Annotated in this window: 39 protein-coding genes (1 of these 39 running past the window's edge); 29 read left to right on the plus strand and 10 right to left on the minus strand. The window is 42.1% G+C overall.

Annotated elements, in window-relative coordinates; translation table 11 throughout:
• Positions 1–131 precede the first annotated feature (131 nt).
• Positions 132–1580 (minus strand): hypothetical protein, encoded by a 1449-nt coding sequence (locus LJ658_RS12590; protein ID WP_230546872.1) that lies wholly within the window; start codon positions 1578–1580, stop codon positions 132–134.
• Between the two features lie 226 nt (positions 1581–1806).
• Here LJ658_RS12590 and LJ658_RS12595 point away from each other — a divergent pair, with 226 nt between their 5' ends.
• From LJ658_RS12595 to LJ658_RS12610, 4 genes are all read left to right on the plus strand, one after another.
• Entirely contained in the window at positions 1807–2808 is a 1002-nt protein-coding gene (locus LJ658_RS12595) for a hypothetical protein (RefSeq protein WP_230546873.1), read from the plus strand.
• Positions 2768–3130, plus strand: a complete 363-nt coding sequence (locus tag LJ658_RS12600; RefSeq protein ID WP_230546874.1) for a hypothetical protein — start codon at positions 2768–2770, stop codon at positions 3128–3130. Before LJ658_RS12595 ends, LJ658_RS12600 begins: the two co-directional genes overlap by 41 nt.
• Positions 3127–3876 (plus strand): hypothetical protein, encoded by a 750-nt coding sequence (locus LJ658_RS12605; RefSeq protein WP_214070730.1) that lies wholly within the window; start codon positions 3127–3129, stop codon positions 3874–3876. Before LJ658_RS12600 ends, LJ658_RS12605 begins: the two co-directional genes overlap by 4 nt.
• Positions 3877–3959: 83 nt before the next feature.
• On the plus strand, positions 3960–7235 hold the full coding sequence (locus LJ658_RS12610) for an SNF2-related protein (protein ID WP_230546875.1): 3276 nt from the start codon (positions 3960–3962) through the stop codon (positions 7233–7235).
• Between the two features lie 48 nt (positions 7236–7283).
• Here LJ658_RS12610 and LJ658_RS12615 read toward each other — a convergent pair whose 3' ends face one another.
• Entirely contained in the window at positions 7284–7469 is a 186-nt protein-coding gene (locus tag LJ658_RS12615; protein ID WP_230546876.1) for a hypothetical protein, read from the minus strand.
• A 391-nt stretch (positions 7470–7860) separates the two neighbouring features.
• On the opposite strand from LJ658_RS12615, the gene LJ658_RS12620 reads away from it, so the two are divergent.
• The 6 genes from LJ658_RS12620 to LJ658_RS12645 are packed head-to-tail and all read left to right on the plus strand — an operon-like array spanning position 7861 to position 15155.
• Positions 7861–8709 (plus strand): ATP-binding cassette domain-containing protein, encoded by an 849-nt coding sequence (locus LJ658_RS12620; RefSeq protein ID WP_230546877.1) that lies wholly within the window; start codon positions 7861–7863, stop codon positions 8707–8709.
• On the plus strand, positions 8702–9475 hold the full coding sequence (locus LJ658_RS12625) for a hypothetical protein (RefSeq protein ID WP_230546878.1): 774 nt from the start codon (positions 8702–8704) through the stop codon (positions 9473–9475). The genes LJ658_RS12620 and LJ658_RS12625 overlap by 8 nt, the downstream gene beginning before the upstream one ends.
• Before the next feature lie 9 nt (positions 9476–9484).
• Positions 9485–9865, plus strand: a complete 381-nt coding sequence (locus LJ658_RS12630; protein ID WP_230546879.1) for a GntR family transcriptional regulator — start codon at positions 9485–9487, stop codon at positions 9863–9865.
• Entirely contained in the window at positions 9862–10605 is a 744-nt protein-coding gene (locus LJ658_RS12635; protein WP_230546880.1) for a hypothetical protein, read from the plus strand. The genes LJ658_RS12630 and LJ658_RS12635 overlap by 4 nt, the downstream gene beginning before the upstream one ends.
• Positions 10602–11492, plus strand: coding sequence for an ABC transporter ATP-binding protein (locus LJ658_RS12640; protein ID WP_230546881.1), 891 nt, complete (start codon positions 10602–10604; stop codon positions 11490–11492). The genes LJ658_RS12635 and LJ658_RS12640 overlap by 4 nt, the downstream gene beginning before the upstream one ends.
• A gap of 21 nt (positions 11493–11513) precedes the next feature.
• Entirely contained in the window at positions 11514–15155 is a 3642-nt protein-coding gene (locus tag LJ658_RS12645) for a hypothetical protein (RefSeq protein WP_230546882.1), read from the plus strand.
• A 49-nt stretch (positions 15156–15204) separates the two neighbouring features.
• Here LJ658_RS12645 and LJ658_RS12650 read toward each other — a convergent pair whose 3' ends face one another.
• The 5 genes from LJ658_RS12650 to LJ658_RS12665 form a co-directional block, all read right to left on the minus strand.
• On the minus strand, positions 15205–15423 hold the full coding sequence (locus LJ658_RS12650; RefSeq protein WP_230546883.1) for a hypothetical protein: 219 nt from the start codon (positions 15421–15423) through the stop codon (positions 15205–15207).
• A 29-nt stretch (positions 15424–15452) separates the two neighbouring features.
• Positions 15453–15704 (minus strand): DUF2116 family Zn-ribbon domain-containing protein, encoded by a 252-nt coding sequence (locus tag LJ658_RS20565; protein ID WP_370632976.1) that lies wholly within the window; start codon positions 15702–15704, stop codon positions 15453–15455.
• Positions 15705–15871: 167 nt separating this feature from the next.
• Positions 15872–17791 (minus strand): SusD/RagB family nutrient-binding outer membrane lipoprotein, encoded by a 1920-nt coding sequence (locus tag LJ658_RS12655; RefSeq protein WP_230546884.1) that lies wholly within the window; start codon positions 17789–17791, stop codon positions 15872–15874.
• A gap of 31 nt (positions 17792–17822) precedes the next feature.
• A complete protein-coding gene (locus LJ658_RS12660; RefSeq protein WP_230546885.1) occupies positions 17823–20939 on the minus strand; it encodes a SusC/RagA family TonB-linked outer membrane protein in 3117 nt (1038 codons plus the stop codon).
• A 53-nt stretch (positions 20940–20992) separates the two neighbouring features.
• The gene (locus LJ658_RS12665) at positions 20993–22180 is read right to left on the minus strand and encodes an ROK family protein (protein ID WP_230546886.1); all 1188 of its coding nucleotides are present in this window, start codon (positions 22178–22180) and stop codon (positions 20993–20995) included.
• Positions 22181–22665: 485 nt separating this feature from the next.
• Between LJ658_RS12665 and LJ658_RS12670 the strand changes: the two genes are divergently transcribed.
• The 17 genes from LJ658_RS12670 to LJ658_RS12750 all read left to right on the plus strand — a co-directional run bounded on the left by LJ658_RS12670 (position 22666) and on the right by LJ658_RS12750 (position 51428).
• The gene (locus LJ658_RS12670) at positions 22666–24213 is read left to right on the plus strand and encodes a bifunctional GNAT family N-acetyltransferase/carbon-nitrogen hydrolase family protein (RefSeq protein WP_230546887.1); all 1548 of its coding nucleotides are present in this window, start codon (positions 22666–22668) and stop codon (positions 24211–24213) included.
• A gap of 273 nt (positions 24214–24486) precedes the next feature.
• Positions 24487–25875 carry an SGNH/GDSL hydrolase family protein gene (locus LJ658_RS12675; RefSeq protein ID WP_230546888.1) on the plus strand — a complete coding sequence of 463 codons (1389 nt, stop codon included), beginning with the start codon at positions 24487–24489 and terminating at the stop codon, positions 25873–25875.
• Between the two features lie 6 nt (positions 25876–25881).
• Positions 25882–28431, plus strand: coding sequence for a glycoside hydrolase family 38 C-terminal domain-containing protein (locus tag LJ658_RS12680; RefSeq protein WP_230546889.1), 2550 nt, complete (start codon positions 25882–25884; stop codon positions 28429–28431).
• Positions 28432–28689: 258 nt separating this feature from the next.
• Positions 28690–30081 (plus strand): SGNH/GDSL hydrolase family protein, encoded by a 1392-nt coding sequence (locus LJ658_RS12685; RefSeq protein WP_230546890.1) that lies wholly within the window; start codon positions 28690–28692, stop codon positions 30079–30081.
• Between the two features lie 27 nt (positions 30082–30108).
• Positions 30109–30927, plus strand: coding sequence for an alpha/beta hydrolase (locus LJ658_RS12690; RefSeq protein WP_370632980.1), 819 nt, complete (start codon positions 30109–30111; stop codon positions 30925–30927).
• 291 nt (positions 30928–31218) lie between these two features.
• Complete coding sequence (locus LJ658_RS12695) at positions 31219–32967, plus strand: RagB/SusD family nutrient uptake outer membrane protein (protein WP_230546892.1); 1749 nt, start codon at positions 31219–31221, stop codon at positions 32965–32967.
• A gap of 16 nt (positions 32968–32983) precedes the next feature.
• Positions 32984–33427 (plus strand): DUF5004 domain-containing protein, encoded by a 444-nt coding sequence (locus tag LJ658_RS12700; protein WP_230546893.1) that lies wholly within the window; start codon positions 32984–32986, stop codon positions 33425–33427.
• A 22-nt stretch (positions 33428–33449) separates the two neighbouring features.
• Entirely contained in the window at positions 33450–34448 is a 999-nt protein-coding gene (locus LJ658_RS12705) for a DUF4961 domain-containing protein (protein WP_230546894.1), read from the plus strand.
• A gap of 147 nt (positions 34449–34595) precedes the next feature.
• Entirely contained in the window at positions 34596–37637 is a 3042-nt protein-coding gene (locus LJ658_RS12710) for a SusC/RagA family TonB-linked outer membrane protein (RefSeq protein WP_370633057.1), read from the plus strand.
• Between the two features lie 26 nt (positions 37638–37663).
• Positions 37664–39370 carry a RagB/SusD family nutrient uptake outer membrane protein gene (locus LJ658_RS12715; RefSeq protein WP_230546896.1) on the plus strand — a complete coding sequence of 569 codons (1707 nt, stop codon included), beginning with the start codon at positions 37664–37666 and terminating at the stop codon, positions 39368–39370.
• A gap of 34 nt (positions 39371–39404) precedes the next feature.
• Complete coding sequence (locus LJ658_RS12720; protein WP_230546897.1) at positions 39405–42539, plus strand: TonB-dependent receptor; 3135 nt, start codon at positions 39405–39407, stop codon at positions 42537–42539.
• Positions 42540–42635: 96 nt separating this feature from the next.
• A complete protein-coding gene (locus LJ658_RS12725; RefSeq protein WP_230546898.1) occupies positions 42636–43802 on the plus strand; it encodes a prolipoprotein diacylglyceryl transferase in 1167 nt (388 codons plus the stop codon).
• 39 nt (positions 43803–43841) lie between these two features.
• Positions 43842–45026: a DUF4185 domain-containing protein gene (locus tag LJ658_RS12730; RefSeq protein WP_230546899.1), complete on the plus strand. Its 1185-nt coding sequence runs from the start codon at positions 43842–43844 to the stop codon at positions 45024–45026.
• A 79-nt stretch (positions 45027–45105) separates the two neighbouring features.
• A complete protein-coding gene (locus LJ658_RS12735) occupies positions 45106–45768 on the plus strand; it encodes a GDSL-type esterase/lipase family protein (protein WP_230546900.1) in 663 nt (220 codons plus the stop codon).
• 82 nt (positions 45769–45850) lie between these two features.
• Complete coding sequence (locus LJ658_RS12740) at positions 45851–48124, plus strand: GH92 family glycosyl hydrolase (RefSeq protein ID WP_230546901.1); 2274 nt, start codon at positions 45851–45853, stop codon at positions 48122–48124.
• 297 nt (positions 48125–48421) lie between these two features.
• Positions 48422–49438, plus strand: a complete 1017-nt coding sequence (locus tag LJ658_RS12745; protein ID WP_230546902.1) for a substrate-binding domain-containing protein — start codon at positions 48422–48424, stop codon at positions 49436–49438.
• A 343-nt stretch (positions 49439–49781) separates the two neighbouring features.
• The gene (locus LJ658_RS12750) at positions 49782–51428 is read left to right on the plus strand and encodes an RICIN domain-containing protein (RefSeq protein WP_230546903.1); all 1647 of its coding nucleotides are present in this window, start codon (positions 49782–49784) and stop codon (positions 51426–51428) included.
• Positions 51429–51518: 90 nt separating this feature from the next.
• Here LJ658_RS12750 and LJ658_RS12755 read toward each other — a convergent pair whose 3' ends face one another.
• From LJ658_RS12755 to LJ658_RS12765, 3 genes are all read right to left on the minus strand, one after another.
• The gene (locus tag LJ658_RS12755) at positions 51519–53879 is read right to left on the minus strand and encodes an alpha-L-rhamnosidase C-terminal domain-containing protein (RefSeq protein ID WP_230546904.1); all 2361 of its coding nucleotides are present in this window, start codon (positions 53877–53879) and stop codon (positions 51519–51521) included.
• A 289-nt stretch (positions 53880–54168) separates the two neighbouring features.
• A complete protein-coding gene (locus LJ658_RS12760) occupies positions 54169–55299 on the minus strand; it encodes an acyltransferase family protein (RefSeq protein ID WP_230546905.1) in 1131 nt (376 codons plus the stop codon).
• A 73-nt stretch (positions 55300–55372) separates the two neighbouring features.
• Entirely contained in the window at positions 55373–56257 is an 885-nt protein-coding gene (locus tag LJ658_RS12765; RefSeq protein ID WP_230546906.1) for an AraC family transcriptional regulator, read from the minus strand.
• A 117-nt stretch (positions 56258–56374) separates the two neighbouring features.
• Here LJ658_RS12765 and LJ658_RS12770 point away from each other — a divergent pair, with 117 nt between their 5' ends.
• Both LJ658_RS12770 and LJ658_RS12775 read left to right on the plus strand, forming a co-directional pair.
• Positions 56375–57190 carry a phytanoyl-CoA dioxygenase family protein gene (locus LJ658_RS12770; RefSeq protein WP_230546907.1) on the plus strand — a complete coding sequence of 272 codons (816 nt, stop codon included), beginning with the start codon at positions 56375–56377 and terminating at the stop codon, positions 57188–57190.
• Between the two features lies 1 nt (position 57191).
• Positions 57192–57671, plus strand: partial view of a sugar phosphate isomerase/epimerase gene (locus LJ658_RS12775; RefSeq protein WP_230546908.1) — the 5' portion only. 360 nt of this gene lie beyond the right edge of the window; 480 of the gene's 840 nt are visible here — the first part of the coding sequence; it begins with the start codon at positions 57192–57194; the stop codon falls past the right edge of the window.

Genomic DNA, 57671 nt, shown 5'->3' on the forward strand with positions numbered 1-57671 from the left:
CCTACAAAAAGGGCTCAGAAGAATCTGAGTCGATGCATTTAGACGAGAAAAAGCTATATTCACAAATCACATCTGACAACTTTTAAAACCAAATAACTGTCAGATCAAGTAGTGGCTATTACAATTTAATCCTACATAATTAACTCATCCAATTTTGTGGACATGAAACGATCGATGTTAGTCTCATTATTTTGATCTCGATATACCAACAATGTCTCGATGTCTTGATCTGTTAAAACGATTATAATTCCTTGGTGATCATTGAGGACATCTTTGCAACGTCGAATTAAGGCAGATTTGTCTGCGATACTTCGACATAGCAAAATTCCAAATTTTCCACGCAGCGTACTAAAACGTCCAAGTAATTGGTCGACCTCGGGATTACCTATTTCATGACCGTAATTTTTGCATTCTATAAGGATTTTGGGGCACTTGATGTGATGTAAATTATTTAAATCATAAAAAAAGCCGTTTTTATCAGCATTATTAAAAACGATATCAATCCGTTTTCGCCCTTCATTAATTTCACGTTCACGCAAAGGATTCGTTAATCTATTGCCGAAAATTTGAATTAAATTATCAAAAGCGATTTTATGGAAATTTCCAGCGTCTTGATTACCTGGCTTAATGGCTGCCATAATTAACTTGCGTTCAGTCGAATTAAGAATTCTTTTTTTTGTTTCTAACTGGACTTTGCCGCCCTGTTTCAACGCAGAAGTTCGCAATTCTTCCTTATACTTTGTTAAGATTTTGGGATGGAGCTTTGAAAATTCGTAAAGAAAATCAACATTCAAAGGATATTTGTCTTTAAGATCACCTATTCTAACGATTACAGAGCCATTTTTCATTACAGTGGCTAATGCGTCGCCCGCATGCTCGTGTTCAGCCCTTAAAAACTCCAAAACAAAATTTCGATAATATTTATCTTTACTTAATTCTGGGTCTCGCCTAACGCTATGGATGGGCAGCAAGATCTTGGCTCTCCCATTAATGACCGGTAGGTCAGCATAATAGCTTATAAAATTGAAGTTTTCAAAATCAAAAGCGTTATTTACGGCAACCCTGCTTACCGGTATTTGATGTTTTGCACATTGTTTTTGAGTAAATTCAATAAGCTTCTTCTTTAGAATATTTGCAGTAATATCAGAAATTTTATCGCGACTTATGCCAGGAATCAACAACGCACAGTCAGCAATATCTTTTATATCCCCTGATTTAGCAGCCTCGCTTGATTCAAAAGCTGATTGAATTTCTAATGCCTGCATCTTACCAATACCCCGGCCGCTTGGTTCGTTAGCTGAGTATCCTAATGCTATTTCATCCACCTCATGCAGGGCATTGAGCAACTTAGCCACTGTCTTTTTATCCCCTCTATTAATACTGTCCAAAAGATACTGGAAGTAAGTTGCAATTTGATCTTCGCACTCTTTTGACCAAGTATCCCTCATCGCCGAGAGTCCGAATGGGTCGAGAAATAAGGGAATATCCTGGTAGGCGTAGATGTCTAAAAAATCATATCTGCCATCAGCTAATTTAAAATATTCACTAAATTTTTGGGGTGTTATTCTTTCTACTTTCATGACCAGGTTTATCATTCAAATATAGGTCACAAGTTAAAGGTATGCTATGTTATTTCCTAACAATCAGTCATTTGCCAACACTTATGTATCCAACTTAAGTTATGGGAAAGCTTTTAAAGGTGCAGTTATTTGTATCTATTATATAAATACGCGATATTTATAGTTATAAATCTTATGCATTCAATATTTCATCAAATAAGATGATCAAATTCAACAATTATACCGCATGAAAAATAGTGACAACTCATTGTCAGAAAATTTAATTAAAGATTGTTCACGTATTGGCTATTCTGCTATGTCATCGTGGATGAAGGAAAATGAAGTTGAAATGTCGGCGGCCGATAATTTTTTAGATGCAATTGCATTAACAATTGCTGACGGTAAATTATCAGTTGAACAGCTTAATACTGCGATTGCTGAACTCGATGAGAACAGTGACAAGAAGATTTTTTTGATGCGTTTAATGAATCTACCTGAATTAGCCGGAAAGAAGGAAATCTTAAAAGAGTTATTTATCAAACACAGAATTGCCCCTTCCGATAAAAAATGGGTGAATGGCCTAGTAACTTCTAACCAACCAACCTTTATTTATCTATTTTGGGACGAAGATATTATCAAATTAAAATATTCCGAGATCCAGTATGATATTGAGATGGATATTGAAAATGATAAAATTGTCAGAACTGCGAAACGAGTAAATGTTATCTATCTTATTGATCCCAAGGATGGCTTTGTTCAAGTACGGTGTGATAGTGCTAAGATGCTTCACCAACACAAGAATGATGCAGGCAAAGCAACAGATAGCTCTTTTGAACAATATTATAAAAACTTATTGGCTGAATTGTTTCCGACACTTGTTTTCCAGGATATGAATTTGAATCGGCTGGCCAATCATATCGCTAATAATGAGTTAAGCAAATTCAGAATCACAAAAGGGGTAACTACTATTACCAATAATGCAAAACAAACATTTGCTACATCTTCTACTCAAGCAGATATTCGTAACTTACCGGAATATGCCGGGGCAGCGGCTACAGGATCAGAAACTTGGTTATCCGAGGATCTGGTAGGGTATTGGGTTTCGAAGGAATCCGAGGGCGCCTTGAAAAAAGATCTTTTTATGCGGATTTACCGCAAATATTCTCAAATTAGGGTGCAACGCGGATGTTTGGCCAAAGAGCTTGATTATGGAATTAGCAAGATTAGAGAAATACAAAACTCAATTTAGGCTCTTCAAAAGTGCTATTGATTCTATGCAGTCTTATTTACAGAAAGTAAATAGGCAGGCAAAGGATGCAGTTATAATCACGCCTTATAATTTGTCTGCGGTTTTAAATATACCCGAAACCGACGCTTTTTTTTTATTGTCCTTAGCCGAAAAGGAAAATATCCTCCATAAGAAATATAAGGTTTTTGCAACAGCTGGCAATGATTTTTTAGGCGATTTTGACGACACGCATAGCATTCCCGAAGAGATTACTGATCCTGAGGGAAACAGCTTTGATCGGGATCATTATTACGTTGATATCACTTACGAGCTTGAAAAATGAGCAAGCCGTTAAAATTTAGTTATAATGGAGGGCTCGCAACAGAAGTTGATATTGTAGCCGAAGCTTTCAAAAGGGTAGAAAGTTTACCCGCTGATGTCAGAACAGAGTATATTAATCAGATAAAACAAACCTTTTCCAATTATCGAATGAGAAGTAAATTTCAAACTATTTTTTTACCCATTATTGGTGTTGTTTTTTTGGTGGGGATACTTTATCTCGCCTATTTTACACCTTTTCCTACCGCATTCCAATCTGGTGTATTTTGGTTGGTTTTATCTTTGGGCGCTGCTGGTTTCGCTTCGTTAATTCCCGGTTTCATAGAATTCAAATATCAAAAATTTCTTCGTGCGGGCGGAGCGTTGGCAGTTTTTTGTTTAATGTACTTTTTTTCTCCCGACATCATCAACAAAACCAATCAATCAGTGCAAAATAAGATCGAGCTACAGGTTGTTCAAGACGACGGCAAAGTTGTTCAATCAATCGCCCCAGATTTTGATATGAACAGTCGGGTGCCGCTCTATAAAGCAATTTCCGAATCTGTAAATAATTATTATGGGAGTAGTTTTGGACCGGAGCACTATACTTTATATAGAGCCTCAGATGGAAAAGTTTATACCGCCGAGACATGCAATCAATTAAGAGAGTTTAAAATTTTGGTTATTCCTAACGCGGTTGTAGCCCATTTTAAAAACAAACGTGAAGCCTATTTAAAATTCGTTAATAAAGGCAATGCCGTGATAAAATAGACATAGCTCAAGAAGTTACGCGAAAGTTGTTAGCGATAAGTTGTTAATTATCATTACCTTCAATATCATCCTAATTCCTGAATGTGTCACGCGCCAAGATCATAATTCCTATTGTCAATCAGCAGCTGATGGACTTCGATAATCCGCCGCCGCCATTGGTCGTGTGGCCGGATCAGTATTTGTTTCCGTTGAATTTAAAAGAGGGGGATTTTAAACGCACGGTACTGGCGGTGGTAGAGGCGGATATTGCGGCCAGTGAATCATATTTGGTGGTGACGGGGTTTACATCTTTGGCGCATATTATTGAATTGTTTGGTGGGCGGGTTAGTTTTGATCGGTTGCGGGAGGTGCGCATCGCACTGGGTTTTGAACCGGAATTGCGGGAACGGAAGTTGTGGAAGCGTGCGGAGTTAGATCAGGATGTAAAGGAGTATTGGGCCGGACAGCATTATTCCTTGCTGAATGGTGGCGTAGTGATTAAAGTGATAGAATTGATCAAAGCAGATAAAATCTGTTTTCGTTTATCAGATAAATTGCATGCTAAGATTTATGTAGGTGAACAGCATGTTGTACTGGGTTCGGCGAACTTCAGCCGAAACGGCCTAACCATCCAGCGAGAAGCTAATATAAGACTGGCGAATGATCCGCTGAAGCCAGTCGAACAGCAACAATACGGACAGGTCAAACAGATCGCAGAGAATTTTTATCTGCTAGCCAAGTCTTATAACGAGACGATTATCGAACTGCTGAAGAATTTACTGAAGCTGGTGACCTGGGAGGAGGCGTTGGCGCGGGCCATCGCCGAATTATTGGACAAGCCCTGGCTGAATGACATCCCGGAACTGTATAATAAACTTAACAGCTTGAAATTATGGCCATCCCAGCGGCTGGGTTTGGGCCAGGCGATGTATATTTTGCAAACACAGGGTTGTGTACTGGTCGCTGATCCGACGGGTTCAGGTAAGACCAAAATGATCAGTACCCTGCAATTGGTGCTTTATCATTGGCTGTGGGAAACCGGGCGGCGGAATAAATCTTACGCGGTGACCATTTGCCCACCGTTAGTAAAAGACAGTTGGCACAAGGAATTTGTGGATATTGAATTTTCGCAAAGTGGTCAAATTTCCATGGGGGCTCTGAGTTATACTAAAGGAGACAGTCATGGTACGCATTTAAAAGAGATCCGGAACGCCAATATTTTGGTTGTAGACGAAGCGCATAACTTTTTAAATCTGCATTCCTATCGCAGTATGAGTGTGGCAGAACATACATCCGATAATATCATCCTGGCGACGGCAACGCCGATCAATAAGCGCCCCAAAGATCTCATGCGCCTGATCGAATTGCTTGGAGTAGATAATCTGGGTGATCAGGAGCTGGAGGATTTTAAAGCCTTAAAAAAACAGCGGCATATTAAAAGCAATTCCCCCGAATTTGGCGCACTCAAAACATACATCGAGAAGTTCATCGTCCGGCGAACGAAATCTCAGCTCAATAAACTGATCGAACGAGAACCCCACTTATATGTAAACCGCGAAGGAAAACAATGCCGTTACCCGGAAAATGCACCTGAGATCTATAAGACTGGTGAAACAGTTCAAGACCGGCGTATTGCCGCCGAGGTCAATACACTGGCCGACAAGTTGAACGGACTGATTTATTTGCAGGCCATCATCAAACCCGATGACCTGGAAACTAAAGACGAAGCTTATTATATTGAGGTACGTTTAAGGGCAGCTAAAGCGCTGTCGAAATACAATATCCAGGCTAAAATGCGCTCTTCAAAAGCCGCCTTGCTGGAACATGTCAAAGGAACGGAGGCCGCGCTGACAGAATATGATTTCAAATCGGCCAAAGATAAATCCGGCAATGTGATCGGGACATTGCGCAAGCTAAGGGAAAAGTTACCTAAAAACCAGCTTAAACCCGTTTGCCCGGCATGGCTGACCGATTTGGCGGCATATCAGCAGGTCTGCGATGACGAGATCGGTATTTATGAAAGGATCGCCCAGCTTTCTATCAATTTGAGTCCCGCCCGTGAATTAAAAAAGGTTGGGGAATTATTAAAACTTTTCAAAGAGCATAAGCTGGTGCTGGCTTTCGACAGTACGGTGCTGACACTCGATTTTTTGAGTAAACTTATTGAGCTGCATCACTCCAACCATGTAATCACCCATCATGTGGTGACGGGAGCCTCCTCTAAAACTACCGTGAAAAATATCTTGAAAAAATTCGACTTGGGTTCCACCAGTGAAAATGTACTGGCACTTTGCTCCGATTCGATGTCGGAAGGAGTAAATCTGCAGCAGGCCTCCGCTTTGATGTTCTTAGATATGCCCAGTGTCCTTCGTATTGCGGAACAACGCATCGGCCGTATCGACCGATTGGATAGCCCTCATGATAAGGTCAAAGTCTACTGGCCGCTGGATAGTATCGAATTCGCCTTGCGCTCCGATGAGCGCTTGATCAAGACTTCTTTTGACACCGAAAGCCTGATCGGGTCCAACTTTACCATCCCCGATGAGATCATGGACAAGCATATGGAAAAGGTAATCAAGCCGGACGAAATGATTAAAGCGATCAAGGAAAATAAAGACCAAGAATATTTGTGGGCCGGTGTACAGGATGCGTTTACCAGTGTACACGAATTGTATGAAGGGAAAAATACACTGATTGACCTTAAAACGTATGAGACCTGGAAGGATGTAGATGCCAGCGTCAAAGTCAAACTCAGCATAGGGCGTTCTGAAAAACCCTGGATATTCCTGGCAGTAAAAGGGACAAAAGCCATTTCGCCACGCTGGTATTTTGTGGATGACAATCAAAAGATATCTATTGAATTGGGCGAAGTTTGTCAACAATTACGTTCCCATATCAACGGCACCAAACATTGGGAAATGAAATGGTCAGATGATGTCCAGCCGGAACTGGACCGATACATCAAGCTGTTGTTGCGAAATGAGATCAATATTCTACCCAGCAAACGCAAACGGGCCATTGAAGTGGCCAAAGTAATTTTAGAACGGGAACTGAAACAGGCCGCTAAAAATATACCGCGCCGTAAACTCATCCGGGATATCCTGGAAATGTTCGATCCTAAAATTGTCAATACCGAGGATAATATCGACTATTATCATTTTTCCCAGCAATGGCTGGATATTTTTACGCCTATTCTGGCAGAAAAAAAACGGAAACAGGGTAAGAGGGATAGAAAGGTTTTATCCCTGTTAGATCTTAAAAACGATAAATCCATTGAACTTAGCGATGAGATGTTGGCAAAAATACTAAATCATGCGCCTTTGATTGTCAATATGTGGAGCCGGGTCGCCTCCTGCATCATCGGTTTGCCCGAGAACTAATTATGGACAAGATACCGGTATCCAAAGCCAACCGCATCCGCAAGAAATTTATCCATCCACAACAACGACTACCAAATCCCCGAAGAATGCCGGCAAACTATTAACCAGCACTTCGCCACCCGTAACCAACATTTCCTCGAAAAACCCAAACACACCGGCCATAAAATATGGGGCCAGAAAACTAGCACTTCCGTATTCAAAGACACCTACCATTGATTCTGTCCGAATCGACATTTTTATGAAATGTTGTTACTTATTTGTAACTAAAAAATCCATAACTATCTGATAGTCAATATTTTTTACTTTTCTGTTAGAAAGTGAGCAAAAAAAGTTATTAACATCTTGATTATCAATAAAATAATGCTTATCTTATTTTTTGTTACTATTTTGTAACTCAAATCTCATAACTATCTAATAATCAACGACACATAACTTTCTGTATCGGTAAATAGAGGGGTAAAGCCCTGCCAGGAAATTGGCAGGGCTTTGTTGTTTGCTTTTTTTTGACCTTCGGCTTGTATTTAAAATAGTTATTGTGTTGATTCTGGTAAAATTTTTCAAAAATATTTGCAAGTGATAAAAGAATAATTACTTTTGAAGTGTATTATCATATTAATACACTAATATGGTTAAAATCGATCAACTTAATTTTGCGTACCACGGGGACAGGCGGGTATTGCGCGATATCAATCTCAACCTGCAGCCGGGGCATATTTATGGTTTGCTGGGTAAAAACGGCTCCGGCAAATCCACTTTGCTGAAATGTATGGCCGGTTTAGTGTTTCCTACCGCCGGGGCGTGCCTGCTGAACGGTCAGAATACGGCACTGCGTTCAGTTGGCGTTTTGCAGGAGCTTTATTTTATACCTGAAGATATTTATGTGCCGGCGCTTAGCCCCGAACAGTTTGTTAATAACACCGCCATTTTTTATCCCCGTTTTGACTGGGCCCAATTCGTTCATTTTTTGCAGTTATTGGAGGTCGATCCAAAACGGCCCATGAATAAGTTATCCTATGGCCAGCAAAAAAAGGCCATGGTTGCCTTCGGCTTAGCCACCGGTACCCGATTGCTGATCATGGACGAACCCACCAACGGTTTGGATATCCCTTCGAAGATCCAGTTTCGCAAGCTCATTGCTGCTGCCGTCTCTGACGATCGCTGTATTGTTATATCAACGCACCAGGTCAGGGACCTCGACAACCTGATCGATACGCTTCTACTGATTGACCAGGAGCGGGTTACCGTAAACGTCCTGGTTGATGAATTAAGTGACAAATTGATCTTTGGTTTTTTTGATGATACGACGGGCCTGGATGTAATTTATTCGGAAGAAACCCTGAAAGGACACTACGTGATCGCCCGTAATACTACAGGCAAATACAGCCGCACGGATCTGGAACTTTTATTTAATGCCGTAGTTACCGGTAACCCGGCTTTGCTGGAGATTTTGAAGGAGGGAGGTACCCATGTCTAAGTATTTCTTCTTCCAGCGTTTTTTGCGACTGCTTATTAAACACAGCGCCGAACATTATCGTACCTACCTGATGTCAACAGCGGTATTAGTCGGCGTGATGCTGTTTGGCGGCGGGTTTTTGTTTGTCCTGATGCCTGACCCGCCTGATGCCGGTTTTCAGAATGTCTGTTTTGTCATGCTGCTATTGTTGTCCGGAACGATGTTTACCAGCACGATATTCAGTGATTTTGGCGAAAAGAACAAAGCTTCGGCAGTTATTATTTTACCGGCTACCACGTTAGAAAAATTCTTGGTTGGCTGGCTGTATTCTTATGTGCTGTTTATCCTTGTTTATACGTTGGTGTTTTTTACAGCGCTGTACGGGCTGGCGAACTTCAGGACCTGGGGAAACAGAGCTTTTATGATATCAAGTCCGGGGCGGGATGTATTGATTGCGGTGTTCACCTTATATTCTTTCCTGCATGCGGTCGCTCTTTTTGGCGCCATGGCGTTTAAACGACTGCATTTTATCAAAACTGCCTTTTTATTTTTCCTGGCCTACGCGGTATTGCTCTTACTTAACTATCTGTTCCTGCATCAGCTTACCGGGGCTCAATTTGTACATGTTGACGTTCCGTTTGCCGGTCTGAGTTTGATGAGCGACGGGAGGTATTACGTCGTTGAAAATGCCTCCTCGGCAACAGTTGTTGTCGTGGTAAGTCTGGTGGTTTCATTGCTGCTTTGGGCCTCAGCTTATTATAAAATGAAAGAAAAACAAGTAGTATAGGAGCGTCAGATGGAATTTAAAGATAACGAACCTATTTATGTCCAGATCGCGGCCCTGATCTGCGAAAAGATCATCACCGGTCAATGGCCCGCCGGTCAGCGCATCCTGTCAGTGCGCGACCTTGGCGTAGAACTGGAAGTGAACCCAAATACCGTGATGCGCGCTTACGATTTTTTACAAACGCTGGGTGTATTATATACAAAACGCGGTGTCGGGCTTTTTATGGCCGATGACGCGGTAGAGAAAGTGAAGGCGCACCGCAAACAGGAGTTCGCGGCCCAATACCTGCCGGATTTTTTTAAACAGCTGTACCTGTTGGACATCCCGCTGGATGAGATCGCCCGCCAGTATCAGGCATTTAAAGAAGAACAGAGAAAAACGAAGTCATGAAAAAAAGCACGAAAATATTTATTGCCGCAATACTGGTTTTGTTAGCCAGCCTGGCTATACACGATCTTGGTTTACGCGCGGCCTACTTAAAAGGAGATTACAAAAAACCTTACTATGGTTTTGAGCAGCTGGATTTAAGCGCTTTCGACCGTATCCAACTCGATGCGGCTACCGCTGCAAACCTTAAAATAGAACAAGGGCCTTTTCAAGTCCGCGTTAATCCACAGGCTAAAGGCTTTTTAAGACTCAAGCAGGAAAATGGCACTTTGCATATCAGTGCGGAGTTTCCGGAACATTACCAGGGCGTCAACGCGCCTTATGTGGTCTATGTGCGATGTCCTGAGCTGCAGGTGCTTAAAGTGAATGCCCGTTATACCTTTGCCGGTCATCCGGTTACCGACACTTCCGCTCGCGATCCCGATTGGAAGCCTACGCTGGTTTCGGGTTTTAAGGCAGACAGCCTGTATATCGAGGAAGATTTTGCGGCTAATGTACGCCTGGAAAATAACCAGCTCCGGCAACTCCATGTTGTCGCGGGTGTCAGCCGGCATGCCGGTTCTGCGCTGACTATTGGCGCCGGCAATATAATCAATAAGGCAGATCTGGACATCCGTAATTACAGCCTGCTGCGTTTACAGGGCATTACGCATGGAACAACAAATTATAAGCTGGCCGACGGCGCTCATTTAGCTATGGATGGCCTGGCCTCCAAACCATTTATTAAAAACATACAACCATGAAATTAGTCATCAATTCACTCTCAAAAACGTATGCCAACGGTGTACATGCGCTCAAAAATGTGTCGCTAACGCTGACCAACGGCATGTTTGGTCTGCTTGGCCCTAATGGGGCCGGTAAATCATCCCTGATGCGCACCATTGCCACTTTGCAGGAGGCCGACAGCGGCAGTATCCTGCTGGACGAGCTCGATGTTTTGAAGGATAAAACGCGTGTCCGGCAATTATTGGGTTACCTGCCCCAGGAGTTTGGCGTATACCCTAAAATTTCGGCCGAGCGCATGCTGGATCATATCGCGCAGCTCAAAGGCGTGGCTAACGGCGGTGAGCGAAAAGAACTGGTAAGCGGATTATTGGAAAAGGTCAATTTATTTAAGGACCGTAAAAAGCACCTGGGCACTTACTCCGGCGGGATGAAACAACGCTTTGGCATTGCCCAGGCGCTAATCGGTGATCCCAAACTGATTATTGTCGATGAGCCAACTGCCGGCCTTGACCCGGCGGAGCGCAACCGTTTCTACAACCTGCTGAGCCAACTGGGCGAAAATACCATTGTTATCCTGTCGACGCACATTGTAGAAGATGTCAGTACACTCTGCTCCAATTTCGCCATCATTTGCCTGGGTGAAGTCCTTTATGCCGGTGAACCTGAAACCGCGGTCAGGCAGCTCGACGGCAAGGTCTATTCCAAAGCGATCGACCAGGGTGAACTTAAATATTACAATGATGTTTACAGCGTCATTTCCACGCAATTGAAATCAGGAAAGCTACATATCCGTATCCTGATGGAAAGCGGTACGCCTCAAGATGGTTTTGTGATTACCCCGCCAAACCTTGAAGATGTCTATTTCAGTAATATCGCCAAACGTGTCGATGTTAATACTTTGTAAGTCACTCTAAAACAATAGCTTATGTTTTCTAAAATATTTTGGTTCGAGATCCAAAACAGGATCCGCAGGCCCGCCGTATACTTGTATTTTTTTACCGTACTGGCTTTGACCCTTTTATCTTTCGCTACCGGCTCGTTGCCGGTGGGCGAAAAAGAGCATATCAACTCACCTTACCTGATCAGTTTTTGGTGCGCGGCCATGTCCATGATGATGATGCTCGTCAGTTCATCCGTGATGGGTACGGCCCTGTTCCGGGACATCGAATACCAGACCAAAGACTATTACCTGACTTATCCGATCACCAAGAACGGTTATTTCTGGGGAAGGTTCCTGGGCTCGTTTACTTTTATGCTACTGATTGCACTGGCCATACCCATCGGCATCTACCTGAGCAGTTTTGTCGGTCCGCTGACCGGTAAAACGCTCGCCGCGCAGTTCGGTCCCAACCGGGCTATTTATTATTGGTATCCGTTTTTAATGCTGGCTTTACCCAATATATTTTTCTCATCGGCGGTATTTTTTGGCTTGGTGGCGGTGGTCCGCAACGTTAAAGTCATCTACTTTGGCGGTCTTTTGCTGTTTATGTTTTACACGCTGTCGGTTTATTTTTTGAACCATACCACCAATCTTACGGTTATACAACTGGCGGATCCGTTCGGCCTCAACGGCGTGCGGTTTCAAATGAGCAATTCAAGTACCGACCAGCACAATCAAACGCTGATCCTGATGAACGGTGCGTTCGGGCTCAACCGCATCCTGTGGACGGGTATCAGTTTGATCGTACTGGCCATTACCTATCTTCAGTTTAATTTTGAAAGCTTTTTTGCCGGTAAACGAGACCGTTCAGCTATAGGTGAAGCTGCAAACAGAATCCACCATATCCTGATTCATCCGGCCGTCAGCTTCTCCGGCACTTACAACAGATCGACCCTGAAAAGCCTGATCGGGCTGGAGCTGAGCAATATCCTGCGCGATAATTATTTCAGCATTATCCTTGGCGCCGGCAGTGTCTGGCTGGGCTTTATCCTTTGGCTGGGCGACAATCACCACGGCATCGCCGATTATCCGCGAACAGTGGTCTACCTTGGCTTATTTGCCGAGACCTTTCCGTTTTTATTGTTTTTTATCCTGATGTTCTACACGGGCGAAACGCTGCAGCGCGACCGGATCAGCCGTTACGCCCTCATCAACGATTCGCTCCCCCCGCCAAATTGGGTAATTAATGCTTCCAAGCTAATTACCTTATTGATTATAGCGGTTGGTTTATCTTTCGTACCATTCGTCTTAGGGGTATCGGTACAATTGATCAAAGGGTATACCACGCTCAATCTTCCGGCTTATCTAAGTTTCATATTCGTCATGCTCATGCCAAAATTACTTGCGGCTACGGTATTTTGCTATCTCACGCAGGTAATCTTTAATAATAAATTTGCGGCCTTCGCTTTTGGCATTACGCTTTGGGTCGGCATGTATTTTCTGGACAGTACCAGCACCTTTAATTATCATCTTTTATTATATTCTTATACGCCTAAAAGTGGCATCAATGACATGGATAGCTTGGGTCACATGCTCAAACCCCTGGTTTGGTTTAATGTGTATTGGCTGTTGGGAGCGGGTTTAATGATCGTTTTGACCGGCTTATTTTTCAGCCGTGGGGTGGGTGCCAGTTTTAAGGAACGCCTGCAATTAGTGCCTGAGCGATTTAATCGGGGCAGCAAATTAGCATTAATTGTTGTCCTTCCTTTGTTTCTGGTAACAGGTATGTATATTTATTATAATATAAGCTATCTTAACGAATACCTGACCAAACAAGAAGGTATTGACCGCGCTGTTCTTTATGAAAAGACCCTGAAACGCTATAACGACCTGCCGCTGCCCAAGGTGACGCGTATGATCCTAAAAACGGATCTCTACCCCAAAGAAAAAAAGGCATTTACCGATGCGGTGGTAACTATTATCAACAAAAACCGCCAACCGATTAGCCAGATGTTATTGGACGCGGATATGCTGACCAGTTATTCCATGAGTTTAAACGGAAAACCAATACGCTACACCTGCCCACTTTTATATAAGCACGGCTTGTTTAGCTGGTTCAGGCCTGAAATGGATACTGCGGCCTTCCGCCTCTATACTTTTGATAAACCGCTGGCTCCCGGTGACTCGGCTACGCTGCACATTCGGTCGGCTATTGTTTTTAACGGTTTTCAAAACGGTTTTTATGCCGGGTCCATGCTAAACAATGGCACCTTTTCAAAAGGCGGGCTGCCAAACCTGGGCTATGATGAGGATGATGAGCTTAGCAGCCCCTACGAGCGCAAACAGGCCGGTTTACCGCCAAAGGTTGAAACGGAGATGGCGCAGAACGATCCGAAGGGCTTGCTTAATTTGAAGTCGGGCGCGCCTATTGACCTTTTCGCCGTCGATATCACGGTGAGTACCGATGGTGACCAGCTCGCGGTGGCCAATGGGGAGTTAGTTAAACAATGGAAATCCGGAGATCGTAATTATTTTCACTATATACAAAACAACCCAAAAATGTATATGCCCTTCGGGATCTTTTCGGCAAGATACGCCGTGCGCCGGGATAGCGTAATGCTCGACAGGCCGGTGGCTATTGAAATTTATTATAACCCGGCCCAGGGCAATAATCTTGACCGTTATTTACAGGGTTATAAAGACGGGCTGAGATATATGAGCAAAACCTACGGAAATTATCCTTTCAAACAGATCCGCCTGGTACAATGTTCACCCTATGGCTCTGCCGAAGGCTCGTCTGCAACTCTTGATTTTTACAGCGAATTAAATGGCTGGAACGCTGATTTTACCGATCCTAACCAGAGCGACTATCTTTACAACAGCACCGTATTTAATACCGCGCAACAGTGGTGGCGCTTTCAGGTCGCTCCGAACAGCACGGTCGGCTCACTGGTTATCCCAGAAGGTATTGCCAATTATGATGCGCTGGTGATTAATGAACAAAAATACGGGCGCGGTAATCTGAGAAATACGATAATTAGCCCCTTAGGGTATTACCTGTTCGCCCGTCGCCATATGGATGAATTGGAACGGCCCATCATCAAAGCCAATCAATCGGTGGAATGGGGTTTTAAAACAGGCACTGTTCTTTACGGATTGCGTGAATTGATTGGACAGCAACTTATAGACCAGGCGTTGCTTGAATTCAAAAACACCTATGCATTTAAATCATCCGGCCCTTTCGCCGGCGCGCCTGATCTTTACCGGGTACTGCAAAAACACACGCCCGATTCGCTTCAGTATTACCTGAATGACACCTGGCAAAAGATAACGCTTTACGATAACAAAGTGTTAGCTAACCATATCAAACGGACCGGCCGGCATAACGAATATGAAATTAGTTTTAAAGTACGCATGGCCAAGACCTGGCTGGGGAGTAACGGACAGGAAATACCAGCACTCAACATGAACGACTATTTTGATGTCGGTGTTTATGGCGACGACGCCAAAGCCAAAGACGGGCGAATCATCGGTCATATTATCAAGCAGCAACGTTTCAGGCTAACTGCAGGCGATCATGAACTTAAAATGATCGTTAATGGCAAGCCAAAGGCGGTGGTGCTTGACCCACTGGCTTACCAGCTTGATCGCAATCCAAATGATAACTGGCAGGATATACAACAGTGAGCTGAACAAGGTCCGGCGTTAAGAGCCGGGCTTTGTACTTTTTAATCAATTACTCACGCGCGGTTGGTGGCGGATAATTGTAGTAATCCGGATCATTAATGTTAAATATTTCCAATCGCTTAAAATTGACCAGTAGACGCGTTTCGTTGAGGTCCTCCCAGCCAAGTTCGAAGCAATAATAACGTGTGATTCCTGTTTCAGCTAATTCGCTGCTGGTGTAGAACTTTCGGTCAAAGCCTTTGAAGTACAGATCGGCGAAATCGACCATCTATTCTTCACGGCCGCCGATGGTCTTTTTCAACAGACTATAATTTCTTTTGATAGCCCGAATAACAGCCTGATGAGCATCTTCGTACCAACGACCTGATTTTCCTTATTCCGTTTTCGGGTATCCCTGGCCCGGCAAATATCATCGCAATAACGCTTATCGATGCGGCCATACTTGATTTCTTTGCCGCAATTTAAACAATGTCTTGCCGATTCTTTCATTTGATAATGAATGCGTTGCCTTTTACTAAACGAACGCCGTTCGGCTATAAATGATTGCATTCCGGCTAATTTTTTTGTGCTAGTTTCCGCAACCTTGTAATAAACAGCAATACAACAAATCAGAGGACAAGATAGCAATCTTCAGGGGAACTGTTATACCATTAAAGCAATAAAGGGATGAGTTGGCTCATCCCTTTATTTAGAAAAGAATTATTTCATTAATCTTATTAATGTTTAGCCCACCAAAGAGGGGTTAGTACCGCATCGGGACCACCAAGTGCAGAAACCGCCTGGCCATAGCCGGTGATATTGCTGTTCCTTAACCCTGATGGATATTTCATACGCTGAGCAAAGAATTTAACACTGCTGGTCATATAATTTGAGCTGGTCAAATCCGGCAGATCTGGCATGATATCTTCAACTGCCGGGTTTTCAAAAAATGGCAACCCAAGTCTTCTATGATCATTCCAGGTTTCTAAAGGCAACCATGGTAACTGAGCTAGATATTTTTGAGTGATGATCTTAGTTAATTGATCATTTCTTACACTGCCTGATTTATAAAGATCATTTTTAGGGTAGTTAATAGCAACTGTACCTGTAGCGCCGGTAAGGCCATCTTCATAGTTCATGATATGTGTTGAGCTTGGCTCGGTGGTATGATCCCATTTAACAGATGTACCAACCCTGTTATAATCTGTAGAAGCCAGGTAAGTGCTCAAATTAGCGCTGGTTCCAAAATACTCAAAGCTTTTCGCGATACCTGTTTCGTACGCGGTTTTAGCATCAACCGGTGTAGCCCAGCCACGAACGGCAGCTTCTGCCAAAAGAAAATAAGATTCCCATGGACCAAAAAACACACGTTTGTTGTTACCGTTCCGGTAAACCAGGTTCAAAAGCGGTTTAAAACCATTGGTGGTGATTGCATCGTTCATGCCTGCTTTTGCACCCCAGTTACCATCAACTTTAGCATTCCAGGTATTGGTAGAGGTTAGCGTTTTAACTACTGTACCTGTAGCGTCTTTTAAATCTTTTTGTGTAGCAGTAAAGTTGCTACCGATGGCAGGGTAGTTAGGGTCTGTTGTGTTACCCGGGATACTAAATATCTTGTAGGCACGGGGGTCGATGGTGAAAGGCAGGCCATTGAACCAGTAGCCGGCGGCCGGATCATTAGTCTTGGTTGCAAACTGGTCTGTAAACTTTTGGCCCATCCAGTCGGCCGGTTTAACAGCTGATTGAAAAGATGCGCCCAGCTGATCAGCGGTTTTAACACTACCTAAGCCAAATACAAGGTTGTTGTAGGTTGCAGATATAGGCAAGCCCATCCACGATGATTCTTTCCTGAACACGCTGCTAAACGGGTTGTAGCTGTTTGGGATTTCCTGTACGCTAAAGGTTTGTGAAGCATCTGTAATAAAATCATTAGTAGCGGCTGCGGCCTCAAATTCTGCTTTAGCTTTAGCAGGATCAACCTCTGATAAACGCATAGCCAAACGCATACGCATAGCGTTAGCATATTTGCGCCATTTGGCATAGTCATAACCAAACGCAGGATCTTCACTTTTCAAAGTTTCCGGGTTAGTTACTGTAAGGTCCAGTTTTGAGCTGGCATCTTTCAACTCATCCAGCAGGTAATAATAAACGGTTTTAACATCTTTAAAGTCTGGATTAACTCCCTGGAAACCGTTAATCGGCATAGGGCCAAAGCTGTCAGAAAACTCGCTCATCAGGTACGCTCTCCAAATCCTTGCAACCTGGATAAGATTTTTAGTATACACCTTAGAGGTTCCTTTCGCAATCTGATCGTTACCTACTGAAATAGCGCTATTGGCATTATTTAACCATTGAGATGATTGACGATAATATTCAGATGTCCATCCGTCATCGTATGATCCGCGTGAAAATGTATCACCATCCTCGTCTTGCAAGCCATGACCGCCTACTACCCAGTATAAAATGAACACACGTTCAGACAATCCAGGATCCTGCTGGGCGCCTACTATTGAATTATTAAGGAAATATTCTGTTTGTACCTGGTCTCCATTTGCTTTGAGCGGGTCATTGTTAAGAGCATCAAATTTTTTGCATGAAGATACGGAAAGCAATGCAGCCGTAAGCAGCAAACCTGATTTTTTTAATGTCGTTTTCATATTTTATGAATTAATTATTTTGATCTGAAATTTAGAAGCCTACCGTTAAATTGAATAAAATAGTGCGTGTTGTAGGAAAGCTGCCACTCTCAAACCCAACAGCATTGCCGCCCGTAGCATATGACGATTCAGGGTCCATGCCGTTCATATGGCTTGAAATCAACCAAACATTGTTTGCTGATACACCTATTTTAGCGCGCTGGGCACCTATATGTGATACCAATTTCTGCGGAAGGTTATAGTTTAATTGAACGTTTCTGATACGGATGTTAGATGCATCATATAGATTTGCTTCAGTTACACCAATATTACCATGACCGGCTACTACGGTCCAATAGTTTTGTGGCGTAGTTTTTACGGTGTTGGGTTGATATTGGTTGGTGGTTGTATTTAATACAACACCGCTAACAAGCATGTCTGCTCTGTCACCATTAACTACAGTTTTGTCTGATGTACCGTATTGCTCCATATTAGCAATTGTTCCTGAAAATATCTGACCACCGAAACGGGCATCAACCAGGAATGAAAAATCAAAGTTTTTATAAGAGAATGAGTTGGTAATACCAAGCAGGCTTGATGCCTGTTGATTACCAAGTCTTGCTCTTTCAGGATCTACCTGGGGTAAACCATTGGCATCTAATAATAACTGGCCATTATAAGGGCTGTTTGCGTCTTTTACTCTCAGGAAACGTGAACCGTATATTTCACCAAAAAGCTGGCCGGTTTCAGCAACGATTGACAGATCATCAAAACCGCCAAGCGGGTATTGGGTGACACCATCTGTTAGGTATTTAACGGTATTCCTGTTGATTGAAAAATTGACTGTCGTATTCCAGTTAAAGTTTTTATTTCTGACGATCTTACCGTCAACCATTAGCTCCAGGCCCTTGTTCTGAATATCGCCGGCATTGATTTTTCTATAACTGTAACCACTTAGCTGATCCATTGGCAGGTTGATTAATTGCCTGGTTGCGTTTGTTTTGTACACAGCAAAGTCGAAACCTAAACGACTGTCAAAAAAGCGCATTTCTAAACCAGCCTCAAATGATTTGATCAGTTCGCTCTTAACAGTTGAATCATAAAGTACGTCACCGCGGCTGGCTGTAGTGTTACCATTCGCATCTTTGCTAATAGTATAAGTATTATACAGCTGATATGGATCCATATCATTACCTACCGCTGCAAACGAACCCCTCAGTTTACCATAAGTTAACCATGATGGCAATCCGCCGTTTTTAGCCATTAACTGGGTAAATAAAAACGAAGTACTTACTGAAGGATAAAAATAAGAACGGTTGACAGCGTTTAATGCGGATGACCAGTCATTTCTGAAAGTTCCGTCAACAAACAAGTAACCATCATAATTCAAACCCAATGAGCCGTAAATAGAATAAATATCATGATTAGACAACTTCTGGTCGACTGTCGGGCTACCTGTGCCATTATTGATGAAAAATAAGTTAGGCACCTGCAATGGGTTTGCACTTGCACTTAATGATGAAGACTGACGGTTCATTAAGTTGCCGCCTAATGTTGCGGTTCCTCCCAGTTTTCCAAAAAGGTTATCTTTTTTGGCTGTCAGCAAGCCACTATAGTTAGTTTCAGTAAATGTGTTTTTACCCAATGCATATGATCCTGTAGAAGTAGGTGTCGCACCTGCATAAGTACGGCTTTCGGTATTGGTTGTATAAGTATCAGCACCGCCCCTCAATTCTGCGGTTAACCAATTGTTAAATTGGTATTTGATAGACGCGTTAAGTAAAAACCTGTTCCTGACATCCTCATTAAGGTTATATTTAGATGCCCAGTAAGGGTTCAGCACATTGTTCTGGCGCCACCAAATCATTTTGCCGTTACCATCAGTAGCTGGTTTAAAATCCCTGATATCGATAGATGTTGGCAGTAAAGACATTGCATAGAAATTATTGCTTGGGTTATATCCTGCCTGCGGGCGGTTAAGTGCGGTAGAATTAATGTATTGAACTTTGGTATCAACAGTCCATTTGTCGTCTTTACCAAATTTGCTTACCGTTCTGCCCATGACGTTATTCCTAATTAACTTAGCGCCCGGAATGAAGCTTTTTTCATCAAGCCTGCTATATGAGGTGTAAACGGAAGTTGATTTATATTGTTGCTGTAATGAGATACTTTGATTTGCAGTTAAACCATTATCAAAATAGTTGCCTATGTTATCATAAGTATGTAGCGGCGCGGTGGTTCCGTCCCATTTTTTTTCAGCCTGTCCGGTTGCTTTTGGTCCCCAGCTGTTGTCTGAAGTAGCGCTATATAAGCCACTTTCTCCCTGGCCAAATTCTGTTTGAACACCCGGTCTTTTAAAAATGCTTTCGGTACCTATTGATGATGAAATAGTAATACCTAAGCCTTTTTGTGTCTTACCTGTTTTGGTAGTGATCAATATAGCACCATTACCGGCTCTTGAACCATATAAAGCCGCTGCGGCAGGGCCTTTCAATACGCTAAGGCTTTCTATATCTTCCGGGTTAATATCCGATAAACCGTTACCCATATCCCGCGACGGGTTATAATAATCGTTATTGCCATCCACCGGGCCGATAAAGTTATCCAGCGGTATGCCGTCAACCACAATAAGCGGTTGGTTTGAGCCTGTAAGCGAATTGTTACCACGCAAGGTAATCCTTGATGATCCACCCGGCCCGTTACCAGAGCGCGTTATCTGTAAGCCCGCAACCTGTCCGGACAGGGCATTTACGATATTGGGCTCTTTTGCTGCGGTAAGTGTTTCACCTTTAACTTCCTGTACGGCATAACCCAGTGATTTCTTTTCCCTTTTTATACCTAACGCTGTAACTACTACTTCGTTAAGTGAGGTCTCATCGGCCTCAAGTACCACATCCAGCGTAGATGCTGAACCTACCGTAAATTGGGCAGATTTATAACCAATGAAGGAAAATGTAAGCACAGCGCCGGGCTTAACCTTCAGACTGTATTTACCATCAACATCAGTGGTTGTCCCACTGCCGGTACCTTTTTCGGTAACGCTCACACCGGGCATAGTCTGCCCGGATTTTTCAGTCACTGTCCCGGTGACTGTTGTTTGTGCATAAGCTGTCATTGTTATCACACTAAACAACAAGAAAGCGAAACACCTTACGTAAATTGTTTTCATTGGCTTGGTTTTAAATTAGAATAGAACTTTGGTTATTTATCGATTTATTGAGTTTAATTAAAATTGCAATTTTCTATTACCAGCGTGGCCGCACCCAAAAGTTCGGCATTGGTGGCTACTGTAGATACCCGTATTTCCGTCTGCTCAGCTAGCCAGGGTATACAAAACTCATTGATAGCCTGTTGAATGGGCGCCATTAGTATTTTTCCGGCTATAGCCCCTCGTCCGCTTAATACAATCAGCGTTGGGTTCATAATATGTATTAATGTTGATATCCCTTTACCAATCAAAAAAGCCGCGTCAGACAGAACAGACACAGCCAGTGGATCACCAGATTTAGCAGCATTAAGGAAGTGATCAACAGGCAGCCCGCCTGTTGTTTTATACACCTGTTCCATGCTTGAACTTACACCTGAGTCCATTTCTGACTTAGCCCGGTCTATCATGAAGACCAGCGAAGAATCCACTTCCAGACAGCCACGTTTACCACAAGAACAAATTTTATTGCTTTGCGATAAAGGGATATGACTAAATTCACCAGCATACCCACTATGCCCGCGAAAAAGGCTGCCATTAACAATCATGCCTAAACCAATACCCCAGCCAATGTTTACGACAAGTACATCTTTCAAATCCTTGCCGGAACCAAATTTCTGCTCGGCTAGAGCTATTAAACTCGAGTCGTTGTCAATAAAAACAGGCAAACCCAGCTCTGCGCTCAGGTGATCTTTTAGCGTAACCTTGCCTTCAAGCTTAAAAAAGGTGTGATTGACACCCTTGACAGCACTTACAAAACCAGGCATGCCTATACCTATCCCCAATATTTGGTTCAATGAGATCCCCGATCGTGCTATATAATCTTTCAAAAAGGCAATGAATCTTTCTGTAAGCTCCGGCGTTTCAACTAACACCAGTTCCCGCTTTTCTAACCCTACCTTAACATTATTTGCCAGATCATAAATAACAATCTGCGTAACCATCTGATCTACAGCTACGGCAACAATGTAACGCTGTTTATCCGCATTTAACTGAAAGGAAGACGCCCTTCTTCCACCGGTTGAGGCGGCTAATCCATTTTCGTGTATGTACCCATCTTCAATCAGACCGTTAACCGTGGTAGCTACCAATGGTAAACTTTTTTTCGCACAATGGCTTAACTCGGCTAATGTAAGCCGGTTATTGTAGTAAAAATGTTTAATGAGCACGTTACGCAGTAAGTGCTGTTTCTTTTGAACACTCATAATTGGTTAAGTAAACTTAATATTATTTTTTTGTTAAAACAAAAACTTATTAATAATATTTAAAAGTTTATCAAAGTTCTGGTTTAATATTAAATCTATCCATCGGTAGGATGACTAACTTTTTTGGTGGTGGAGACAGTCAAAAACAATATTATTCAGTATAGGGGATATTATTTGAGGTTACATTACAAGGCTATGATGGTCTTAACAATTACGGAATTTTACTATCGTCAATTTTATAAGTTCCGGGACATCCTGAAAGAAAGTAGCATCAGCATCACCTGTAATGGAGTGAATGACACAGCGTGGATTTATTTAACTTTCTAAATTATTCACATTTATCAGATATAATATGCCCTAAAAAGCATTGAATTTTTTTCTTACCGGCCTGCAAATTGATAAAATCACTGGCATGATGAAACTTTTACTGTTATAATCTCTTTAGTGTAAACAAGGACTAAAAATGAACCTTCGGACTAAAACAAATGGAAAAGGAAACAAAGAATGACGATTTAAAAATAGAACTGCGAACCCTGACTAAGGATGATTACCTTGGCTTAAGAGCCTCGATGATAGAAGCCTATTCAGAATGGGAGGGAGCATCCTCTTGGGGCGAAAGTCATATCAGCAAACTGGTTGAACTATTTCCAGAAGGGCAGATTTGTATCCTGGTTAACGGCCATATTGCTGGCTGCGCTCTATCTTTGATCGTTGATTATGAGCAGTTCGGAGATAATCATACTTACGCACAAATTACAGGTAATTATACTTTTTCAACCTATGATGAAAAAGGTGATGTTTTGTACGGAATTGATTTTTTTGTACACCCTGATTTCCGGGGAATGCGCATTGGCAGGCGCCTTTATGACGCGCGCAAAGAGATCTGCGAGCGGCATAATCTGCGTGCTATTATTGCCGGCGGACGAATTCCCAAATATAAAGACTACGCCGATAAGCTGACCCCCAAAGTCTATTTAGAAAAGGTGAAAGGTAAAGAAATTCATGACCCAACCCTGTCTTTCCAGTTGGCGAATGACTTTCACGTGCGCAAAATTTTAAAAGGTTACCTGCCCGGCGATACCCAATCGCTGGAATATGCATCGTTATTGGAATGGAACAACATTTATTACAATGAAGAAGCCGCGCATATTAATTCAAAAAAGTCTATTATTCGCTTGGGGCTGGTTCAATGGCAAATGCGGCCTTTCCCCAATATGGAGTCTTTGTGTGAGCAGATCGAATTTTTCGTCGATGTAATCAGCGACTATCAGAGCGATTTTGTTTTGTTCCCCGAACTCTTCAATGCGCCGCTAATGACCGCTTATAATCATCTGAGCGGAGCGGAAGCGATGCGCGAGATAGCCAATTTCACGATACCCCTCCGGGATAAGTTCATGGAATACGCCATTAGCTACAATATCAATATCATTACCGGCAGCATGCCATTTTTAGAAAACGGGGTGCTACTTAATGTCGGTTACCTTTGCCGGCGGGACGGCTCGTATGAGATGTATCGTAAGATACACCTTACACCGGCCGAAAAAAGCGCCTGGGGTATGGTAGGTGGCGATACCATCGCAACCTATGATACCGATTGCGGAAAGATCGGTGTTTTGATTTGCTATGATGTCGAGTTTCCCGAACTTCCGCGCATATTGGCCGATGAAGGAATGCAGATTTTGTTCGTGCCCTTTATGACGGATACCCAGAATGGCTACACCCGTGTGCGCAGCTGCGCACAAGCCAGGGCAATTGAAAATGAATGTTATGTCGCTATAGCAGGTAGTGTAGGTAATTTGCCTAAAGTACACAATATGGATATCCAGTACGCACAATCGGCCGTTTTTACCCCTTCTGATTTTTCATTTCCAAGTAACGGGATCAAAGCAGAAGCTACGCCGAATACCGAAACGACACTAATCGCGGATGTTGATGTAGATTTGTTGAAAGAACTCCACAACTTCGGTTCGGTAAGAAACCTAAAGGACCGGCGGCCCGATATTTATAAACTAATTAATAAAGGCAGGAAATAATTATTTAGGCTAATTTTCGGTAGCACGATTAATATTGGGGGGCTGTCTTTTAGGCTGGCTTCCTAAAAAATTGGCCGCGTTCATATAAATTGACCTAATAATTCAATTTTATGCTTGAAATAGCAAATCAATAGCCTGCTTTTACAACGATAATAATTCACTGTACAAAGGTGCCCTCTTCCGAAAAGGCTGCGGTAAGTGTATGCCACACTGCTATGAGATCAAAAATAAATTATATTAGCTAAATCAATTTAGCTTTAATAGATTTGTAGGATGAAGAGAAGCTTATCCAACTTGTTTTTATTTTTTTGTTTAATAGCAACTGCCAGGGCCCAAAATGTTCAACCTTTTCACCAGGGCGACCGGGTGGTTTTTACCGGTAATAGTATTACAGATGGCGGCCATTATCATTCTTACATCTGGTTGTATTATTTAACCCATTACCCATACAGGCGTATCACTGTCTTTAATGCCGGAATCGGAGGCGACGTAGCACAACAAATATTTGAAAGGCTGGATAGCGATGTCTTTGCCCATAAGCCCACGGTGATGACGCTTACCTTTGGCATGAATGATACCGGTTATCAAAACCTTAAAGGAGATAAAGCGGATTCGGTTTATAACGCCAAAATTGCGGTTGCTCTGAAAAGCTTTGCTTTTATTAAAGCAAAACTAAGTGCGCACCCTGAAGTCAAAAAGATCATGATCTCGTCACCACCCTATGACGAAACATCTAAAATAAAAATTACCACCTTATTTAAAAAGAACGCCGCTATTTTAAAAATAGCAGCCGAACAACGAAACGCCGCAGCCATTAACAATTGGGGTTATGTAGATTTTAATGGCAGCCTGACACAGGTCAGCCTCCAGGAGCAGCAGCGTGATTCGCTGTTTACGTTTAATAATTCCGACCGTATTCATCCCACTAATGACGGACAGATGGTTATGGCATATGCGTTTTTAAAGGCCCAGGGCCTGGCAGGTGCAAAAGTGGCGGACATCGTAATTAATGCTTCCAGAAAAAGGATAGAACGTGCCGAAAACTGCCTCATCACCCGACCGGATATATCATCGGGAGTCGTCAAATTTAACTATTTGGCTTACTCGTTGCCTTACCCAACAGACACAATACCGGGTGGTTTTGGCAGGCCGCAGCGCGCGCAAGCTGAGGGTTTAAAACTAATACCCTTCACAGACGAATTTAACCAGGAACTATTACAGGTTAAAGGATTAAAGCCAAACCCGTATACGCTTAAAATTGACGGTAAAACTATTGGCACTTATACCGGCGCCAAACTTAACCATGGTATTAACCTGGCTTTAATAAAAAACACGCCGCAATACCAGCAGGCGTTGGCTATATTGCATATTAATGAAGAACGCTGGGAAATTGAGCGGCGCCTGCGCGAATATTACTGGATCCATTATTCAATACTTAAGCCCAGGGAGCTTTTGTTTAACGATGGCGACGCCACCATTGATTCGTTGCGGAAATATGCCAGGAAAGATTTTTTTGTGGCGGTAACCATGCCAACTTATCGCAAAGCAAGGTTTAAAAGTGTCCGCGAAGCCTGGCAACAGGAAATAGACACACTCACCAACCAAATGTATAAAGTTAATAAGCCGGTCACTCACCGTTTTGAAATCACCTTAATCAAATAAATAGCGATGGTAAAAAAGTCAGCTTACCTGCTTATAGTCTTATTTATTTGCCTAAACTGTGTAAAAGTTTCTGCCCAAACCGCTTATTTTATAGACGGTTATCATGGCGGGATATGGGGACATTATCCGGATTGGAACACACGGTTTATGACAGAAATGTTAAAAAAAAATCCCGGTTGGAAAATCAATATTGAACTGGAACCAGAAACCTGGGCACGGGCGAAGGTGATTGACCCGTCAGCTTATGCAGATTTTAAGGCGCTTTTTGCGGATCAGTCTTTGAAAGGAAGAATTGAGTATGTAAATCCTGCTTACGCGCAGAGTTATATGTACAATATATCTGGCGAGAGCATCATCAGGCAGTTAAGCTATGGGATGAAGATGATAAAAAGCCATTTCCCCGAAGTCGTTTTTAGCACTTATTCATCAGAAGAACCTTGTTTCACCAGTGCATTACCGCAGATATTAACTTCTTTCGGTTTTAAATACGCGTCGTTAAAAAACCCGAATACTTGTTTTGGTGGTTATACCCGGCCGCATAGCGGCGAACTGGTTAACTGGATTGGCCCTGACGGTACCCCTATAATAACTTCACCACGTTATGATGTCGAAAAACTGGCTGCCAAATCCACCTGGCAAACAATAGCCTGGAATAATTCGGCGGAATATGTTAACGAAGTACTGGCCAACGGCATAGCACACCCTATAGGGATGACATTACAGGATGCCGGTTGGAAAGGCGGTCCTTTCATCGGCGATGGTTTGCATGGTAGTATTAAAAGTGTTTATACTACCTGGCGCAACTATTTCGCTGACATAGCTGCAGGAGATGCGAGACAAAACTGGAAGGTGACGCAGGAAGACATACTGGTAAGCCTGGTTTGGGGCTCGCAGATCACCCAGCAAATTGCTCAGAAAGTAAGGATATCCGAAAATAAGTTGGTAGCCGCCGAAAAACTGAGAGCTATGGCGAAAATCTATGTCAACGCCGTATGGCCGCAGGTTGCTTTAGATTCGGCATGGCGCACGCTGTTATTATCACAACATCATGATTGCTGGATAGTACCTTACAACGGCAGGCGCGGTAATACCTGGGCTGACAAAGTAACTACCTGGACAGGAAATACCAACCGGCTGGCTGATAGCCTGACGACTGCGGCATTGATGGCTTTAAACCAGCCTCTGGTGAATGGTAATTTTATTACCGTTTACAACACTACCGCGGTTAATCGCGATGAGGTAATATCTGTAAAGCTAGCCGGCACCCGGAATTTGACTCATATGAGTTTGGTTGACGCAAACGGACAGACAGTTTCAATACAAATAACAGACAACAGCATTATTTTTAAGGCCCGTATACCATCAATAGGTTATGCGGTTTATCAGTTGTTAGATAAAGGATCGTTAACGGCAAAAGGTGCGGGTGTAAATAAATTGGCTAATGGTAATTACCAGGTAGAAACAGATTTATATAAGCTCATTATCGACCCGTGGCACGGCGGGGCGATTAAAAGCATCATCGCCAAAAAATTAAATAATAAAGAATTTGTTGATCAGTCAAACGCTCGTAGTTTTAATGAATTACGCGGCAATTTTTACAACCATGGAGGTTTTAAATCAAGTGTAGATAGCGCCGCTAAGGTAGAAATCATAGAAAACGGGCCACTGAGAATTAAAGTTTTAGTAACAGGCCACATAGCTGGTAACAATTATACACAAGTTATTTCTTTAGCTCAGGGCCAACCAAGGATCGACATTAAATTAAATATTGATTGGAAAGGCAATACTGCTATAGGTCAGGATATTAAACCGATATACAAACTTGATTTGCCTGCTAAACCTTTTTATGATGATCATTATAAGCTGCTTGCACTGTTCCCGCTAAATTTAAAGAAGCAAAAGGTTTACAAAAATGCGCCCTTTGACGTAACAGAAAGTGAATTAAAAGACACTTTTTTTAACCGCTGGGACAGCATAAAAAACAACGTAATATTAAATTGGGTAGATGTTACTGATAACAACGACCAGTATGGTATGGCGCTTTTTACAGACCACACTACAAGTTATACCCATGGTGAAGAATTCCCCTTAGGGCTTAATGTCCAGTATTCAGGTATAGGGTTATGGGGCCGTAACTATGGTATTAATGGTCCCACACAAATCAGCTACGCTTTAATACCACATGCCGGCAGATGGGACAAGGCCGGCATATGGACGGAGGGCACCAAATGGAGCGAACCGTTAATTACAGTAGTTGCCCATAAGCATCCGTTGAAAATGAGCAGATCACTGGTTAAAGTGCCGGCCGGGTATGAAGTATCCGCTATAAATTTTAATGGTAATGATATGTTGGTGCGCATTTTTAATACCGGTACGAGCGGTCAGGAAAAGTTGATTTTTGGCTGCAGGGCAACTAAAGCAATATTGACTGAACTTAATGGGAAAGAAGGGGAGGAGCTACCATTGTCACTACAGCCGCACCAGATTTCAACGACAATAGCTGTTCCAAAATTTGGAATCAGAACTATTAAACTGGTGAATGCTGTTAGCTTTTAACAGAAAAACAATAAAAAAGTTGATGGAATTAATTTGCCAAATATTTGCTAAATCGTTTTTTCTTTAATAATTTGGCCATTATTAAACCAATTATTCATACATACTGTATTTAAACGCATTTTTAATAAATACAAAAGCGTAAAAACACAACAATGTACTTTACTCGTGCGATGCAATAAAAGCAGCTGGTCATAAAAAACTGATAGTCTAAACGCCGTGTAATATTTTGAACTTATAACAAGAAGAAGAGCTAAAATTATGAGGAAACTGTTTTTGATGCTGATAGGCGGCATCGGTATTTTTTCTGCAACGCAGGCCCAAAAGGTTGCACCTTTCAAGGCAGGTGATCGTGTTGCGTTTGTCGGTAACAGCATCACTGATGGGGGGCATTATCACTCATACATCTGGCTGTATTATATGACGCATTTTCCTAATATGCGTATTACCTGTTTTAATGCAGGTATTGGCGGCGACGCAATCGGACAGATAGCCGATAGGTTTGACGATGATGTCCTGTCTAAAAAGCCAACGGTTTTAACCCTGAGCTGGGGGATGAACGATAGTGGTTATTTTGAATGGTACCGTGCAGATGCACAAGATGTATTTGATAAAAGGATGGTGACCAGCTATAAAACCTATGATCTTGTTGCAGACAAATTAAAGCAGCGGCCAGAAATTAGAACGATATTAATAGGAGGCTCGCCGTATGACGAAACCAGTAAATTTACTACCAAGAATATCTGGCCCCATAAAAGCGCCGCACTGGCCTCGATAATAGCGCACCAGGAGCAATCGGCAAAGGACAACCATTGGGCATTTGTTGATTTTTTCCACCCTATGACAGAGATCAATAAACGCTGGCAAGCCAAAGATTCAACCTTTAGCCTTACCCCGAATGACAGGGTACACCCGGATAACGACGGGCACCTGATAATGGCAGCCATTTTCCTGAAAGCACAGGGAATGGACAACAAAGCAGTGGCTGATATCAATATTAATGCTGCTAATAAAAGTGTAGTTAAAGCTGTTAACTGTAAAATAACCGGTATTACCGGCACCCCGAATACATTGGCCTTTACTTACCTGGCTAACTCGTTACCATACCCGCTTGACACGATCCCGCGTAGCTGGGGTAATCACAAAAAGCAGTCGGACGCGCTCAAGGTAATACCCTTTAACAAGGAATTTAACCAGGAAGTGTTAACAGTTAAAGGTTTAAAAAAAGGCGATTACAGCTTACTGATTGATGGCGAGAACATGGGGACCTGGTCGGCCGGTCAATTTGCCGATGGCGTTAACATGGCCGAAATTACAAATACGCCACAATATCAGCAGGCAATCCAAATTCGTGAACTAAATGAAGAACGATGGGAAATTGAGCGACGCCTGCGTATGTATATCTGGATGGAATATGATTTTTTAAAAGGTAAGAACCTCTTATATAATGATAGTAACGCCGCTATGGATACAGTAAAAAAATACGCAGTGAGAGATATTTTTGTTAATGGCAATAAAGACAACTATATGCGCGCCCGTTACAAAAGCCTGCGCGACGCCTGGCAAAAAGAGATGAACGTATTAACAGACCAGATATACGCAATTAACAAACCGCAATCACATCGTATTGAATTGGTGGCATCCGATAAATAATAAAAAGACCGATAAGAAATGAAGATCATGAAATTTATGATTCTGGTATTATTTTGTTTTTGTTTATATAGCAGAACAAGCGCGGCCACTATAGATACTGCATTTACCCACAGTATCGCAATGCATAAAGATATTAAAGCAGTTGTTATAAAACCTGATGATTATGCTACGGGTAAAAGGTTCCCGGTGATATACCTGCTTCATGGCTTCAGCGGAAACTATAGCGACTGGATAAAAAAAGCACCTTCAATTGCCTATCTGGCCGATAACTACCAGCTAATTATTGTTTGTCCAGATGGTAATTTTTCAGGTTGGTATTTTGACAGTCCGGTTAATAGTAAGTGGAAATATGAAACCTATATTGCCGGCGAACTGGTAAATTATATAGATAAACATTACGCTACGTTAGCCGATAATAAACACCGGGCAATAACGGGCCTTAGCATGGGTGGGCATGGCGCACTTTTTTTAGCGTTTAAACATCAGGATGTTTTTGGCGCAGCAGGTAGTATGAGCGGCGGGGTAGATATCAGGCAGTTTCCGGATAGTTTTGGTATAGAACAGGTACTTGGTAAATACAGCCAGTATCCCGAAAGGTGGGAGCAGAACAGCGTGGTTAATATGCTTTATTTGCTAAAACCTAATGCTCTCGCTATAACATTTGATTGCGGGTATGATGATATGATGTATGCTTCAAATCAGGAACTTCACCAAAACTTACTGCAACGAAAAATCCCTCATGATTATACCATAAGACCCGGCGGCCACTCCTGGGAATATTGGAGCAACTCCATAAATTACCAGGTATTGTTTTTTAGCAGATACTTTAAAACCGGACATTCATAATGCCGCTATTTATTAAGGATTTCATGATAAAGGTTTTTAAAATTTATTATTCTGATAAAGAATCTTAGTCGTCAATTAGAATATTTAAATTATAAAAAAAAGAGTAAAATAATTTGCTAAATCGTTTTTATGATCTATATTAGCACTATATAAATACCAGTTATATAAACCAATTATTGATATTTCGGTTATCGCAAGTCAAGCTGCACAATTCAAAGAATTGCTAAAACGATTTTTGTATTTAGCAGCGGCTGTCGTTGATTAAATATTATATTTTAATAAACCTAGTATATGAAGAGAATTTACTTTCAGGTGGTTGCGTATTCATCCTTAGTAATCGTGTGTTTTTTTACATCGTGCAAAAAGGACGGCTTTTTAGGGCAAACGCAAACATCAAATTTAAACCAGACCACCGTTTTTGCCGATAGTGCCAACACGGTAGCCTTTTTATCCAATATCTACGCCAACGTAGGATTCAGCGCATCGGCCAGCAGGTTTACTTATGGGCCTCCACTGGCTCCGATACCGAATGGTGGTATAGATGCCTCTTCTGATGAAGCTGAAGTTTATAACTCTGGTGGTTCCACAGCCCTGGCATGGGAAACAGGCACTATTAACCCCGCCGTCGTAACAGATGATGCCTATAAAATATCATATATAAACATCAGGTCGGTTAACCAGTTGTTAAAAAATCTGCCGAAAGCGCCCATCAACGCTTTTGTAAAAACCCAGATGAAGGCCGAGGCCCGCTTTCTGCGTGCCTGGTATTACGCCATCCTGTTAAAACATTATGGGGGTATACATTTAGTTGGTGACAGTATCTATACCTATACCGAGAATATACCAACTACCCGGAATACCTATGAAGAATGTGTAAACTACATTGTATCAGAATGTGATGCCGCCGGCCAGGACCTGCCTTTTACACAGTCTGGTGTTAACTATGGCCGGGCGTCCCAGGGTGCATGTATGGCACTAAAGGCGCGTGTTTTATTATATGCAGCTAGCCCGCTATTTAATCAGGCGCCATTAAAGGGTACAAAGAATGATGCGATATTGGGTTATACTGCTTACAGTAAGGAAAGGTGGAAGGCAGCGGAAGACGCTGCGCTCGCGGTAATCAGCAAAAATGCTTACAGTTTATATATTGATAACAGCACCCCAGGAATAGGCTTTCGCGACCTGTTTACAATGCGCTATAATAAAGAGTATATTTTTCAGCTAATGCGCCCAACAGGTAACTCGGACCTAGAAGCGTTGTTTGATCCGCCATCACGCACCGGCTCTCATGGCGCGTTTCCACTGCAGGGTTTGGTAGATGCTTTTCCGATGAGCAACGGTAAGGCCATTACAGATCCAACCTCGGGGTATGACCCGCAAAATCCTTATCTGCATCGCGACCCGCGGTTAGATTTTACAGTGATCCACGACCAAACACCATTGCAAAACCGCCTGGCATCAGGCACATCGCCCATTAATATTTACCAGGGTACGTTTAACGGAGTAAGTACCGGCCCGGATGCAGTGCATGTGGGTACTTCAACCGGTTATTATGTCAATAAAATGTTATCGCCAACGGCAGTATCCCAGGACTTTTTGCATGTTACGGACAGGGTATTGCCATTGATCCGCTACGCAGAAGTGCTGCTTAACTATGCCGAAGCAGCAAATGAATACGAAGGTTCGACTGCACAGGTATATCAGGCTGTTGAAGCTATACGCCAGCGTGCCGGTCTTGTACCTTATCAACTGCCTGCAGGCTTAAGCCAAAGTGATATGCGTTTAGCTATTCAAAACGAGCGCAGGATAGAACTTGCCTTTGAAGAACACCGTTTTTGGGATGTCAGACGCTGGAAAATTGCTGAACAGACTGATAATATTCAAACAAAAGGAATGCAGGTCGACCGTAACGGTAATGCTGTAACTTATACCATTTTTGATGTACGCAAAAGAAATTTCCGTACAGCTATGTACTTATGGCCTTTGCCGCAAACCGAAGTGGCAAAATCGCCTTCACTTATACAAAACCCAGGTTATTAACAGGAAAAATTATTACATGGAAACGAATTACAAAATCAGGCATTTGTCATTATTGCTGATTATGGCAGTGGTGTTGTTAGCATCAGCCTGCAAAACAGAAAAGGTATTACCGCAAAAAGAAGCTTTAAAAGATATTAGCGGCAACTGGCAGGTAATAAAAGCTACCCGTAATGGAACCGATTTAACTGCTATAGTCGATTTTAGTCAGTTCAGGCTTAATTTCACTAATGGTAATTATACATTGCAAAATAAGCTGCCGTTTCTGGTAGATCAAAACGGATCTTTTTCGCTTGATGATCCACAATATCCCTACAAAATCACATTTATTGCTACGGGTAAACAACCGGTTTCAACAGCATTTACTTATCCCATTGTAAATGGCAAAAGGCAGCTGAGCCTGACATTTAGCCCGGGCTGTGCTAATAATAGTTATATATACGTGCTACAACAGGTGAATTAAATCTTAACAGAAAAACGAAATTATGAGATCATATTTATATATAAAAGGGAAAGCGTTGTGGAGGGTATGTGCCTGCCTGTTATTGGGTATTGTGCTGGCTTGCTGCGGCGAAATAATAACTGGCGTTGATCAGCCGGCTACTGCTACCGTTGGTTCTACAATAGATATTACTGTACATATTGATATACCTACCGTAGGCAATGGCGGCCCCGATAACTTAATATTGGGTATACTGGTGCCAAAGGGCTGGAAAGCTGCGCAAAATACAACCATTAATTATACCAGCCCATTGGGGAGTGGCACCATGACTTTAGTGCCAGACGCGTCGCTACCAAAAAACGGTAATGGCCTGACATGGTCGGCCTATATGAAAAAAACTTTTGGTATTGGTGGCAACCTTATCGACGATATGGAGTGGGTGGCTTATCAAACTGACAAGGCCTATTCACATAACGGATCTGAAATTAAAGGTGATCTGCAGATAAAAATGAAAGTAGGCGCCGACGGTAACAACACGCGGGTAAAATTAGGCTATGTTATAACAGATACCGGAAATGGTTTTGTAAGCGACAGTAACGGTACTTATTACAGCGAAGTAATAACCCCATGTTTTGAACTTACCGGTGCCAGCGGCGACATCATAGATTTTTGTAATCCGCAATTAACAGTTATTGATCCACCAAAATCACTGGATAACGATTTTATAACATTAACTTTTGATGGTACCATAGTGGCTACACCAGTAAGCGGTGAAACAGAGCTTTATCTGTGCGCCACAGCCTATACCAGTGATGGTAAAACTATCTCGGTGTGCGAGCAAACAGCAAAAACGCTGATGAAACAAACTACCGCCACCAGCAAGAAGTACCAGATCACCTTTTGGCCCCGTTCGTTTTTTGGTCTACAGGATAGCCAGACTATTATCCGGATGGAATATTTTGTAACCAATAAAACAAATACAGCAAAAGTCGGCTATGGCAATACTTTAGCCCCGTTTGTTTATACATTTAAATGCAGTTAAAAAGCTAATAATCAATTGACTAGTGCTTTTTATAGTACGATTCGATTGCTAAAACGATATTTTAATTTTTGCCAACAATTTAAACTTTATACTATGGCTAATTGCTACATAAAGAAATATTTCATGGTTATCGTGATATTGACGCTAATGCTGGCCAAAACCAGTTATGCATCAGCACATAATAGCCCGGGCTGGGGTAAAACCGTGCCGGATACGGTCAGCGGTGTTGTACTGGATGAATATGGTAACCCCCTAAAAGGTGTTAGCGTTACCGTAAAAGGCAGCCCCGATTTCGTAACTACTAATGCAAGCGGTCGGTTTGTTATTAATGCCGCCGTAAATAATGTCCTGATGTTTAATTATCCAAATTACAATGTAACAGAAGTTGTTGTTAAAAATAACAAAGGCCTTACGGTACGTTTAATCGATAGTTATTTAAAATCGCCCGAGAAAATAAATATTCTATATGGCACCGCTTTCACCTCAAAAAATATAGGGGCCATATCAACTGTTTATACTAATCAGCTAACTACTACACCGGCTACCTTGTATACTTATGCTTTGCCGGGTCAGCTATCGGGCTTGTATACCCAGCAGATAAGCGGTTTTGCGGCACCGCAAACAACCGGGCAAACGCATGCTGATTTTATAGGAAACGTAGTTAACCACAATAACTATTCAGAAAACGATAACACAGAATTTTTTCTTTCTTTAAGAGGGCAGGCGCCGATAACAGTGATTGATGGTGTACAGCGCGAAATATCTTCGCTTGATCCGGAAAGTATTGAGTCAATATCTGTTTTAAAAGATGGTTTGTCTAATATACTTTTGGGTATCAACAGCTCAAGGGGCGTGTTGCTGGTTACTACCAAACGGGCACAGGCAGGCCCGCCGCGTATATCATTTACCGCTCAATACGGGATGCAGCAATCGCTTGGTTTGCCTACACCGCTATCTGCCTATCAGTATGCTTATCTGTATAATGAGGCCTTACAGAACGATGCTAAACTGCCAATTTACAGCAGCTCCGACTTTAATGCTTACCGCAACCATACCGACCCAAATCGCCATCCGGATGTGAATTGGTTTAAAACTATCCTCCGTGATAATTCTCCGATGACCAGTTATAAGCTGAATGTTAATGGCGGATCTGATATTGCACGCTACAGTGTGTCTTTAAATTATTTAGATCAGGCCGGCATATTTAAAACAGATGCTTCAGTACCGTATAACACCAATAACGATCTTAACCGGTATATTATTAACTCTGATCTTTCGGTTAACGTAACAAAAAAATTCAACGTAGACCTGCAATTGTTTGGCCGCATACAGCAAGCCACCCAACCCGGACCGGGATATAACAGTATTTTAAGTACGTTATTTACAACACCCAATAATGCGTACCCGGTTTATAATCTAAATGGCTCATTTGCCGGTACCACCAACTTTACTAATAACCTGCTGGCGCAGACAGAGTTCTCCGGCTATCAGCGTACCAGTAGTAATGATGTGCTGGCTAACCTTGATCTTAAATATGATATGAGCAGTGTAACGCCGGGTTTATCAGCAATAGGTAAAAGCAACCTGTCATTTTCGTCGCAAAGCGTAATAAACAGGGGGCTACAAAATAATGCCTATCTTATTAAGGCTGATAGCACCTACTCGGCTGTTGGCACACCGGTTGCGCAGGCCAATGCTTTTGGCAGCGTATCAAGCGCCAGGTATTTTTACGCACAGGGAGCTTTAAATTATGACAGGCAATTCGGTAAACATAATATTACCGGCATGCTGTTTTATGACACCCGTTCTGTCACCTTAAATTATGATCTGACCGCTGTAACAACTAACCGGGCTTTAAAGGCCGGTTACAATTACGATGATAAATATTTTGTGGAAGCCGCAGTTAACTACAGTGGTTACAACAGATACCCTCCGCATAACCAAAATGGCTGGTTCTACGCGGGCGGCCTGGGTTGGCAAATGGGTAAAGAAGATTTTATTAAAAATAACTTTAGTGGTATTAATTCCTGGAAATGGCGGGCCGATTACGCCCGTACCGGAAATGCCAATGTCGATAATTTCGGTTATTACAACTTTTTGCAAACTTATAGCGCATCAAATGGATATGTTTACTCTACAGGTAACAGCAGGGCGCCTGTACAGGGATATAGCGAGAACGCGTTGGCTAACCCGCTTATCAGTTGGGAAAAAGCCGACAAGATTGATATAGGTACAGATATAGCTTTCGGGAGCAATCACTTCAAGATCAATGCCGATTATTACCATGACAGGTACAGCGACCTGTTACAAATAAGAGGTAACAGTATAGCTTTATTGGGTATTCCTTATTCTGCCGAAAACCTGGGTATTAATTTAGTACAGGGCGGCGAGTTAAGCCTTACCTACCAAAATAATATTGGTAACTTTAATTACTTTTTAACCGGTAATGGTTCTATACAATCAACCAAGATCATTTTTAGTGATGAAGAGCCGTCTCCTTACCCATGGTTGCGTCATACCGGTAATTCGCCGGGCGCTATCTACGGCTATACCGCAATAGGTTTCTTTAAAGACGCCAATGATGCTGCAACCAGTGCTACTACAACCGGTTATACCGCCCAGGCAGGTGATGTAAAATATAAGGATCTTAATAATGATCACGTTATTAATCAGTTTGACATCTCCAATATCGGCAATAACAAACCGCTTATTTATTACGGGTTTTCATCCGGATTTAGCTACAAGGGTTTTAGCCTTAGTTTTATTATTCAAGGGGTAGGCAACAGGCAAATATTATACAACAACCCAATTGTTAATGGGTTCGAAGGTATCGGCTTCCTGGGTTTAACTTATGCGGGACAGGGCTACGAGGCTTTGACCGGCAGGTGGACGCCTGAAACTGCCAATACCGCCACTTTGCCGCGGCTGTCTTTAGGCAACGCTAATAACACAGCAAACTCAACACTATTTCTGCGTAACGGTAATTATTTAAGATTAAAGAATGCCGAGATCGGTTACAATATTCCTTACAGCTTTGCAAAAAAATTACGCCTATCAGGTATAAGAGTTTTTGCTAACGGAGAGAACCTGGCGACGCTCTATGGCTATAAAGGGATTGATCCTGAGGTTTACGGTATTGCCTATCCAATTCAGCGGGTTTTTAATGCTGGTATTAACATTAAGCTTTAATTTTTGCCATCTATAAATATAAGATCATGAAAAATTATAAAAATATTATAGCAATCACCGCATTAATATTGGCAATTGCCGGTTGCAAAAAGTACGAGCAGTTCCCGGTAGATAAAGTGACCATTAATTATGTTTTCGACAGCAAGGATTCTTTAGGATCTAATGCCCAAAAGTATTTGTTTAACATTTATGGCTTTTTAAAGAATGGCCATAACAGAGTTGGCAACGATTACCTGGATGCCGCCAGCGATGACGCTATTTCATCAGCCTCATCGTCAACAAACGTAGTTACTATATTGGCGACAGGTGCTTACAATTCTTATTCATTACCGGCTGATGAAAATCTTTGGGCCTATTATTATGCAGGTATACGCGACGCAAATGAATTTGTTACCAATATTGGCGTGGTACCTGTAATGGCCAAATACAACGGCTATTCAATGAAATATGTTTGGAAAAGCGAGGCCCGGTTTTTAAGAGCCATGTTTTACTTTGAACTGGTAAAGCGTTATGGAGGTGTACCTTTATTGGGTGACAAAGTTTTTAAAATATCTGATAACGTTGCTCTTCCCCGCAATTCGTTTGACGATTGCATAAAATACATTACCAGCGAATGTGATGCTATAAAGGATTCGCTGTTGGTTGCTCCGATTGCTGACCCTAATGCCGATAGCCATCGCCCGACAAAAGGAAGCGCCATGGCTTTAAAGGCAAGGGTATTGCTATATGCTGCCAGCCCACTGTTTAACGGCGGTAATATTGACGCAGCAAACCCGCTAACCGGTTATACCAACTTTAGTGCAGGCAGGTGGGCCGCCGCAGCAGCGGCAGCCAAAGATGTGATGAACCTGGGTAGCTATTCATTACTGTCAAACTTTAAAGATGTATTCATCACTCAAAATAATTCCGAAATATTGTTTATGCGCGAGGTGGGTAATAATAATAATATCGAGACCAATAACGGGCCGGTAGGGTTTACTACCGCTGGCGGCAAGGGGCAAACAAGTCCAACGCAAGAACTGGTAAATTCTTTTCCGATGTCGAACGGCCTGCCTATAACAGATGCCGCGTCAACATACGACTCCAACAATCCATACAACAATCGCGACCCGCGATTCGCTGCTACCATAATATATAACGGTGCGCAATGGCTTAATACCCAAATTCAAACCTATGAGGGCGGCCAAAGCAAACCTAACAGTACATTGCAGCAAACCCAAACTGGTTATTATATGCGCAAGTTTATGGGCAACTTCGAAAGCGCAAACAATTATAGCTCACATAGTTCAGACTGGTTGGTGCAGCGATACGCAGATATTGTTTTAGCCTATGCCGAAGCACAAAACGAGGTTGCCGGACCGGCGCAGGACGTTTATGACGCTGTAATTAGCATTCGTAAGCGTGCCGGAATTGCTGCGGGGAGCAATGGCCTCTATGGCCTCACTGCGGGTATGAGTAAAGACCAGATGCGTGCCATTATACAAAATGAACGACGGATAGAATTTGCTTTTGAAGAGAGCCGGTACTGGGATATCCGCAGATGGAAGATTGCCGAAACGGTGATGAACAAGCCGCTTACAGGCATAAGTATAGTGAAGCAAAACGCAAATTTAACCTATAATCCGGTAACTGTTTTAACGCCTAAGTTTTTTGTACCAAAGATGTATTTGTACCCTATACCGTATGATGAAGTGTTGAAGAATCCCAATATGAAACAAAATCCCGGATGGTAATTCGTAATCAATTTAATCAATTAATTAAGCAGCTATGAGAAAAATAATACTTTTCTTTCAAATAATAATAACCTTGCTTCCGGTGGCATTGTATGCTCAAAGTACAACTATTACAGGTAGGGTACGGGATATTGCGGGTGTTTTACCCGGTGTATCTGTTGTGGAAAAAGGCATTCCGACCAATGGCGTTGTAACTGATGCCAACGGTAAATTCACCCTAACCCTGAGGGGAGAATCTAAGACAATTATAGCCAGATTTATAGGCTATACTGCGCAGGAATATAAGGTAGGCAGTTCCAATGTCGCGGATATCATTCTGCAAGCCAGCACAAATGGCCTGGATGAAGTATCTGTAATAGCTTATGGTACCAAAAAACGTATCACTAATACAGGTGCAGTAAGTTCAATATCAGCCAGCGACATACGCACTGTGCCAACTGCCAACGTGCAGAATGCTTTAACAGGTAAGCTGCCCGGATTTTTTTCTCAGCAAGGGTCCGGCCAACCGGGTAAAGATGCATCAGATTTTTACATAAGGGGCGTAAGCTCTTTAAACCCGGCAGGTAACCAGCCACTGATTATTGTGGATGATATTGAGTATAGCTATGACCAATTGCAACAAATAAATGTAAACGAAATTGAAAGTATATCTATTCTTAAAGATGCTTCTACTACTGCCGTTTATGGTATTAAAGGTGCAAACGGCGTATTGGTGGTAACCACCCGTCGTGGTAAAGGTGGCACGCCAAAAGTAAACTTAAGGGTTGAAGGCGGCGGGGCACAACCAACCAAAACACCAAAGTTTTTAGATTCTTATCAATCAGCGCTATTGATTAACGAGGCGCAAAAAAATGATGGTATACAGCAAACATTCACCCAGGCAGATCTGCAGGCATTTAAGGACGGTACAGATCCTTATGGTCATCCAAACGTTAACTGGTATGATAAGGTTTTTAAAAAATATAGCACCCAGGCCAATACCAATTTAGATATTTCGGGCGGATCTGAGGCTTTAAAATATTTCATTTCTGGTGGTGCTTTAAACCAAAATGGTTTAGTGCACGATTTTGCCGATCCGCAGAGCCTTGTTAATACCAATTACTACTTCAGGCGCTACAATTTCCGTTCAAACCTTGATCTGAAAGCCAATAAGACGCTCGATCTGCGTTTAGACGTAACTACCCGTTTTGGCGATCTGAATCAACCCTATAATGAAAATGCGGTAGGTGAAGTTTATAATTTTACCAAAGAGACACCGTTTACTGCGCCCTATTTAAACCCTAACGGAAGCTATTCATATGCTTATTCCAGTTTTAACCCTGAACATTTGCCTACGCTGAACGCCAGGCTGGCAACAGGTGGTTATCAGCATTCGCGCCGCACAGATTTTAACTTCCTGTTTGGTGCAACACAAAAATTAGATGCCATAACTGACGGGCTTTCGTTAACAGGTCGCGTGGCTTACTCCAGCATTGAGCAATTTACCAAGCAAATATTTAATGGAAGTGGTAACGGGGACGGTATTCCTGCTTATCATTATAACCCTGTTACGGGTCAATATGCATTAAGACCTGGTGCTACCTATGTTTATCAAACCTATGCTTTAACCGGTAATACTGATATTAACAGTAATAACTATAACATCCAGTTATATGCCAATTATGATCGCACTTTTAATAGCGCGCATCACTTTTCGGGATTGTTACTATTCAATCAAACCTCAAATACCTTCTTTGCACAACCGTTACTTGATGCTGCACAAGTGGGGGTGCCGCAAAAGTTCAGGGGGATATCGGGTAAAGCAGGTTATGATTACAAACAAAAATACCTTATAGATTTTAACGTAGCCTATAACGGTACTGACAGGTTTGCTGCTAACCACCGCTATGGCATTTTTCCGGCGGCAAGTGTTGGTTATAATCTTGCTAAAGAGTCTTTTTTTAACCATGCTTTACCCATCTTCAGCCTGTTTAAAATACGCGCAAGTTATGGTTTAGTGGGATCTGACGCTGCGCCGGGTAACCGTTATGTGTACAACCAGGTTTACAACCAGGGTGCGCCGTATAGCTATGGACAGTCAGCGCAGGCCTATAACACTATATCAGAGGGCGCGCTGGGTAATCCTAATGTTGTTTGGGAACGAGCCCGTAAACTGGACATGGGTTTAGATATGAACTTTTTTCAGGATAAGATATCAGTTACGGCCGATTATTTTCATGACATTCGCTACAACCAGCTGATTACGCCCGGCAGTGTGCCTGAAATACTGGGTGTAAGCCTGCCTGCCGTAAACATCGGCAAAACACAAAATCAGGGTATAGACGGGCAGATAAGCTATCATGGTAACGCTGGTAAAGTACAATACAATGCGGGCTTTGTATTCTCCTATGCAAAAAATAAAATACTGTTTGAAGACGAGGCTACGCCGGCATACCCGTATCTCGCCCGTACGGGACATGCTATCGGCCAGCAGTTTGGTTATCATTCCTTAGGTTATTATACAGCAGCGGATATCAATGAAATCACAGCTTACCGTGCTGCTCATGGTAATTCAAACACAGGTAACACAATCGCTATACCTGATAACGGCATACCATTGCAACCCGGCGATCTTAAATATCAGGACCTTAACGGGGATGGTGTGATTAATGTGTTTGACCAAAGAGCTATTGGCAGGCCCAATCTCCCTAATACTATTTTGGGGCTATCTTTGCAGGTAGCTTATAAAGGATTTAGTATGAGCGTATTAATGCAAGGCTCCTTCAATTATAGCTTTGCCGTGCTGGGCACAGGTATAGAACCTTTCCAGAGCCAGTTTCAGCCAATACACGAAGAGCGCTGGACTCCGCAAAATTCGATTAATGCCAATTTCCCGCGCTTAGGTTTGAACCCTACATCAATAAACAGCCCTACAGCTTATTTTTCTGATTACTGGTTAATAAACGCTTACTACATCAGGGTAAAAACCATAGATATTGGTTATCAGCTGCCAACAAAATTGTTACCGTTTAAAATAAATAATGCACGTGTTTATCTGAGTGCCTATAACTTATTCACTTTTGATAACTATAATAAATATCAGCAGGATCCGGAGATATCTACCAATACGGCAGGTGACGCTTACATTAACCAGCGTGTTCTTAACCTGGGGATTCAGCTTGGCTTTTAGCAACTCTTTATGTCGGGATAAGGGTTAACGTTGTTAAAACGTTAACCCTTTCTGATAAAATGCCGTATGAACAATTGATATTAATACCTTAGCATTATGTTTCCTACCATAGGCGATCTTTTCTATTACCTGTTTAATATCGGTATCAGTTTCCCTGTCCAAACCTTTGGTTTTTTTGTTGCGCTGTCTTTTTTCATTGCATACATCGTATTTAAATCAGAATTTAAACGGTATGAGGCTAATGGTAAAATTCATGCCTTTAAACGTAAAATTGTTATTGGTAAGCCTGCTTCCGTAGCAGATATGGCCGTTAATTTTTTATTAGGATTTTTGTTCGGTTTTAAAGTCTTAGGAGTCATTTTTAAATATGGAATTTTCGCCCACGATCCAAGGGGATACGTCTTGTCAGCACAGGGGAATCTTTTCGCCGGTTTATTGGCTGGTTTAGCTTTTGCCTGCTGGGTATACTTTGACAGAAAGAAACACATTTTAACCCGGCAAAAAGTTGTCGAACAAACCGTGCATCCTTATCAATTGTTAGGCCTGATCGTTTTTAGCGTTGGTATTGTTGGCTTTATCGGGGCAAAACTTTTCGACAGCGCCGAGCATATTGATCAGCTACTGTATAATCCTTGGGGTACCTTATTCTCTGCAAATGGTTTTACCTATTACGGCGGTTTAATATTTGGGGCGCTTACTTATCTTTACATTGGTCATCGTTATGGAATGAAACAGGTGCATCTGGCAGATATTGGCTCACCGGGCATGATGCTGGCCTATGGCGTCGGCCGCATTGGCTGTCAGTTATCCGGCGATGGCGACTGGGGAACCATCAATAATCATATCAAACCATTGTGGCTTGATTGGCTGCCCAATTGGATGTGGGCGTCGCGTTTTCCGCATAATTCCATTAATGCAGGTCTGCCAATTGCGGGTTGTGAGGGTAATTATTGTAATCAGTTAGTTCAGGGGGTTTACCCGACGTCATTTTATGAACTGGTTTTATGCATTGGTATGTTTTTACTGATATGGGCATTCCGAAAAAAAATTAAAATACCGGGGCTCATGTTCAGTATCTACCTTATTCTTAACGGGGGCGAACGTTTTTTGATAGAACATATCCGCATAAATTTTAATTACAGTTTTTTTGGCTTTACATTTACACAAGCAGAAATTATAGGCGGCCTGATGCTGCTTGGCGGGCTTATCGGCTTAGTTATCCTAACAGTTAATAAACTTATGCATAAACCATTGGTGACCTGATATGCTTTTCGCAGACATCCCAATTAATAATATATGAATATGAGATCTTTTATAGTTGCCGGTTTATTTAGCTGTTTTTGGTGCTATGTCGCGACTGCACAAATAAAAAAAACACCTAATCTTACCGACATTAAATTTACAGTTGAAGAAGCGCCTGAGTGGTCGGCGCTGCTTAAAAGAGACAGTGGCTGGTTTGGCGCCGACGGTATATATACCATACCTTTTAACGGGATTAAAAACCGCCAGGCAAATACCGGGGATAGCGTCCTGTTTATTTTTAGTGATACGATGGTAGGTGAAATTAAGGAAAATACCATGATGCCGGGCTACAAAATGATCCACAACTCGGTAGCTATTTTAAATGGTCACGTGCCGCTAAAAAACCAAATGAAATTTTATTGGGATAAAGATGCCAAAGGTAATGCTAAATCGGTGTTTATACCCAGAACGCCTCAAACCGATACTGCTGATTATTACTGGCTGGGCGATGGGTTTGTAAACCAGGCGCTGAGTAATGCTATTTATATTTTTGGTTATCGGGTGCATAATATAAGTACCGGCGCATTTGGATTTAAAGAGGTTGGTAACACCCTTATAAAAATTCCGGCGGGTAGTAAGCCTCCATTCAAAAATGCCAGGCAAATGGATACTCCATTTTTCTTAACTGATAAAAAAGGCGAATCAGGTTCATTCGGCGCGGGTATTTACGTAAATACCAAACAGGCTGGGGCACTGCACCCAGACGGTTACCTATATGTCTATGGCGTTAAAGGGATGGCTAAAAATTTGATTATCGCGCGTGTATTGCCGGAGGATTTTGAAAATTTCAATAAATGGCGTTATTGGGATGGTACGGCATGGGTTGGCGATATGTACGCTGCTGCAGATGTTACAGATGGGGTTTCTAACGAATTGAGTGTTTCGGCTTTGCCAGATGGACGTTATGCTTTGGTATTTCAATTAGGGGGCATGAGTACTACTGTAGGCATGCGGATAGGGGCAAGCCCCAGGGGGCCGTTTGGGCCTGTGATTAAGTTGTGGGACTGTACGCCTGATCTTATTGAAAAAACATTTGTGGTATACAATGCCAAGGCGCATCCCAGCCTTTCTAAACCAGGAGAACTGCTCATTAGTTATAATATCAACTCTGTTGAATTTATTAAGGACCTTATGGTACATCCAAATTTGTATCGTCCCAGGTTTATCCGGGTAGAATTTCAGTGATTTCATAATTAATTTGCAAGTAGAAAAATTATCATTTACATTAGCTAAATCAATTTAGCATACTCTTTAATAATACATTATGAAAAAGATTATTTTGCTGGCAACTATTTTTGCTTTATGCTCATTTAAACCCCAAAAACCAGTTAACGTGGTTTTTTTCGGCGATTCTATTACCGAATATGCAGTACAGCCAAATGGTTTTATTGCTTTGTTACAGCAGCGGTTAAAAGATGAGCATAAAGATGCCGATTACATGGTTAGCGGAGCAGGTATTGGCGGCAACAAAATTTATGATCTATACCTGCGATATGAAGATGATGTGCTTGTTAGAAATCCAGATGTGGTTGTGATATGGGTGGGTGTAAACGATGTATGGCATAAGCGCCTGGCCGGAACGGGCACAGATTATGACAAATTTGGCCGTTTTTATACCGCTTTGATCAAGAAATTCCAAGCCCGGAAAATTAAACTGGTATTATGTACGCCGGCGTGCATAGGCGAAAAAACAGACTACAGCAATGAACTTGATGGCGATTTAAATAAATATTCACAATGCATCCGCGATCTGGCTAAGCAATATAATTGCGGCCTGGTAGATTTTCGCAGCTTGTTTCATGCGTATGGACTTAATAACAATCCGCAAAATAAAGACAATGGCATTCTAACAAAGGATGGTGTGCACCTTAATGATGAGGGCAATAAATTCGCCGCCACACTAATGTACAAGGCTGTAATTAATTAAAATAGGTTGGTTTGTATTTGGTAAGGGAGGTGGTAGAGCCTCCTTTTTTGTAAATAATTGGTAATTAAAATATAAAATACTAATGAATAATAGCCTACTCATCTGCGCTACATTGCTATTGGGCAATGCCTTATTTGCCCAGCAACCAAACTTGGTCAAATATGTTAATACCCGGCAGGGTACTAATACAAAGTACGAATTTTCTTATGGTAATACTTACCCGGCTACATCTCTGCCATTTGGTATGAATACCTGGACACCTCAAACCGGAAAGAATGGTGATGGCTGGAAGTATCAGTATTTTGAAAAAACTATCCGCGGCTTTCAGCAATCACATCAGTGCAGCTCATGGGTTAACGATTATGCGGTATTTAGCCTAATGCCGGTTACCGGTAAACTGGTAGTTGATGAAAATGAAAGGGCCTCATCATTTAGTCATGATAACGAAATAGCGCAGCCATCGTATTATAAGGTAAAACTCGACAATAACATCACTACAGAAATTAGTCCCACGGAACGCGGTGCGCATTTGCGATTCAGGTTCCCCAAAGGTAAGGGCTCATATTTGGTGCTGGATGGGTATACAAAAATGAGTATGGTAAAAATTGATCCCGCCAAAAGGATGATAACCGGCTGGGTAAACAATTGCCGTTGGGCGCCGCAAAGTTTTAAAAACTATTTTGTAATTATATTTGATAAACCTTTTGCTGGCTACGGTACCTGGGAAAATAAAAAAAACACCAAAAATGCCCAGCAAATAGAAGCCCAAGGCCATGGTGTGGGCGCTTATCTGAAATTTAAAGACGGTGAAACGGTATCTGCCAAGGTAGCATCATCCTACATCAGTCCCGATCAAGCACAGTTAACATTACAAAAAGAGCTGGGACAATACCGCTCGTTTGAGGAAACCCGCGAGGCTGCGGATAAGATTTGGAATACATTGCTGGGGCGAATGGCGGTGGAGGGTGGAACCGAAGCGCAGAAGGCTACATTTTACTCTTGCCTTTATCATGCCAATCTGTTTTCGCACCAGTTTTTTGAATATAATAAGGATGGCAGGCCTTATTACTACAGTCCTTATGATGGCAAAATCCACGACGGATACATGTATACCGATAATGGCTTTTGGGATACCTTTCGCGCACAATTCCCATTAAATACCATTATGCACCCCAAAATGGAGGGACAGTATGTAAATGCTTTACTAGATGCCCAACAGCAATGCGGCTGGCTGCCGGCATGGTCGTTCCCGGCAGAAACGGGCGGTATGCTTGGCAACCACTCCATATCCTTGTTAACCGATGCATGGGTAAAAGGTATCCATACCTTCGACCCAAAACGTGCCTTAGACGCTTACTACCACGAGGCTTCCAACAAAGGCCCGTGGGGGAGTGCCAACGGCAGGCCCGGATGGAAAGAATATTTCACTGACGGCTACGTGCCATTTACACCGCAAACACAAGGCGCTACCGCCTGGACACTGGAATTTGCTTATGACGATTTTTGCGGTTATCAGCTGGCTAAGCAAACTGGCGATACACATTACCAAAATGTGTTTGGCCGGCAGATGTATAATTATAAAAATCTGTTTGATGTAAAAACCGGTTTTATGCGTGCTAAAGATGCCCGGGGGAACTGGATAGAGCCTTTTGACCCCCTGGATTGGGGCGGCCCTTATACCGAAGGAAATGCCTGGCATTGGACCTGGTCGGTTTTTCAGGATGTGCAGGGCTTAGTTAATTTAATGGGCGGCAACAAGAATTTCACTGATAAAATGGATGCAGTATTTACAGAGCCCGGAACCATTAAAGTTGGGGGGTATGGGCAGGTAATTCATGAGATGACAGAAATGGCAGCTTTTAAGATGGGCCAGTATGCACAGGGCAACGAACCTATGCATCACATGCTCTACCTATACAATTATGCAGGCCAGCCATGGAAAGCGCAACAGCACCTTCGCGAGGTAATGGATAAAATGTATAATGCTACGGAAAATGGCTACCCGGGTGACGAAGATGAAGGACAGATGGCATCATGGTATGTACTGAGTGCCGCCGGTTTTTACAGCGTTTGCCCGGGTACCGACCAGTATGTAATTGGCAGCCCGGCGTTTAACAAGATGATCATTACGCTGGAAAACGGCAAGAAATTCACCATTGAGGCTAATAATAACAGCAGCCGAAATGTATATATCCAATGGGCTGTGCTAAACGGCAAACCTTTTACACATAACTGGATAAGCCATGCTGATATTATGAACGGCGGCGTTCTGCATTTTGAAATGGGAGATAAACCCAATACAACCAGGGGACTTGCTTTAGAAGATAAACCATTCTCCCTGTCAAAAAGTGAATAATTATGAAAAGCTGTAAATATATTCCGTTTTTGCGGATTTATATTGAATAATAGTGGTTTGATACGTGTAAAGTTTTGATTTAATTTAGGGCACCAATATTTAGCCCTAATATTAAGTTGCATAACGCTATACGGTGATATTCTTATTCGGTATAGCTATAAGAAAATGAATAAAAATCAACCTGATAATCAATAAAATATTGCGTTAATGGTTAGATAAATCGATTTTATTCATATTTATACAGCAGCTATCATACTTGCAGATATTGTTTTATATTTGATTTTATAAAGCCAGCACGTGAAAAAACTTTCAATAGTAGACATAGCCAACCATCTCAACGTTTCAAAAACTACTGTTTCCTTTATCCTGAACGGACGTGCACAAGAAAAAAGAATAGGTAAGGAACTGGTAGAACGTGTTCAGAAATTTGTTGACGAGGTAGGGTACAAACCTAATTCATTGGCCAAAAGCTTACGTACAGGCAAGTCGAATACTATCGGGCTGATGGTTGAGGATATTTCTAATCCATTTTTTTCGGCTATTGCCAGGCTTATAGAGGATAGGGCCTATAAAAACGGCTATAAGATAATTTATTGTAGCACTGATAACGACACGCTCAAAACTAAGGAACTGATTAACATGTTTCGGGACCGGCATGTAGATGGATATATAATCGCCCCGCCCGAAGGTATTGAAGACGATATCAATTCGTTGCTAAAGCAGGGAATGCCAGTGGTACTTTTTGACAGGCATTTACCTAATGTAAGCACCGATTGTGTAGAGATAGATAACCTTTTTAGCACCTATAATGCCACAAAGCATTTAATTCAGCAGGGGTATAAGAATATTGCCTTTATTACATTCGCTTCCGGGCAAACGCAAATGCAGGCACGCTTACAGGGCTATCGCAATGCTTTGAGCGACAGTGGATATAAACCAGCAGTGTTAGAGATTGTATTTAACCAAAATGAAGATTTGATCTTAGCACCGATTGCTAATTTTCTGAAAAAGAATAAAAAACTCGATGCTGTTTTTTTTGGTACTAATCACGTAGGTACCTGTGGCCTGAAAGTTATCAATAACCTGGGTATAAAAGTACCTTCAGATCTTGCATTGGTATCTTTTGATGATTATGATGTATTCAAGCTTTTCTCGCCGCCTGTCACAGCTATTGCACAACCGATAGAAGCTATTGCAGATAACGTTATCACCGTTTTGTTAAATAAATTAAATACCTCGTCCCGGCATATCAGTTCACAATCGATTATTCTGAAAACCGACTTTAATATACGGGCATCTTCCAAACACCGTTAGGCTGGCTTCTCCCGTCAGATTGCAACACACCACAGCGTAAGCTTCAATTGTCATTAATGACCGGCATCCGACATTAATTTTAACGTGTATTCGGCAAGCATATATCTTAAGTTGTAAACTAAGTGGCACAACGTCGCCGGCAGGCAAAGGATGGTTTCGGTATTTAATATTAACTCAGCTGTTTATCAAATAAATCAATTAAAAGAAATATTTGCTAAAACGATTTAGTTAAATTAAATTTACTTAACAGTTATTACCTAACAACAATAATTATGAAAAAAAATTACTTGCCTGTACCCTGGTACTGGGCTTACTTGCGGCTATAAGCTGCAGCAAAAAAGAAATGAAGGTAACCCAATTAGGTGCTGCCAATCAATCAACTATGGCGTTGCCAGCCAGTCCGCCGGCATCTTATGCCTGTTTTACCATTAGTAACGTATTTAGCAGTAAGCTTCTGGAAGTACGTGGCGATTCAACATTAATGCGTGCGCAAAGCAACCCTGCCAATGTGCAGCAAAATGCCAGTGCCGGTTCTGGTCAGGGCATAGCAGCAAACCAAAAATGGTATCTTATACAACAAGGTACAGGAACAATCACCAGTACCACGCCTTTTAAAATTATGAATGTTGAAAATGGGATGTTTCTTGAAGCGCCTAACGGTACATCAGGGACAACACTATGGGTTGACCATTCTAACGGCTTCCCTTCACAAATATGGAACATACAGCTGGTAAGCGGACAAACTTACTACATTATTAAAAATTCAAACGGACTGGTGCTCACTGATCATGCCGGTTCAACAGCCAATGGCGCGCCGATTAACGAAGAAACGGCTACCAGCAGCAATACTCAATACTGGAATTTAAACAGTATAACGGCCGAGGCTTACCGTGATGATGTTGTTGTAACTTACTTTCACCGGGGCGCTGTAACCAATACAACAGTAGCTTTTGATCAGGGAAACAGTATCCCGCTTACTAATGGCGCCAATAATGGTAAGATATTATGGATAACTCAGGATGCGTATGCTTCAAGCCAGTTGCAAAGTAACGGCCAGTTATTTTGTCAGTTTTTTTCATATCACAATTCGGGGCTTTTGCAGCCCTCTATTACCAATTGGGCGTCCGCTTCAACGCCAAATATCACCACTACGAGCAATGCCGGCACCGGGATAAGCGCATTGGAAATAATTAAAAGCCCGGGCAGTCACAATTCTACTTACACCTGGCCAGGTTCGGGTGTTGAGATAGGCAGCAACGTTGTATTGAACGGGTACGAATCGGCCAATGGCTCTATCCCGGCTAATCAGGCGTTATATAGTATAGCCGAGAACACCGGCAGCACGACATGGGGAGCCGCCACCCGCCTGACGCCTAACGGCATGTCCGGCCAAACTAAAATGCTTTTCTCTGTCGGCATGATAAAAAAGACGACAGGGGATACCGTATATGTTTATGGCGCACAAAGTACTTTTTTTAACCAGAATGCGATAACACTAGCCAGGTTCCCGGCAAACAATCCTTCATCATGGTCATATTGGAGGGGACATAGCTGGGCGTCGACCCCCGACACTACCGCTTTATCAGGCGCCATAACTGTTGGTTCCGGAACTGCAACACAAGCAAACGTTATGGTTTCCTATGTTAATGGTAAATATGTGATGATGCAGATGGACCTGGGATATTTCTGCGATCCGGGTTCGCATGCTATTTATATTTCAACTGCAACCAGTCCGTTTGGACCGTTTTCAACTCCAAAATTAGTCTACACTATAAATGACTGGTACAATGGGCACCTGGCCAAATATTACACGCCTATAATACACGGTGAATTTGTGAATGGCCATAACGAGTTGCTTGTTACTTACTGTTTAAATTATAATGCATCAGGCGGTTCATGTTCAACAACGACCTGTTTCAACAATAATCAGGATCCAAATTATTACCAGATTAAGGGCGTACGAATACCTTATTCAGTTATTGGTTTATAATTATCCCCGCAATTTTAATAAATTAGGGCGCCAGCGTGTTTGGCGCCCTAATCTATTAAATACTCTTATCAAAACAGTTGAATTAACCTGCTATATAACGAATGAATTTGAACCTGCTTTAAGCACGTATGCTTTGGTTTTCCAAACCAGTATTCCAGATGTTTTTTCCGGAAGATTGATGCTTATTTGCCACTTACCTCTTTCTAATTTATAGGCGACTGAAATTTTTCCGGCAGGGTGGGGTATGCTGCCACTTATATTTGTTAAAGTACCCAAATGTGGCTCTATTTTTATTTTAGTAAAACCCGGTGCGTCGCTATCAATACCCAATACCGTTCTGAAAAACTCGATATTTGGACTAGCACCCCAGGCGTGGCAGTCCGAACGGGTGTTTTGCAGGTCGGATACTTCGGCCCAGGTTGTCATGCCCATTTTAATATTGTCTCGCCACACATCCAGCCAATTCATATAATCGTTTCCCAGCCCGCCTTTTATCAGTGCCTGGTGCAGGTAATATTTAAAATAAATAGTGCATTGTGTTAATGTCCTATCGGTTAATAGTTTTTTGGTTAATGCGGGCAGTTCGGCATTTTGCACCATGCCCGTAAGTATAGCCAGCGAGTTGGTATGCTGAGAAAATCCTGTTTTTTCTTTGGTGTCGCCATATAATTTTTTAATCGGATCCCAGTATTTACGCTGGATAGTGGCTTTTAACTGTGCGGCTTTTTGATTGTAAATATTGGCATAATCCCGCAGGCCAATTTTGGATTCCATTTCTGCAGCCCATTGGTACGCCCAAAGCAACTGCAAGTCATAGATAGCGGCGCTGCCGTCCGTGCCTTTGACATCGCCGGCTAAGTTTCCGGCCCAGTCAACAAAGGCCCAGTATGGCGTATCTTTTAATGAGCCATCCGGTTGCTGGTATTTGCTAAAAAAATCCAGCACCGCTCTTTCGCCCACTAATTTATCTTTAATAAAATCACTGTCGTTGCGATACATCCAGTAATCATGTAGCATGCCAATATACCATAGCGAAAACGTTGATATGATCTGTGTGCCCTTAGTAGGGTAACAGCTTCTGGTAACGCCTTCTGCTATACGCGAATGATCCATTAAAGTGAGGGCGTTACGCGCCAGCCGGTCATCGCTGGTATTATAATAAGATATCAAGGCCTGTATCCGGGTATCACCAATGTACTGTAACTGCTCATAATAAGGGCAGTCTGTATAAGTTTCCCACGCGTTCAGCCTCGCCGTGCGCCAGCCAATATCTAATATTTGCTTTGATTCGATATCATCTGTGTTAAATACCGCTGTCCGTTCAAAAGGATAACCTGTGAAAGTACCATAGAGATCATTTATAATCAACGGATCATTTTTGGTTCGTACAATCAGCCTGATGTAACGGTAAGTGCGGAAGTTTAATGTAGTAAACGATTGCCCTTGACTTCCGTCTGCAATCAGACTGTCCTTTCGCCCTATAAATTCCTTGCCCTCGACTTCATTCCGATTGCTTTTACGCGTGCCGTTGCTGCCTTTGTCGTAGAGTGCTTCGGCATAACCTAATGATATTCCTGCATCCTTACCGCCGCTAAAATTTAACGTTACATAAGCGTTTGTTTCAAAAGTCTGATCGAGCAATAAAGCAATTGTAGTATTGGCGGGGATGGTTAAAGGGACCTTTTTTTCCGGAAACGTTGTCGGGATGCTCATGCCAATTGCGCCACGCAATTTAGTAAGTCGCTGGTAAGTCATTTCCCTTGCCGGCAATGGCGAGGGTATCAACGCCCAGTCTATACCCCATGACATCCCTTTAAGTTTTCCATCCAGCACTTTAGTTGCACCGCGCCACGTACTGTCATCATATTTCACAGCTGTCCAATCGCCTTTAACAGCCTGGTTCATATCTACCATTTCGCCTTTACTGGCAGCAAAAAAATAGCCGGGAATGGGCTGATGCCCAGCATCGCGAATGCATTTCCAGGTACTGTTGGTATTCAGTATCTCTTCATTAGTGGAGCTTCCTTGTATAATAAAGGCCGTACGCACACTTATCTGCGCTTCTGGACGAAACTGGGCTTCATTAAAAACAAGTGCCGATATAGTGTTTTTACCCGCGATAAGGTAAGGAGCCAAATTAACCGTTTCATAGTTCCAGAAATAGGTATCGCCACGTGCGGGGCCCAGCGATACGAGCCTGCCGTTAACGTATAACTTGTAGCGGTTATCTGCCGAAACGTGGATAATAAAAGATGCGGGTTTGGCGACAAGTTCGATGCTTTTACGAAAATAGTAGATACCATATTCGTTACCGCCATCGTTGGCTGCGGCTATCCAGCTGGCATTCCACGGCCGGTTATCTGTTTGAGTGGATTTAGATTGTGAATAGCCGTATGGCAGGTAAAGCAAATTTGCTATAGCTAACAAAAAAATACAAAAAAGTTGTTTCATTAAAAAAGTTGATAGGTTGCTAAATTGATTTTGCAATTTAGAAAAAAAAGTAATTGGTTTCCATTAATCACCGGTTGATGAGGATAAATCTTGATTTTTGTTAGATTTCGAACTTCCTTACGCCTTTAGCTAATTTGCTGTTGCGTCAACAGCCTGCTGGCAATATGGTAATTGCAAATAAGCCGATTGAATACTGCACCCTGGTGTGTTCTTCCTGAATTAATGGCAGCCTCGTCCGTGGGCAGGATTAGGGTATATATCATTAAACTGTAACCGCCGTATGGGCTGATCAAACGCGTAAAAAGATTTTTTTCTGATACAGGATATACATGAATAACCATTTGATCATCACATAACAAATAGCGCCAACTACCAGGTTATACGGATCGCCGATTAATTGAAACAGCCAGTTAAATAATCCTTTGGTTGTGTACTCCCAATCAATAAATTTACCTGACATATAGATCAGAATAGAATTCATGCCGATCACTTTAAAAAAGAAGGCCCATTTTTTATATCCTAATACATCTATTATATAATAAAACAGCGCCATCAACAACAAACTTAGTCCGCCAACATTCAACACAAATGAACTTGTCCACAGGTTTTTATTAATAGGAAAATCTAGGTTCCAAATCTGCGCCAATACAAGAAATATAATGCCCACAATAATTAATCTAAACACTTTAGTTACCTGGCTAAGTGTGGTCTTTTTCAAGGTAATGCCTGTCAAAATACCTAATAAGCCCGTACTGATAGCCGGGATGGTCGAAAATAATCCTTCCGGATCATGTATACCCAGGTATAGCCTGCCCGGCAATAAACTTCTGTCAACAAAAGAAGCAAAGTTCCCCTGCATCGTCAGATCGCCGGCTTGAAAGCCCGGAGCAGAGGTGAATTTTAGTACGAGCCAGTATCCGATAATGAAGAACCAAAAGCAAAATATCTGGAACCTTTCTGTTGAGTATAAATAGATGATGTTGGCAAACATATAAGCCAAACCAATTCGACCCAAAACGGATGCAAACCGTATTTCGGTTATGGGCTTAATATTTAATCCATTATTATAAATGATCCCCAGGATAACCAGGATAAGGCCTCTTTTAATTACCCTTAAAAGCAATTGATTGCGCGACTTACCTTTTTCCAGTTCCCGGCCCACAGAAAATGGCGTGGAAACCCCTGCCATAAACAAGAAGAGAGGGAAAATAAGGTCATATAAATGGAAGCCATTCCAGGCAGGGTGAGTTAGCTGATTGGCTATTGTGTTAAACACCGGCCAGTTCGTTGCTTTGGCTAAATTACTAAAGATCTCCTCGGCACCCATTATCCAGAACATATCGAAGCCACGCAGGGCATCCAACGAATAAAGGCGGGTAGGGGTTTGCTGAAAATCGTCAGCCTGAGTTGTAGCAGCCATTGTGAATGATTTTTAGGGTTATTTAAAATAAAACTAAAAATTTAGATTAGTTTTTCCTAATCCTGCCAGTTATTTATAAATCGCCAAAATAAGCGCCTGCACGAAACTTACCTGGCGAAACGCCGATTTTAGTTTTAAATATTTTTGAAAAATAGCTAAAAGATTCAAAACCCACCTGGTCTGCAATTTCGCTTATAGTTAGATTACTGAAAGATAGCAGGTTTTTGGCCTTATTAAGTTTTAAATCAAGCTGATATTGATTTGGAGATTTACCAGTGATTGTTTTAAAGTCTTTTCTGAATTTTGAATAGCTAACGGGTAATTTGCTAATGATCTGTTCGATATTGTCAGACTTTTCAATACTTTCCGTCAACAGAAATTTCGCCTCATCTATTAATCGGGTAGTGTTATTGGTGTTTAAATTGTTATACTTTAGGGAAGCCTGTATCAGACCCAGGATTTGTAAGGTTATACCGGTAATAACCTGGTGATATCCGGGAGTTTCCTGTTTAACCTGATCAAGCAATTCTTGAAAAAGGCTTAGTAGTTTATCATTACGGCCTGTGGTAATAAAAGGAAGATCAGTATTGAAATTCTGCATTAATATGTCAGGATATGATCCTTTAAAGCCTATCCAATATTCTTCCCAGCCACTTTGTGCATTTGGCTTATAACGGTGCCAAATTCCGGGGAATAATAGAAAACAGGTACCTGCTTTTATATCTGCAGGTAATGTTTTTGCAGATTCAAACACGCCTTCACCTCTTGATATGAAAACGATGTAATAACCATCAAGTACCCGCCCTTTGTTCCAGCTGAATTTATGGCTGTCCGGGTGCTGGTTGTTTAAAGGGTAGCTTTGATTGATGTCAATTTTGGCATAACCGGCAGTAGTTGTATAAAATCCCCAGTCTTCCTCTAACTTGCTTGAAAATAGATATTTATTGAAGAAATTCATTTTTATTTAGTGCTTAAAGCTAATGCTAAAATATCAAAAACTACAAATAATTAAACAGAAAGTATAATCTAAAAGCGATAACAGAGCCTACCTTAGTACCTATAAACCGAATAAATTATGAATTCTGAATTATCTGCTGATCAGATTAACTTCTATCAGGAAAACGGCTATGTAGTTATTAATGATTTTTTAAATGCTGATGAGCTGGAGATTTGGCGTGAAGCGGTAACCGAAGCGATTATCGACAGAAACGGCTTGAAGATGCCGGGCAAAGGCATCAAAATTGATGAGAATGATGGTATAAATAAGGACGCGGATTATTTCAATAATGTTTTTGATCAACTTCTTAACCTTTGGCAAACAAATGATAAGGTTAAAAACATAATGCTTGACAAGCATCTAGGTAAGATGGCTGCTGAACTATCCGGTGCCGATGGGATAAGAATATGGCATGACCAGGCATTAATAAAGAAGCCGTGGGCCAATCCTACATCATGGCACCTGGACACGCCGTTTTGGTCGTTCTCTGATCGTAGGGCACTTTCAATATGGGTGGCTTTGGATGATGCCGTGCTTGAGAACGGTTCTTTGTTTTTTATACCCGGATCACATAAACAGACCTCATTTGACAACCCGGGCATCGGCAAAAATATGAATGCCATATTTGATTTTTATCCACAGTTTAAAAATACAAAATCAGTGGCTGCACCGATGAAAGCCGGCAGCTGTTCTTTTCATAATGGATTAACTATACACGGCGCCAATGCAAACATGACACCGGGTTTCAGGCGGGCTATGACCTGTGCCTATATGCCTGATGGTAATGTATTCAACGGCGAGCCAAACATCCTGCCTGACGCCTACCTGCAGACCATTAAAGCTGGCGATTTGTTAAATAACGATTCGCAAAATCCGCTTATCTACCATAAATAAGATGGAGATCAAATTTTATTTCCCAAGGTGGGGATCCGAACATATTGGATGGGAAGATTTTGCTAAGCGGATTGTTAAAGACGGCTTTAGCGGAGTGGAGGTGTATCCGTTACAAACGCTTAATGAAAAATCAGATCTGTTAAAAGCGGTTAGCGACTACGGCCTGGATTTGGTCTTACTTCAGGCTGAAATGATTGAAGGGCAAAACTTTGAACGTTATAAAGATGCGTTCATCCGAAATCTGGACGTGTTGGCTTCCTATCAAACCTCAAGTGTTAAACCTCGTTTTATTAATTCGCAAACAGGTAAGGATTATTATACCATGGAGCAAATGGTCGAATGCTTTGCTGTTTGTGATACGTTTACCAGGGACACCGGTATTAAAGTAATCCAGGAAACACATCGCAATAAATGGTCTTTTGCGGCGCATATCACTAAAAATTACCTGATTAAATACCCTGATATCAGGTTAGCGCTTGAT

The sequence above is a fragment of the Mucilaginibacter sp. UR6-11 genome, from assembly GCF_020880695.1.
GTDB lineage: Bacteria > Bacteroidota > Bacteroidia > Sphingobacteriales > Sphingobacteriaceae > Mucilaginibacter.

What these genes read in the sequence shown, in the direction of transcription:
- LJ658_RS12705 (WP_230546894.1), top strand. Translation starts at nt 33,450, where the DNA reads ATGAGATCATATTTATATATAAAAGGGAAAGCGTTGTGGAGGGTATGT.
- LJ658_RS12660 (WP_230546885.1), bottom strand. Translation starts at nt 20,939, where the DNA reads ATGAAAACAATTTACGTAAGGTGTTTCGCTTTCTTGTTGTTTAGTGTG.
- LJ658_RS12590 (WP_230546872.1), bottom strand. Translation starts at nt 1,580, where the DNA reads ATGAAAGTAGAAAGAATAACACCCCAAAAATTTAGTGAATATTTTAAA.
- LJ658_RS12615 (WP_230546876.1), bottom strand. Translation starts at nt 7,469, where the DNA reads ATGTCGATTCGGACAGAATCAATGGTAGGTGTCTTTGAATACGGAAGT.
- LJ658_RS12605 (WP_214070730.1), top strand. Translation starts at nt 3,127, where the DNA reads ATGAGCAAGCCGTTAAAATTTAGTTATAATGGAGGGCTCGCAACAGAA.
- LJ658_RS12625 (WP_230546878.1), top strand. Translation starts at nt 8,702, where the DNA reads ATGTCTAAGTATTTCTTCTTCCAGCGTTTTTTGCGACTGCTTATTAAA.
- LJ658_RS12700 (WP_230546893.1), top strand. Translation starts at nt 32,984, where the DNA reads ATGGAAACGAATTACAAAATCAGGCATTTGTCATTATTGCTGATTATG.
- LJ658_RS12595 (WP_230546873.1), top strand. Translation starts at nt 1,807, where the DNA reads ATGAAAAATAGTGACAACTCATTGTCAGAAAATTTAATTAAAGATTGT.
- LJ658_RS12770 (WP_230546907.1), top strand. Translation starts at nt 56,375, where the DNA reads ATGAATTCTGAATTATCTGCTGATCAGATTAACTTCTATCAGGAAAAC.
- LJ658_RS12760 (WP_230546905.1), bottom strand. Translation starts at nt 55,299, where the DNA reads ATGGCTGCTACAACTCAGGCTGACGATTTTCAGCAAACCCCTACCCGC.
- LJ658_RS12655 (WP_230546884.1), bottom strand. Translation starts at nt 17,791, where the DNA reads ATGAAAACGACATTAAAAAAATCAGGTTTGCTGCTTACGGCTGCATTG.
- LJ658_RS12620 (WP_230546877.1), top strand. Translation starts at nt 7,861, where the DNA reads ATGGTTAAAATCGATCAACTTAATTTTGCGTACCACGGGGACAGGCGG.
- LJ658_RS12690 (WP_370632980.1), top strand. Translation starts at nt 30,109, where the DNA reads ATGAAATTTATGATTCTGGTATTATTTTGTTTTTGTTTATATAGCAGA.
- LJ658_RS20565 (WP_370632976.1), bottom strand. Translation starts at nt 15,704, where the DNA reads ATGCAATCATTTATAGCCGAACGGCGTTCGTTTAGTAAAAGGCAACGC.
- LJ658_RS12600 (WP_230546874.1), top strand. Translation starts at nt 2,768, where the DNA reads ATGGAATTAGCAAGATTAGAGAAATACAAAACTCAATTTAGGCTCTTC.
- LJ658_RS12725 (WP_230546898.1), top strand. Translation starts at nt 42,636, where the DNA reads ATGTTTCCTACCATAGGCGATCTTTTCTATTACCTGTTTAATATCGGT.
- LJ658_RS12630 (WP_230546879.1), top strand. Translation starts at nt 9,485, where the DNA reads ATGGAATTTAAAGATAACGAACCTATTTATGTCCAGATCGCGGCCCTG.
- LJ658_RS12735 (WP_230546900.1), top strand. Translation starts at nt 45,106, where the DNA reads ATGAAAAAGATTATTTTGCTGGCAACTATTTTTGCTTTATGCTCATTT.
- LJ658_RS12730 (WP_230546899.1), top strand. Translation starts at nt 43,842, where the DNA reads ATGAGATCTTTTATAGTTGCCGGTTTATTTAGCTGTTTTTGGTGCTAT.
- LJ658_RS12695 (WP_230546892.1), top strand. Translation starts at nt 31,219, where the DNA reads ATGAAGAGAATTTACTTTCAGGTGGTTGCGTATTCATCCTTAGTAATC.
- LJ658_RS12675 (WP_230546888.1), top strand. Translation starts at nt 24,487, where the DNA reads ATGAAGAGAAGCTTATCCAACTTGTTTTTATTTTTTTGTTTAATAGCA.
- LJ658_RS12635 (WP_230546880.1), top strand. Translation starts at nt 9,862, where the DNA reads ATGAAAAAAAGCACGAAAATATTTATTGCCGCAATACTGGTTTTGTTA.
- LJ658_RS12680 (WP_230546889.1), top strand. Translation starts at nt 25,882, where the DNA reads ATGGTAAAAAAGTCAGCTTACCTGCTTATAGTCTTATTTATTTGCCTA.
- LJ658_RS12755 (WP_230546904.1), bottom strand. Translation starts at nt 53,879, where the DNA reads ATGAAACAACTTTTTTGTATTTTTTTGTTAGCTATAGCAAATTTGCTT.
- LJ658_RS12640 (WP_230546881.1), top strand. Translation starts at nt 10,602, where the DNA reads ATGAAATTAGTCATCAATTCACTCTCAAAAACGTATGCCAACGGTGTA.
- LJ658_RS12665 (WP_230546886.1), bottom strand. Translation starts at nt 22,180, where the DNA reads ATGAGTGTTCAAAAGAAACAGCACTTACTGCGTAACGTGCTCATTAAA.
- LJ658_RS12710 (WP_370633057.1), top strand. Translation starts at nt 34,596, where the DNA reads ATGCTGGCCAAAACCAGTTATGCATCAGCACATAATAGCCCGGGCTGG.
- LJ658_RS12750 (WP_230546903.1), top strand. Translation starts at nt 49,782, where the DNA reads ATGAAGGTAACCCAATTAGGTGCTGCCAATCAATCAACTATGGCGTTG.
- LJ658_RS12740 (WP_230546901.1), top strand. Translation starts at nt 45,851, where the DNA reads ATGAATAATAGCCTACTCATCTGCGCTACATTGCTATTGGGCAATGCC.
- LJ658_RS12685 (WP_230546890.1), top strand. Translation starts at nt 28,690, where the DNA reads ATGAGGAAACTGTTTTTGATGCTGATAGGCGGCATCGGTATTTTTTCT.
- LJ658_RS12670 (WP_230546887.1), top strand. Translation starts at nt 22,666, where the DNA reads ATGGAAAAGGAAACAAAGAATGACGATTTAAAAATAGAACTGCGAACC.
- LJ658_RS12765 (WP_230546906.1), bottom strand. Translation starts at nt 56,257, where the DNA reads ATGAATTTCTTCAATAAATATCTATTTTCAAGCAAGTTAGAGGAAGAC.
- LJ658_RS12650 (WP_230546883.1), bottom strand. Translation starts at nt 15,423, where the DNA reads ATGGTCGATTTCGCCGATCTGTACTTCAAAGGCTTTGACCGAAAGTTC.
- LJ658_RS12645 (WP_230546882.1), top strand. Translation starts at nt 11,514, where the DNA reads ATGTTTTCTAAAATATTTTGGTTCGAGATCCAAAACAGGATCCGCAGG.
- LJ658_RS12720 (WP_230546897.1), top strand. Translation starts at nt 39,405, where the DNA reads ATGAGAAAAATAATACTTTTCTTTCAAATAATAATAACCTTGCTTCCG.
- LJ658_RS12715 (WP_230546896.1), top strand. Translation starts at nt 37,664, where the DNA reads ATGAAAAATTATAAAAATATTATAGCAATCACCGCATTAATATTGGCA.